Consider the following 56,950-nt stretch of genomic DNA (forward strand, 5'->3'; position numbering starts at 1 on the left):
CATAATAATTGCGGTGGCGCAAATCGTCGTTGCTGCAAAAGAGGAAGTTGCTCCCGCACCTGGTCTATTCGTTCTCTGAATATTTCCGCGACGATCAGCACCGGACGATCGGCTGCCGCGGCTATCGTTACCCCCAACGGATCGATAATACGACTTTGACCAATATTACGATTACCACACTCCCCGGCCGCAATCATATAGCAGGTGGTATCCAGCGCTCTCGCCGCCAGCAGCGTCGACCACTGCTGCTCTTTCAACGGGCCGCGAACCCAGCCCGTCGGCAGCGCCAATACGTCAGCCCCCTGTAAAGCCAGCGCTAACGCCATATCCGGAAAGCGCAGGTCATAACAGGTCATAAGCCCCACCTTAACCCCCTCCACGTCCAGCACAGGCGCGATAACGGTTCCGGCATCAATACTTTGGGATTCTTGCATCGAAAACGCATCATAGAGATGCAGCTTCGCGTAACGCGCGACAATGTGACCCGCCCGTAGCGCCACCAGCATATTAACCGCCCGTCCAGGCGTTGACGGGACAAGGATAGTGAATATCGTCGTCATATTATTATGAGCGCTTTCTTCCTGAAGCCGCGTCATAAACGCGCCATCCAGCGGCTGCGCGGCGCGAATCGGCAGGTCAAGGTCGATGTCATCTCGCGCTAATATCCCCTCAGGCAACACCAGAAGCGATACGCCGCGGTCCGCCGCCTGAACCATTAACGAAACGCAAACTTGCGCATTCTTTTCCCATACAGAACTCACCACAAACTGCCCGGCTGCAACGAACATATCCCCTCCCACACCTCTGTCAGGACTCGCCAATTATGCGTGTTCGGCGTTACACTCCTCCTGTATAGCAATTAAATAAAGGATTCGGCAGTGTTACAGCTTCTTTTAGCAGTTTTTATCGGCGGTGGAACGGGGAGCGTAGCCCGGTGGATGCTAAGTATGCGTTTTAATCCGCTTCATCAGGCGATTCCCATCGGTACGCTAACAGCAAATTTGCTTGGCGCGTTTATTATCGGCATGGGGTTCGCCTGGTTTAACCGCATGACACATATCGATCCGATGTGGAAAGTGCTCATTACGACCGGCTTTTGCGGCGGCCTGACGACCTTTTCTACTTTTTCTGCTGAAGTGGTATTCTTGCTGCAAGAGGGGCGCTTTGGCTGGGCGCTGCTGAATGTGCTGATTAACCTGTTGGGTTCGTTTGCCATGACGGCGCTGGCATTCTGGCTATTTTCCGCCGCAGCGGCGCGTTAAGCGCAAAAAAAACCCGCCGAAAGGGCGGGTTTTGAAATCTTGCTGTCGGACGTATGCTTACAGAGCAGTTACGTTTGCAGCGGAAGGGCCTTTGGCACCGTTAGTGATTTCGAACTCTACGCGCTGACCTTCAGCCAGAGTTTTAAAACCATTGGTCTGGATTGCAGAGAAGTGTACGAACACGTCTTTGCTGCCATCTTCCGGAGTAATGAAACCGAATCCTTTGGATTCATTAAACCACTTAACGTTACCTTTAATCTTAGACATCAAAATTACCTTTACATGAAAAATAGACACAAATGCTGTGTCGGATACCAGTACAACAATTGTGATGCATTTTGTCCAGTCGAACTTTGCGAAAAAGTGATAAATATCGCGTTAATTTTTAGCTAACTCTAGCTACTTATTGTTTTTTAAGACTTTTTAATTCACAACTGAAGCATGCCCTTCCCCGTCAAAACTGGAAACGCATCCAGGCGAAATAGACGTTTCCGTTGTTATACGAACCCGGAATGTAGGTCATCTGAAAGGTAGCGGGCCCATAACCTATCGACGCTAAAGGCAACAGCACAGGGATGGGAATATAATTCCAGTTGTCGCGCGCGGTAACGCCTGCGGTAAAGCCCAGTCCCAGACGAAAATTATCGTCTTCCAGCGGTCGCCAGGTTTTTTCCCAGCCATAACCGCCTATGGGTTCCCATTTGTTAAATGAATCTTTAAAGGCCATCATATAGAGGCCATGCCAGTTGCCTTTGTCGTCCCAGCGCGACTGACCAAAACCAACGCCCCACGGCCGCTCGTTATAGCGATCCGTTTTCTCTTTATCGTAGGCAAAGCGCGCATGCCAGGTAATGGCGGGGACATACAAATCATAATGCTCAGGCTGTCGCCACGTTTCTGCGACGTTATCGGTAAACGTGTTAAACCACCCTTTATCCGCCGCAGAGACTGAAGGAATAGCCAGCCATGGCATAACAAGGAGAGTAATAATAAGAAAATACTTTCTGATAATCATCACAACAGCCATACCGTTCAAAAATTCGACTGTGATAATAACAACATTAACCTGAATAAAATCTTAACAAACTATAAACAGAGAATAATCTGAGAAAGTATCGGGTTAACGGCGTTTGATTTAGCACTCAGAACCGTCGCGCGCTCCTTAATAAGCTTTCACAAAAAACACAAAACAAAGCACAACAAATAAAACAATAAAATAACAATAAATTAATACTTATAGCGCTACAGAAAATTCGTATAAGCATATTTCATCTTTAGCGATGACATGAAAAAATAACCGCGCCGTGATTTTAATCAGTAAGGCGCCATCCTTTATTCGGTACATTTTTATACCACTTTTGTGGCTCTTATTTTTACTCTGGGTGTCGATAAGACAGGGGAAACAATGCTAACAGTTATAGAACTCCTTATCGGAGTCGTCGTTATTGTGGGTGTAGCGCGCTACATCATTAAGGGATATTCCGCCACTGGCGTTTTATTTGTCGGCGGTCTGGTTCTGCTTATTATCAGCGCGCTGATGGGGCATAAGGTATTACCTGCCAGCGAAACCAGTACCGGCTATACCGCAACAGATATTGTTGAATACATCAAAATTCTGCTTATGAGTCGCGGCGGCGATCTTGGCATGATGATCATGATGCTGTGCGGCTTTGCCGCTTATATGACGCATATCGGCGCGAATGATATGGTCGTGAAGCTGGCGTCGAAACCTTTACAGTACATAAACTCGCCCTACCTGTTGATGATTGCCGCCTATTTTGTCGCCTGCCTGATGTCGCTGGCCGTCTCTTCCGCGACGGGGCTTGGCGTACTGCTCATGGCTACTCTCTTCCCGGTGATGGTCAACGTCGGCATTAGCCGCGGCGCGGCGGCGGCTATTTGCGCTTCGCCGGCCGCTATTATCCTCTCGCCAACGTCTGGCGATGTGGTTTTAGCCGCAAAAGCGGCGGAGATGCCGTTAATCGATTTCGCGTTCAAAACCACGCTGCCGATTTCCATCGCCGCCATCATCGGTATGGCGATTGCGCATTTTTTCTGGCAACGCTATCTGGATAAAAAAGAGAACATTTCACATGAGATGCTGGACGTGGCGGAGATTACCACCACGGCCCCGGCGTTTTATGCCCTTTTGCCGTTCACGCCCATTATCGGCGTACTGATTTTTGACGGTAAATGGGGGCCGCAGTTGCACATTATTACCATTCTGGTGATCTGTATGCTGCTGGCCGCCGTGCTGGAATTCGTGCGCGGCTTCAACACGCAAAATGTGTTTTCCGGCCTGGAAGTGGCTTATCGCGGCATGGCGGATGCGTTTGCCGGCGTTGTGATGCTGCTGGTCGCGGCGGGCGTTTTCGCCCAGGGGCTGAGCACCATTGGCTTTATCCAAAGTCTGATCTCGATTGCCACTTCTTTTGGCTCCGCCAGCATTATTCTGATGCTGGTATTAGTGATTTTAACCATGCTGGCCGCGATGACCACCGGTTCAGGCAATGCGCCTTTTTACGCCTTTGTTGAGATGATCCCTAAACTGGCGCACTCCTCCGGTATCAACCCAGCCTATTTATCCATCCCAATGCTGCAAGCCTCAAACCTGGGGCGCACGATTTCGCCGGTCTCCGGCGTCGTGGTCGCTGTCGCCGGAATGGCTAAAATATCACCGTTTGAAGTGGTGAAGCGCACGTCCGTTCCGGTCATCGTCGGTCTGTTGATCGTCATTATCGCCACGGAAATTATGGTGCCAGGCGCCTCTTCCGCCGTTACTGGCGGCTGATAGCCGGTAAGCCGGGGCGAGGGAAAACATCGCCCCGGCATCTTAAACCAGGCTTAGCCGCCGTGGTAAATACGCTGCGGCCTGCCCACTTTGCCATGAATAATCTCTGCGACAATCAGGTGCCGACTCGCGCAATATTCCAGGTAGCGTCGGGATGTGGTGCGGCTTATCGTTAAGGCCTGCGCGACCGTTTCAGCCGTATGGCGTACGGTTGGATCGGCAAATAGCTTCATCACCGCATTAAGGGTTAAGGCATCAATACCTGTCGGCAAATCCCCTTTCGGTTCGCCGCGCGCATAGGCGTTGAACATTTCATCTATCTGCTTCTGACTTGCGCTATCCGCGCTCGCCAGCATACGTCTGCGCTGTTGATAGCGGGTCAGCGTCTGTCCCAAACGTTCATAAGCAATAGGTTTGACCAGATAATCAAACGCGCCGCTACGTACCGCTTCCGCTACCGTCTCCATGTCACTGGCGGCGGTCGTAAACACGACGCCGCCGGGATAGCGCGACTGCATTAATTCATGCAGCAGCGTAATCCCCTTCCCATCCGGCAGATAATTATCTAACAGAATTAATCCAGGTTTGAACCGGTCAATCATCATTCTCGCCTGCGCCAGATTGCCCGCCAGCCATATCTGGTTAAAGCCAGGAATATGGCGGATATATTCTGCGTGCATCTCCGCCAGCAGCGTTTCATCCTCAACGATCAATAGGGTTAATGGTTCTGTCATCGTTTTTTTTCACTTTCGGAAGGAATAAAGAAAATAAGGTGCCACAAGGATCATTGTCTTCCAGCGTAATGACCCCGCCACAGCGCCCCACATAACTTGCAATCAGATATAACCCGATACCATGCTCACCGGGTTCGTCAGTTCGGGTACTTACGCCCTGCTCAAAAATTTTTTCCCGCAGCGCTTCAGGAACGCCGCAGCCCTGGTCGGCGACCTCTATCACCACCTCGTCGCCCTCGTCGCTCAGGAAAAGTTCGATGGTATTGTCGCCTTCCTGTGTACGTAAACTCGCCTCAAACGCGTTATCCAGCAGATTCCCGACGATGGCGGCGAACTCCGTGCTATCCAGCCCCTCCGGCAGTTGATGTAGCTGGCTGCCGGGAACAATCACCATCTTGAGCCCCAGTTCACGCGCGCGCTGAACTTTGCCAAACAGCAAACCGGCCACCTGACGATCGGCGAAGGCGCCGCGTAAACTATCAATAAGTTGCTGCTGCGCCTGCGACTCACCCTGCACCATCTCTCTGACCCGATCATACTCTTTCATTTGCAGCAGGCCGTTCAGAGTCGACATCCAGTTCAGGTGCTCATGGCGTAGCGTGCGCAGGCTCTCAACATACTGTTTAATCTGGGTTAGCTGCGCGTTCAACGTCGCGATTTCATCTTTGCTGCGAAAACTAATAATAGCGCCCAGCAGCTCCTCGCCGGAACGGATAGCCTCACGATTGGCGATGACGCTCAGGCCATTGAAGTTGGCCATCACGTCCTGGCGTCTTTCTGCGATCTGGCAGGTAAAAAAGTCTGCCGGATTGACGACTTCCGCTATCAGCTTGCCCAGCCACTGACGCCCCGGCGACGGCAGCCCCAACATTTTTCTCGCATTGCGGTTAATCGCAGTGATATGTCCCTCCGGATCAACGGCGATCAGCCCTTCATAAACCGAGCTAAACAACGCCTCCTGCTGGCGTACCACGCGCGCAATCTGTTTCGGCTCCATGCCCAGCATTTGTCGGCGGATATGCGCGGCGAAAAACCAGGAAAGCAGCATTAAGACCACCAGCAACAGGACAAAAACTCCCGCCATCGGTAATAAGAAGTCCAGCCGCCAGGAGTCGATTTTACTGACCAGATAGCCAATTGAAACAACGCCGATCACGTTGCCTTCGTTGTCAAAGATAGGCGTTTTGGCGCGCATCGCCATCCCTATTGAGCCCTTACCGGTAATGAAATAACTTTCTCCTCTTTCCAGCGCGCCGGGTTTCGTAAACTGCATGGGATAGCCGATTTTTTCCGGATTCGGATGGTAAAGCCGGATCGAGTGGCGATCGCCTATCACCACATAGTCAAAATCCGTCCCGCGCTGCAGTTTATTCGCAATTATCGCCAGGCGTTTATAGTCCCGGTTTTTTACGGCAGCGATAATGCTGTCGTTAGAAGCAATAATTTTTGCCTGATTCATCGCCATATCACGAACATGGGACGCCAGATAATCTTCGAAACTGGCAGACAAATATTGTGCTAACGCTGCCACGATGAAAACAGAAACCACCAGAATGAGCAGAAAAATACGTAACGGAAACGCGAGTTGCCGAAAAAAAGGAAACAGCTTTTTATTTTTCTGATAGGACATTAAGGTTCCTTATGGGCATTTCTCTTCAGATTTATCGCAAATGTAATAAAAATGTTTTGAGTATCTTGAAGCATATAAAAACCAATCGTTACAGATTCCCCACATTAAATCAATTAAACAACTAAAACCCACCGCCGGAATGGCGATTAAATTAATTAAAAAACTTAAAACCATAAAACACTTAAAAACCATCTAACGCTTTGTGAAATAAATCAAAATTTACCACCAAAATACTCCTTACGATGTATACGTCAGAGAGAAAAATAAATAACTCGTCATAAAAACACTCCCACTCTGACTGAAAAGAAAAAGTTATCAAGTTGCAACACAGCGCAACATATACAGAAAAGTGGCAACAAGCATATCACCAGGATATTTCTTACTATGTTTGGCAATAATGTATTCACTCGGGTAAAACGCTCTGAAAATAAAAAAATGGCGGAGATCGCTCACTTTCTCAAAGAGAATGATTTAAGCGTCGATACCACTGTAGAAGTGTTTATTACCGTCAGCCGTGATGACCGTCTTATTGCCTGCGGCGGTATTGCCGGAAATATCATTAAATGCGTGGCCATTAGCGAATCAGTACGCGGCGAAGGCTTAGCGTTAACGCTGGCGACGGAATTGATTAATCTCGCCTGGGAACGGCACTGCACCCATCTTTTTATTTATACCAAAACGGAATACGAAGCGCTGTTTAAACAGTGCAGCTTTTCGACGATAGCCAGCGTCCCTGGCGTAATGGTCTTAATGGAAAATAGCGCGACCCGGTTGAAACGGTATGCGGAATCGCTGGCGACATTGCGTCATGAGGGAAAGAAAATTGGCTGTATTGTGATGAACGCCAATCCTTTCACGCACGGCCATCGCTATCTGATCCAACAGGCGGCGGCACAGTGCGACTGGCTGCATCTGTTCCTGGTCAAAGAAGATACATCACGCTTTCCCTATGAAGACCGACTCGATCTGGTCCTTAAAGGGACTACCGATATCCCGCGCTTAACCGTTCACCGCGGCTCCGAATACATTATCTCTCGGGCGACGTTCCCCTGCTATTTCATTAAAGAGCAGAGCGTCATTAATCACTGTTATACCGAAATCGACCTGAAGATTTTCCGCCAGTATCTGGCGCCCGCGCTTGGCATCACACACCGCTTTGTCGGTACGGAGCCGTTTTGTACCGTTACCGCCCAGTACAACCTTGATATGCGTTTCTGGCTGGAGACGCCAACGCTTCCCGCCCCACCCATTACGCTGGTGGAAATAGAGCGGCTTTGCTTCCAGGAGACGCCGATATCCGCCTCCTGGGTACGCAAGCTGCTGGTTAAACACGATCTCACGGCTATCGCGCCGCTGGTTCCCGACGCCACCCTGCGCTATTTGCAGGGCATGGTCGAACGCCATCCGGGCAGCGCGGCAGCCCGTCAAAAGTCCCCCGTCTTAGCAACAGGTGAAAAATGAAAATAAACCAGCTAGCCGTCGCAGGCACGCTTGAGTCCGGCGATGTGATGATACGCATTGCGCCGCTCGATACGCAGGATATTGACCTGCAAATCAACAGTAGCGTTGAAAAACAGTTTGGCGAGGCCATTCGCGCCACCATCCTGGAGGTGCTTTCTCGCTACGACGTGCGCGGCGTACAACTGAACGTCGATGATAAAGGCGCTCTGGACTGCATTTTGCGCGCCCGACTGGAAACGCTACTGGCGCGCGCCAGCGGTATTGCCGCTCTGCCCTGGGAGGATCGCCAATGATTTCCGCCTCTCTGCAACAACGTAAAACCCGCACCCGCCGCAGTATGTTATTCGTACCGGGCGCCAACGCGGCGATGGTGAGCAATTCGTTTATCTACCCGGCCGACGCGCTGATGTTCGACCTGGAAGACTCCGTTGCATTACGCGAAAAAGACGCGGCGCGCCGTCTGGTATATCACGCGCTGCAACACCCGCTTTACCGTGACGTCGAAACTATTGTCCGCGTGAATGCGCTGGATTCCGAATGGGGCGTCAACGATCTGGAAGCGGTCGTGCGCGGCGGCGCGGACGTGGTGCGTTTACCGAAAACCGACACCGCGCAGGACGTCATTGATATCGAAAACGAAATTCTGCGCATTGAAAACGCCTGCGGTCGCGAACCGGGTAGTACCGGCCTGTTAGCCGCCGTGGAATCGCCGCTGGGTATTACCCGCGCGGTAGAAATCGCTAACGCCTCTGAACGGTTGATCGGGATTGCGCTGGGCGCGGAAGACTATGTTCGCAACCTGCGCACCGAACGCTCTCCGGAAGGCACCGAACTGCTGTTCGCCCGCTGCGCCATTTTGCAGGCCGCGCGTTCCGCCGGTATTCAGGCCTTCGATACCGTCTATTCCGACGCCAACAACGAAGCCGGTTTCCTGCAAGAAGCCGCCCACATTAAACAGTTGGGCTTTGACGGTAAGTCACTGATCAACCCCCGCCAAATAGAACTGCTGCACAACCTTTATGCGCCGACGCGTAAAGAGGTCGCCCATGCACGTCTGGTCGTTGAAGCCGCAGAAGCCGCCGCCCGTGAAGGTCTCGGGGTCGTTTCCCTTAACGGCAAGATGGTCGACAGCCCGGTGATTGAACGCGCCCGTCTGGTGCTCTCCCGTGCAGAACTTTCCGGTATTCGCGAAGAATAAGGCAAAAAAATGACGCAGAAAAATGAATCTCAACGCCAGGATCGCGTAGCCGCCTGGAGCCGTCACGCTGAAAGCGAACTGAGCGCTTACCAAAGTGCGGCAAAATTGGATCTACAAGCGCAAAAACCGCGCGACCACAAACTGTGCGCCAGCCTGGAAGAGGCCATCCGCCGTTCCGGTTTACGCGACGGCATGACGCTCTCCTTTCACCACGCGTTTCGCGGCGGCGATCTGACGATTAACCTGGTGATGGAAACCATCGCGAAGATGGGCTTCAAAAATCTGACCCTGGCCTCCAGTTCGCTGAGCGACTGCCATGCGCCGCTGGTTGAACACATTCGTAACGGGGTGGTCAGCCGCATCTACACGTCAGGCCTGCGCGGCCCGCTGGCGGAAGAAATTTCTCGCGGCCTGCTGGCTGAGCCGGTTCAGATTCACTCCCACGGCGGTCGTGTGCATCTGGTACAAAGCGGCGAACTCAATATTGATGTTGCGTTTCTTGGCGTGCCCTCCTGCGATGAATTCGGTAATGCTAACGGTTATACCGGCAAAGCCTGTTGCGGTTCACTGGGCTACGCGATGGTGGATGCCGACAGCGCGAAGCAGGTCGTGATGCTGACGGAGCAACTGCTGCCGTATCCGCATAACCCGGCAAGCATCGCTCAGGATCAGGTTGATCTGATCGTGCAAATCGAAGAAGTCGGTGATGCAAACAAAATCGGCGCTGGCGCGACCCGCATGACCACTAATCCGCGTGAACTGCTGATCGCCCGCAGCGCGGCGGAAGTCATTGCTCACTCCGGCTACTTCAACGAAGGTTTCTCCCTGCAAACCGGCACCGGCGGCGCATCGCTGGCGGTCACCCGCTTCCTGGAAGACAAAATGCGTAGCCGCAACATTGTGGCTAATTTCGCGCTGGGCGGTATCACCGCCACCATGGTCGACCTGCATGAAAAGGGCTTAATCCGCAAACTACTTGACGTGCAGAGCTTCGATCGTAACGCTGCGCAATCTTTGGCCCGCAACCCGAACCATATCGAAATCAGCGCTAACCAGTACGCCAACTGGGGCTCTAAAGGCGCTTCCGTCGACCGTCTGGACGTGGTGGTACTGAGCGCGCTGGAAGTCGACACCCACTTCAATGTTAACGTGCTGACCGGCTCCGACGGCGTTCTACGCGGCGCGTCCGGCGGTCACTGCGATACCGCCGTCGCGGCGGCGCTGTCCATCATCGTCGCGCCGCTGGTGCGTGGTCGCATCCCAACGCTGGTTGATAACGTCACCACCTGCGTCACACCAGGCTCCAGCGTCGACATTCTGGTCACCGATCACGGTATCGCCGTCAACCCGGCGCGTCCGGAGCTGGCTGAACGCCTGAAAGCAGCGGGAATGAAAGTGGTATCGATTGAGTGGCTGCGCGAACGCGCGCAACTGCTTACCGGTCAGCCCCGCCCTATCGAATTCACCGACCGCGTGATTGCTGTCGTGCGTTATCGCGACGGTTCAGTGATCGATGTGGTGCATCAGGTGAAGGAATAAGCCATGCGCCTGTTTCCTGAACTCGCCACCTGTCACGACGTTTCTATTCCTGAGCTGCTCGCCAGCCGGGATGAGAGACAAGCAAGACAGCGCGCCTGGCTAACGCGCCACGCCACTCCACTGGTCTCCTTTACCGTGGTGGCGCCAGGCCCGATAAAAGACAGCGCGTTAACCCGCCGGATCTTTAATCACGGCGTGACTGCCCTGCACACGCTGGCAGAAGAGTATGGCTGGACCATCCGGGAGCAGGCTGCACTGGCTTCCGCCAGCGGGCCGGAAGGGCTGCTGGCGATTGACGCGCCCGCTCAGGCGCTCAAACAGGCGACCATCGCGCTTGAACAGCGTTATCCACTGGGGCGCCTGTGGGATATCGATGTCCTGACGGCGGAAGGCGAAATACTCTCCCGCCGCCATTTCGCGCTTCCCGCTCGCCGCTGTCTGCTGTGCGGGCAAAGCGCGGCTGAATGCGCGCGGGGTAAAACCCACGCGCTGACTGATTTACTGACTCATATGGAGGCGCTGCTGCATGATGCCGATTCCCGCCAACCCGACTAACGCCTCCATTCAGCCTCAGTCGCTGTATGACGCCTGGGCCGATTTGGCCTGGCGCGCCATGCTGACCGAGGTAAATTTATCGCCAAAACCCGGTCTGGTAGACCGACTAAATTGCGGCGCGCACAAAGATATGGCGCTGGCGGATTTTCACCGCAGCGCGGAGGCGATTCGACACTGGCTGCCGCGCTTTATGGAATATGGCGCCAGCTGCACGCGCCTGCCGCCAGAGTCAGTTCTGGCGGGCCTGCGTCCATTGGGGATGGCCTGTGAAGCAGCGATGTTTCGCGCAACGGCGGGCGTCAATACCCATAAAGGCAGCATTTTCTCGCTGGGGTTACTGTGCGCCGCCATTGGCCGCCTGTATCAGCTACGCCAGCCGATCGCCGCAGAAACACTCTGCGCTACCGCCGCCGATTTTTGCCGCGGCCTGACTACGCGCGAACTGCGCCAGAACAACCTACAGCTCACCGCAGGTCAGCGGCTGTATCAGCAACTGGGATTAACCGGCGCGCGCGGTGAAGCGGAAGCGGGCTATCCGCTGGTCATCCGCCACGCGTTGCCGCACTACCGCGCATTGCTGGCGCAGGGGCGCGATCCGGAACTGGCGCTGCTTGATACCTTACTGCTGCTGATGTCGCTTAACGGCGATACCAACGTCGCGTCGCGCGGCGGGGCGGACGGTCTGCGCTGGTTACAGCAGCAGGCTGCGGTCTTATTACATCAGGGCGGCATACGGACGCCTGACGATCTCGTTTATCTCCACCGGTTCGATCAGCAATGCATTGAACGCAATCTCAGCCCAGGCGGTAGCGCCGATCTGCTGATCGTGACCTGGTTTTTAGCGCAAATTTCGCAAGTTAATCATTAACACAATTATAGAAAATATCCTTTCCGGAGAGTCATTTATGTCTTTATCCAAAGATAATATATGGAAGTTGTTGGCCCCATTAGTGGTGATGGGCGTCATGTTGCTAATTCCTGTTCCAGATGGTATGCCGCCGCAGGCCTGGCACTATTTTGCGGTTTTCGTCGCGATGATTGTCGGTATGATCCTGGAGCCGATCCCGGCGACAGCGATCAGTTTTATCGCCGTAACCATTTGCGTTATCGGCAGCAATTACCTGCTATTTGACGCTTCAGAACTGGCCGATCCGGCGTTTAAAGCCAGTAAACAGGCGCTGAAATGGGGGCTTGCCGGTTTCTCCAGCACCACGGTCTGGCTGGTTTTCGGCGCGTTTATTTTCGCGCTGGGCTACGAAGTGACCGGACTGGGGCGCCGCATTGCGCTGTTTTTGGTAAAATTCATGGGTAAACGCACGCTGACGCTCGGCTATGCGATTGTCATTATCGATATTTTGCTGGCGCCGTTTACTCCCTCCAATACGGCTCGTACCGGCGGGACTGTCTTCCCGGTCATCAAGAACCTGCCGCCGCTGTTTAAATCGTTTCCAAACGATCCTTCCGCACGCCGCATCGGCGGTTATTTGATGTGGATGATGGTGATCAGTACCAGCCTGAGCTCTTCGATGTTTGTCACTGGCGCGGCGCCAAACGTGTTAGGTCTGGAGTTCGTCAGCAAGATCGCCGGCGTCCAGATTAGCTGGCTGCAGTGGTTTCTCAGCTTTCTGCCGGTAGGGATTATTTTACTGATCGTTGCGCCGTGGCTCTCCTATGTGCTTTATAAACCTGAAGTGACCCACAGTGCGGAAGTCGCAGCCTGGGCTGGCGGCGAGTTAAAAAACATGGGGCGTCTGTCCCGCAAAGAGTGGACGCTGATTGGCCTGGTGCTGCTTAGCTTAGGATTGTGGGTTTTTGGTGGAAAAATCATCAACGCCACTGCCGTGGGTTTGCTGGCCGTCTCGCTGATGCTGGCGCTGCATGTTGTGCCGTGGAAAGACATTACGCGCTACAACAGCGCCTGGAACACCCTGGTGAACCTCGCTACGCTGGTGGTCATGGCTAATGGCTTAACCCGCTCCGGCTTTATTGACTGGTTCGCCAATACCATGAGTACACATCTGGAAGGTTTCTCGCCGGATGCAACCGTCATTGTACTGGTACTGGTGTTCTATTTCGCGCACTACCTGTTCGCCAGCCTTTCCGCTCACACCGCGACCATGCTGCCGGTCATTCTGGCGGTGGGTAAAGGCATTCCGGGCGTTCCGATGGAACAACTGTGTATTCTGCTGGTGCTGTCTATCGGTATCATGGGCTGTCTGACGCCGTATGCCACCGGCCCTGGTGTGATTATCTACGGCTGCGGTTACGTGAAATCCAAAGACTACTGGCGGCTTGGCGCAATCTTTGGCGTTATCTATATCGCGATGCTGTTGCTGGTGGGCTGGCCGATTCTGGCAATGTGGAATTAAACATTACGCCAACGTAGGTTAAAAATGATGCCGTTCAGGTTCACCTGAGCGGCATTTTTTATGATTAAATGGGTAACATTCATAATGTGTATAAATTATCGAATTCATCATGAACACAATATGGCATTACAGTCCGCTGCTGGCTGTCCTCTTAACCCCAATTTTTGCCGCCAACGCCGACGAACTTCAGGCGCAACAGTACGGTGATTTCACTGACTATGTGCTGGCGCTTTCCTGGCAAACTGGTTTTTGTCAAAGCCAGCATGAACGCCGCCATCGGGAACCCGATGAGTGCCGTCTGCAAAAAGAGCCAGCCAACAAAGCAGACTTTCTGACCGTCCACGGCCTGTGGCCAGGATTACCCAAATCTATCGCCGCACGCGGTGTTGACCAGCGACGCTGGCAGCGCTTTGGTTGTGCGACGCGGCCAATCCCGAATCTGCCTGAAGTCAAGGCCAGCCGGAAATGCTCCGCCCCCGCCCCCGGACTTTCGCCTGACATCGCGGCAGCGCTTAAGGAAGTGATGCCCGGCGCGGGGGGGAATTCCTGTCTGGAGCGCTACGAATATGCCAAACATGGCGCCTGTTTCGGGTTTGATCCCAATGCCTATTTCGGCACCATGATACGGCTGGATAAGGCGATAAAAGACAGCGCGCTGGGGCAGTTTCTGGCGGATAATTACGGCAAAACCGTTAGCCGCGCTGAGTTTGATAGCGTCGTCGCACAAATGTGGGGCCAGGATAATGTCAAAGCCGTTAAAGTAAACTGCCATGGCAATCCCGCCTATTTAACAGAGATTCAGTTTTCATTAAAGGCGTCGATGATTAACGCCCCGCTCTCCTCTGCCTCATTCCTGCCGCAACCGCATCCCGGCAACTGCGGGAAACAGTTTATTATCGATAAAGCCGGCTATTGACGAAGCAGAGGTTTAAAACCGTAGCCACATTTGAGAACACGCCCGAATGTAGACTAAAATTCACTCAGGGCTATGACGTTTGAGGATTTACCCGAATGTGAACTAAATCACTTCAAAGACGGGGTAAGTCTCAGTATCATCATGAGAGTTAAACCCTCGCCGCCAGACGGTGAGGGTTTTCTTTTGGGACCATTTACCTGCACTACTCGCAGTATCGATGACATGGAGTAAGAAATGTCCAGACCCACTATTATCATTAACGACCTTGACGCCGAACGTATTGATCGTCTTCTGGAACAGCCTGCGTATGCGGATCTGCCGATTGCCGACGCGCTCAACGCCGAACTGGATCGCGCGCAAATGTGTTCGCCACAAGAGATGCCGAACGATGTCGTCACCATGAACAGCCGCGTTAAATTCCGCAATTTGAGCGATGGTGAAACACGCGTGCGGACGCTGGTGTACCCCGCCAATATGACGGACAGCAGTACCCAGCTTTCGGTAATGGCGCCCGTCGGCGCGGCGTTGCTGGGACTGCGCGTCGGCGACACCATTCACTGGGAACTGCCGGGCGGCGCCTCCACCCATCTCGAAGTGCTGGAACTCGAATATCAGCCTGAAGCCGCGGGCGACTTCCTGCGTTAAACCATCTGCATAAGCGTTAATGCGTTTACACAGAGGATGCCTGCGCATCCTCTTTCCGTTAGCCCTTTCATTTCTGCCTGCTTCAGACAACGCCGCCTGGCATCGGGTTGACTACTCCCGTCGCCTGTTTCTGCGCCGCTTGTGCCGACGTCGCTCCCGGCACCAGGATAACCTTCCGGCACTCTTCTTCGCGTTTTTCGAAAATTTCGTAGCCGCGCGCCGCCTCTTCAAACGGCATATAGTGCGTGACAATCTCCTCCGGCTTCAGCAACCCTTTTTCAATAAGCGGTAATAATTCCCCCAGCCACGCGTGAACATGGGTTTGACCCATTTTAAAAGTTAGCCCCTTATCAAAGGCGTCGCCGAATAAAAAGCCGTGAATAAAACCGGCATACACGCCGGGCACGCTGACCACGCCGCCGCGTCTGACCGCCGCGATACATTGTCGCAGCGCTTTGCCGCTGCTGCCTTCCAGTTTAAGGTTCGTCAGCACCGTCTCCGTCATGCTGCCTTTCGCTTCAAAGCCTACGGCATCAATTACCGCGTCCACGCCGCGGTGGCCTGCCGTCTGCTCGATGATTTTTTCCGCCGGATCGTTCTCATCATCGAAGTTGATCGGTATCGCGCCATAACGTTCTTCGGCGAAACGCAGGCGCCAGGCGTGGTGATCAACGACGAAGATCTGCTCCGCGCCCAGCAGTCGCGCACAGGCGATAGTCAGTAATCCTACCGGCCCTGCGCCAAAAACCGCCACGCTGGAACCTTGCTGAATCTGAGCATTTTTTGCCGCCTGCCAGGCGGTAGGCAAAATATCAGAAAGAAACAGCGCTTTATCGTCAGATAACAGCGGCGGCACCTTAAATGGACCGACATTACCTTTTGGCACGCGAACATATTCGGCCTGTCCGCCGGGAACGCCGCCATACAGATGGCTATACCCAAACAGCGCCGCCGGTGGCGGGATCTGTTTTTTATTCATCGCCGCGCCGTGTCCGTCGTTAGTGTTTTCACACGCTGAATATTGCTGTAGCCGACAGAAAAAACAGTCACCACAGGCAATGACAAACGGGATAACGACCCGATCTCCTTTTCGAATATTCTTCACATCATGTCCGGTTTCCACCACCTCGCCCATAAACTCATGGCCGAAAATATCGCCATGTTTTACCTGTGGGATCTTGCCGCGATAGAGATGCAAATCAGATCCGCAAATCGCGGTGGCGGTAACACGCAAAATGATATCGTCAGGCTGCTCAATGCCAGGATCGGGTACGTTTTCAACCTTTACGTGATGTGGACCGTGATACGTCAATGCTTTCATGCAGCCTCCGGAGTAACGGTGAATGTTGCGTTCGACTATAAAAGGGTAGCTATCCCGGAGAGACTGCCGGAAAAACAGGCGGCTTTAGGATTTTTCCTGGAAAATACACGACTTTTTTAACGTCAGGTTGTCGCAATATTTAAAATTGCCAGACAAATAGCAGAAAGAAACATTATTATATGCTTGAATAAATTCAGTATTGATTAACAGGGAGTAACGGGTATGTATAAGACAATCATTATGCCGGTTGATGTTTTTGAAATGGAACTTAGCGATAAAGCCATTCGCCACGCTGAGTTTCTGGCGCAACAGGATGGCGTCATTCATCTGTTGCATGTACTGCCTGGGTCCGCGAGCATGAGTCTGCACCGCTTTGCCGCCGACGTGCGTCGCTTTGAAGAACATTTACAGCATGAGGCGGAAACGCGTCTGCAAACGATGGTGGGACACTTCAGTATCGATCCTTCACGAATTAAAACGCATGTTCGCTTTGGTAGCGTGCGCGATGTCGTCAATGAGATGGGCGAAGAACTGGATGCGGATGTCGTGGTAATCGGTTCGCGTAATCCGTCCATCACGACACACCTGTTGGGGTCTAACGCCTCAAGCGTGGTGCGTCATGCGACGCTGCCGGTATTGGTTGTGCGTTAACCCTGGCGGCTAAAAACTGACACGCCCTGCCAGGTCGCGCCTGGCAGGGCTTTTTATTGCATCATCGTTAGTACAAATGCCCGATATTCACAATAGTACTCACCGTGTCGCCAAAAAAGACTAGCCGACTCAGAAATACGCCGACGAATAACAAGACGAACAGGAGTTTCGGGCGCGAATCACCGTGACGGCTGGCGACAAAAGCGAGCGCAAGGCAAACCAGGCTTGCCAGATAAAACGGGGAAGCCAGCCATGAACGCGCCGTCATCTGCATGACCGTTCCCCCGCTTAACCACACCAGCGGCGCCGCGATAAGTACCGCGATACACACCACAATTCCCTGGCGTAACGCAGGAACGGCAGGCCTGAGTCTTAACAGCGGAATCGCCGCGCAACCCATGACCCATACCGTAATAAAAAATAACAGCATGGTAAATCCATTAGCGATAGCTACCATCGCTGGCGCGGCGTAGGTCATCCCCTGCACCGCCACCAGTAACACGCCGAACACGGAGGCGATAAGAGCCATCGCTTTATGTCCCTTTGCCAGGAACGTTACGCCGACCGCTGCGCCAAACAACGTGGCGCCAAGGATTTCCCGACTTAACCAGGCATGTCGCAGGTTAATCAGCGCATTATAAGCGCGATCGGGATGCGCCAGATGCAGAATCGCGGCAATAGACGCCAATGCCAGCACCAGCCCGGTGGCCAACCAATAGAAACGCTGGCCTTCCACTTCACCACGCAGCGTACGCCATGTCAGTACCAAAGCCATCCCGACAGACATCTGGCTTAATACCGTAAAAAACACCAGCGGCAATTCATATTTTTCCATTACTTGTCCTCCGGCTGCTTAGGCTGGCGCGCCAGAATAAAGCGCGTTCCTGGATTGAGCTGTGGCATATGCGGGAACCCTGGCGGATACTGCACCGCATTATCGGGCACAGGATCGGCATCCAAATCGATAATCGACAAGGCGCCCACCGGGCAGGCGTTTACGCACGCCGGATTCATACCGATATCAAGACGCTCGTAGCACATACTGCATTTTTCCGCTTTACGCGTCTCTTCATTAAAACGCGGCGCGCCATAAGGACAGTTACGAATACAGTTTTTGCAGCCAATGCAGCGCTCAGGGTTATGCACCACCACCCCATCTTCACGTTTGGTATAGGCTTCGACCGGACAGGCGGCGACGCAGGCCGGATGTTCGCAGTGGTTACAGGCCAGCGAGTAAAACGCCCGCTCTTCATGTGGATAGATGTCTTTATCCAACGGATAAACGTAGCGCCAGAAGCGATCCGGCTCCAGTTGGTTAAAGCTTTTACACGCCATAGCACAGCCGCGGCAGCCGATGCACTTATCGCTATTCACTAAAAACGCACGTCTCATGCTACGGATTCCCCTTTACCGATCAATACAACGTCAGCAAACTGACTGTGGATAGCGGCGCCCGGCGCGCCAGTTTTCATCAGCCCCATATCAGCAGGCGTATCGGCCACGACGTTTTGCACGTTGTACTGCCGTTTCGGGAACCACGCTTCATACATCACCAGAAAATCTTCCGGCACGTTGGTGGTGACTTTTGCCCGCAGCTCAACTTCACCGGTGCCATTGAAAACTTTGACCAGATCGTTCTCGCTGATGCCTTTTTTCTGTGCGGAAGAAGGATGGATATAAACGAACGGTTCCGGGTAGAACACCTGCATCCAGTCCAGGTTGATAAACTGCGAGTGCAGGCCAAACTGCACGTGCGGCGTAAACAGATGGAAAGGCAGTTTGCTCTCGGCTTCCGGTTTGTATTCCGGCAGCGCGGTGTGGCCGTTTTTCTCCGCCAGTTCAGATTTAAATTCATACTTGCCTGACGGCGTTTTGAACTTGCGATCGTACCAGGCGGCAGAGCTTGGCAGGATCGCTTTTTTTGGCCCGTCCAGCAGATCGTCCCAGGACGAGATGCCGAACATTTTCGCCATACCGTCGTTGAACTCCTGATCCAGCCAGCGCTTGTGATCGAACTCTTGCGGGAAGGTACAGGAACCCGGCGCCATCTTATTAATGGTGCGCGACAGCATGGTAGCGATTTCGAGATCGCATTTTGCTTCATACATCGGCTTAATCGCCGGCTGATTAATGGAAAGCCAGTAGTGCCAGTAAGAAGCATCCACGTTCCACTCTTCAAACGCGGTGGTAACGGGCAGCACGATATCAGCGTGTTGCACCGTTTCGTTGAAGAACTGATCGGCGCAGACCACCATTTCCAGTTTTTCAAACGCTTTTTTCATCTTACTGCGATCGAAATCCTGGGCAAACGGGTTTTTACAGGCGACCCACAGCATACGAACCGGCGGATCGTTGGCCTCCAGAATCCCCTGCGCCGTCTGGTTGATATTCAGAGAGCGATCGGAGTACTGCACGACGTCGCTGCCAGCGGCAGCCCCGAATTCACTGGTGGTGCCCGCCGCTCCCGGTATGCCAATAGCGCCCACCGGCGGCTTCTGCAGCATGGCGTTGTAGTTAAAACCCCAGGTGTGCAGATGACCATAACGCGCGCCGCCGCCTTCGACACCGATGTTGCCGGTCATAGCGACAAAGGCGTCGATAGCGCGAACGTTGGCGCCGCCGTTGACATGACGCTGCATCCCGTAACCAATCCAGACCGTGGCCGGCTTAACCGCCGTAAACTCTTCCGCCAGCTGGCGAATGACATCCGCAGACAGGCCGCAGATTTCTGCCGCCCACTCCACGGTGACGTTATTGCGCAGATAGGCTTCAAATTCCGGATAGCCATGAGCGTCGTTGTTGACAAAATCCTGATCCACCAGGCCTTTATCCACCAGGTGGCGCGCCATCCCCAGCGCCAGCGCGCCGTCTGAGCCTGGCCGTACGCGCAGGTAGAGATCGGCTTTGGCGGCAGTCTGCGACAGCAGCGGGTCGATAACCACGACCTTCGCCCCTTTCTCGCGCGCCTGATAGATGTACTTCATGCTGTGCATTGAGCACCAGGCCGGGTTGGCGCCCCAGATAATGATGTATTTCGCTTTCACCATATCTTCCGGGTCGTTACACCACATGTCGCCCATGTCGTAGTTTTGCGCGTCGATGCCGGCAGGCCAGCACGGCGTACCGGCAAAACGGGTGGTATAGCCAAGCGAGGACATCATCCCTTCAACGGCATAGTTCAGCACGCCAAACTTACCGGAATATTTGGTCAGCGCCAGACCGAGCATAGAACCGTCTTTTTTCTTAATCTCCAGCATCTTGGCGGCAATGCGCTGCATCGCCTCTTCCCATGAGATGCGACGCCAGTTGCCGCTACCGCGAACGTCCTGCGCCATGGGATATTTAATACGATCGGGGCTATAAACCCGGCGCGGATAGCTTAACCCTTTGACGCAAGGGGTACCGTGAGTAAATGTTGATTCCGGCGCGCCTTCCACGAAAGTAATGACCCCGTCCTTTACCCACGTCTTGAGGCTACAGGTGTCATAGCAGTTACGCGGACACGCGTTACGATAAATTTTGTACATTTTAGGGTTAAAGGGAACAGGCGGCTGCGCAAGCGCGCATCGGGAGGTCAGTAATCCTCCGGGTAAAGCCGCAACGGCGCCCAGTGCCACTATCCCCTTTAAAAAAGAACGTCTGTTCAGATGTCCCGTCTCATTACTCATATTGATACTCTCGTTTTAATTCATCAAGCCAATAAAATAAGATGTCCGCCACCGTATATAACGTGGTCGTTTGTGCATGAGTTTTTATTTTTTCGATATATAATGGCACCCACTTTGTTAAATAGTTATTGATATATTGAGTGAGAGTAGATCGGTATTGTGACGTTTGCCGGGTATTAACCAGTAATAGTGTGGTCAACTCCAGAACGCAGGAAATATGATCGTCAGGAATATTGCTCTCCTGATTAACCGATAATCCCAACGCTGCCATAAACTCCCGTATCTCCAGCGTCGCCTTTCCCATCACCAGCGCATCCTCTTCCAGATACACTGAAGCGAAAGGCGCAGCCAGCAGCTTGCCAGGACCGACGAATAGCGCATTAAAGTCATACTCCGCCTCCAGCCACGCTCGGTCGGTAAGGTTTACCGCAGCAGTGGGATTTAATCTCACGTAGGCAGATTTCAGTGAACGACTATCATGAGAATTAAAAAAATCACGCAATGTAAGCCCTGTTTTTTCTAATTCCGTCAGTGATTCATAGATTGAATCCATGAATAAATAACCTCACATACAAATGCAACATAAATCAAGAAAAAAGAATGGGCATTTTAACGGAAGCGCTTAATCTTTCTTTGATAAAAAAACAGAAAAATTCCCGTTAAATCCGTAGAAGACTTTTTTATTGTTTCAAAGTTTAAAAACAGAAGACCGTTGAAATAAAAAACCGTCTGTTATTAACAGACGGTTTCAGAGTATTGATAATGAAGAAGGTGTTTTACCCGGTGGCGTTCCCCAGGCATAAACGCCGCAGGCCCGAATAGCTTACACTATCGGGCCGTTTACGATGGCCAGTTAACTGGCCTTGCAGGTGTGCTTACTTCTTTTTATGCGATTTTGGTGCGAATCAGATAATCAAAGGCGCTCAACGAGGCTTTCGCCCCTTCGCCTGTGGCGATGATAATCTGTTTGTAAGGAACGGTGGTACAATCGCCTGCGGCGAAGACGCCCTTAACGCTGGTTTCACATTTGGCGTCAATAATGATCTCGCCCATGCGGTTACGCTCAAGCGCGCCTTCCAGCCAGTGGGTATTCGGCAACAGACCAATCTGCACAAAAATCCCTGCCAGCGCGACACTATGAATATCGCCGCTGACACGGTCACGATACTCCAGCCCCACCACTTTCGAACCGTCGCCCTTCACTTCTGTCGTTTGCGCATTCAAAATGATATCGACATTTTTCAGGCTACGCACTTTGTCCTGTAGCACCTGATCCGCCTTCATCTCCGGCGCAAATTCCAGCAACGTAACGTGTTCTACAATACCTGCCAGATCGATAGCCGCTTCAACGCCGGAGTTGCCGCCGCCGATGACCGCCACACGCTTCCCTTTAAATAACGGACCGTCGCAGTGCGGACAATAGGTGACGCCTTTGGTGCGATACTGATCCTCGCCCGGCACATTCATATTGCGCCATTTCGCGCCGGTGGCGATGATGATACTGCGCGCTTTCAATACTGCGCCGGACGCCGTTTCAATCTGATGCAGGCCGCCTTCTGTTGCGGCCGGAACCAGTTTACTTGCGCTCTGGCTGTCGATAACGTCAACGTCGTAATCGCTGACATGCGCTTTCAGCGCGCCCGCCAGTTTCTGGCCTTCGGTTTTCGGCACCGAGATATAGTTTTCGATATCCACGGTATCCAGCACCTGACCGCCGAAGCGCTCGCCCATCAGACCGGTACGGATGCCTTTGCGCGCCGAGTAGACCGCCGCCGCCGCGCCCGCCGGGCCGGAGCCGACAATCAGCACGTCATACGCATCGCGTTTGTTCAGCGCTTCCGCCGCGCGTTTTTCTGCGCCAGTATCCACTTTAGCGACAATCTCGGTCAGAGTCATACGTCCCTGGCCGAACTCTTTACCGTTAACAAATACCGCCGGAACACCCATCACGTTACGTTCGGTGATTTCGTTCTGGAAGGTGCCGCCATCAATTGCCGTATGTTTAATACGCGGGTTCAGCACCGCCATCAGGTTCAGCGCCTGCACTACGTCCGGGCAGTTATGACAGGAGAGTGAATAATAAGTTTCGAATTCAAAATCGCCGTCAATATCGCGAATCTGCTCCAGCAGCGACTGCGCTTCTTTTGATGGATGACCGCCGGTCCACAGCAGCGCCAAAACCAGCGAGGTAAATTCGTGGCCCAGCGGAGAACCGGCAAAGCGCGGCCCCTGCTGAGAACCTGGATTCGTAATCAGGAAAGACGGCTTGCGCACCGGCAGAGTATTGTCTTCTTTAAACGTGACTTTGTCGGACAGCTCGGCGATTTCAGCCAGCAGTTCCTTGATTTCCGCCGATTTAGCGCTGTCATCCAGCGTGGCAATCAGCTCAACAGGTTTGGTCAGTTTCTCAAGGTAAGCCCTGAGCTGGGTTTTCATATTTGTGTCGAGCATTCTTCTTCCCTCTCTGAAAACATCATCATGCAAGCCGACTTCGCGGGACTGCATTAATGCAACTTGCGTCATGGTGCTGAAATGAAATGGGCGCGGGTGCGCCCATGACTGAAACAATTTCCAAAGTATTTCACGTCAGAGTAAGGCGGCTAGCCTGAGAATCCCCGGGAGCTTACTGAAGTAAGTGACCGGGGTGAGCAGGCGACGCCAACGCTGCTATGGCGTGAAAGACGACGGAAATTTAGATTTTACCGACCAGGTCTAAAGATGGAGCCAGAGTCGCTTCGCCTTCTTTCCATTTCGCCGGGCATACTTCGCCTGGGTGAGCGGCAACGTACTGTGCTGCTTTAATTTTACGCAGCAGGTCAGACGCGTCACGGCCGATACCTTCAGCGGTAACTTCGATCGCCTGGATGATACCCTGCGGGTCAACAACAAAGGTCGCACGGTCTGCCAGACCTTCATCTTCACGCATGTTGTCGAAGTTACGGGTCAGGGCGCCAGTCGGGTCGCCGATCATCGCATATTTGATTTTTGCGATAGTTTCAGAGCTGCTGTGCCATGCTTTGTGCGTGAAGTGAGTATCGGTTGAGACGGAATAAACGTCTACGCCCAGCTTCTGCAGTTCTTCGTAATGGTCGGCAACGTCACCCAGTTCAGTCGGGCAAACAAAGGTAAAATCGGCCGGGTAGAAGAAGAAGACGCTCCAGCGGCCTTCGGTATCTTTCTCGGTGACTTCAATGAATTCACCGTTTTTGAACGCCTGGTTTTTGAAAGGTTTGATTTTGGTGTTAATTAAGGACATCTATACTTCCTCCGTGTTTTCGTTGAGGAGTAAGTTAACGAAATTTTGCTGATTCGGCTAATGCGTTTCCATTATCAAATCAATAAGCGTTAACTAACAACCCGATTCGGGCGACATTGTGAACACTGCGCCCTGTCAGCCATCTAAAGTAAAAAGGCCGCCTGACAGGCGGCCCCATTACCTGAACTACCCGTAGGTAACTTCAGAGCCAGTACGACTCGTCTTGCAAATTACAGACGTATTGTCTGCAACTCGAAATCCATAGCGTATATGCTGGCTAAGTGTTGCGCTCTACATTACCTTAACAAAGGCTGTAACAGCGAAAAGGATTACATCACCCCAGCATAGAAAGGGCAATCCCGGCACGCCAGCTCTTACCTATGTCTGTGATAGGCATCATCATTAATACTCTTTTCGCTTTGATCTTAAAAGGAAAAAATATGATTAAACGTACACTGCTGCTTGCTATGCTGCCCATTCTCGCCCACGCGGAAGAACTGCCTGCGCCGGTAAAAGCCATTGAAAAACAGGGCATAACAATCCTGAAATCCTTCGAGGCGCCGGGGGGCATGAAGGGCTATCTCGGAAAGTATCAGGATATGGGCGTCACGATTTACCTGACGCCGGACGGTAAACACGCGATTTCCGGCTATATGTATAATGAAAAAGGTGAAAATCTTAGCAACGCCCTGATAGAAAAAGAGATCTATGCACCGGCCGGACGTGAAATGTGGCAGAAAATGGAAAAAGCGTCATGGATACTCGACGGTAAAAAAGACGCGCCGGTGGTGCTGTATGTCTTCGCCGACCCTTTCTGCCCCTATTGTAAGCAGTTTTGGCAGCAAGCTCGCCCGTGGGTCGAATCCGGCAAGGTACAATTACGTACGTTACTGGTCGGCGTGATTAAACCGGAAAGCCCGGCCACAGCCGCAGCGATTTTAGCCGCGAAAGACCCGGCGAAAACCTGGCATGACTATGAAGCCTCCGCAGGAAAGATGAAGCTGGAGGTTCCGGCGTCCATCCCCCCGGCGCAGATGAAAGTCATTAATCAGAATCAGCAGTTAATGGACGATCTTGGCGCTAACGCGACGCCAGCAATTTATTACATGAATAAAGATAAGATTTTGCAACAGGTTGTGGGTTTACCGGAAAAAGCGCAACTGGACGCCATGATGGGGCAGCCTTAACGCAGAAATTAGCAAGGCAGAAGCATAACCGTACCCCGCCCGATAGCGCTGCGTTTGTCGGGCCAACCTCTTCCTGGCATTAACGCGACGCCAGACCAGCATGTCATCCGGCACAGCCTTTTTAGACTAACGGCGTGATTATAAAAGTGTACGTTATGTCCGCCTTTACTGTGATTATTTACTCGCTAAAATATTCATAACTGTGGTATTTTAGTTTAAATAAACTCTACATTAAGTTTAATAAACATAATTCTGGTAAATTATTGAGATTAAGTCATAATCATGGAAGATACCATGATAATGCCGGGAAGATACTATGGCTAACCTTTACGACCTGAAAAAATTTGATCTTAACTTGTTGGTTATATTTGAATGTATCTATCAACATTTAAGCATTAGCAAAGCAGCAGAAACACTCTATATTACACCTTCTGCTGTAAGCCAGTCATTACAACGCCTGCGCACGCAATTCAACGACCCTCTATTTATTCGTTCAGGTAAAGGAATTACGCCTACCGTAACAGGCATTAATTTACATTATCATTTAGAAAATAACCTTAACAGCCTGGAACAAACTATTAATATAATGAATCAGTCCAGCCTGAAGAAAAAGTTTATTATCTACAGCCCACAGCTGTTGATCACCCAATATGTGATGAAATTAGTTAAATATATCCGCAAAGATCCACAGGTTGAAATTGAACATCACGACATTTTGACCACTGACGAACTGCCTGAAGATCTTCTTGCCTACCGCAAAGCAGATGTTGTGGTTTCAATGGCCCCACTGAATAATCGTTCTATTGTTTGTACTCACTTTAATAGGCTAGAATGTATTCTGGTTTGCAGTGAAAATCATCCCCGACTAGGCGACACCGCCACTATCGACGAAATTCTACAAGAGTCATTTACACAACTCGTCTCCCGGGCAACCGGTATGAAAGAATATCATTCACTTATGGATGATGTGCTGGGGGAAAGAATAATTGGTTTAAGAAGCAAATCGCTGATGACCATCGCCAACGCCATCAGCTCCACGGAGCTTATTGGTTTTTTACCACAAACATTTGTTGACTATTACTCTTCCTCTATCAAACTTAAAAAAGTCACCACACCTTTTACCATTGCTCCCATACAATTTTATCTTATGTATAATAGGGCTTCGCTGAATAATAGCGGATTTGCTGAGCTCATTGAGCACATCACAAAAAAGCATTAATAAGAAGGTCAGATAACAGGTGTTAATATAAATTCAATGTATGTATTTATATAATGTATTTATTTAATAAATATAATAAAGCATTGCAAGTTCATCTAATCCGCTTATCCTTTATGTTAATTATTTCGAATATACTGTAGTTAACACATCGGAGACTATCCAGAGATGTCGGTTTATAAAGTTCCGCTTGAGCAAAATGTTCTGGAAGCGGCTCAAGAGCGTATAATGTGGACCCTGGAAACCTTACCCCGGGTCTGCGTCTCATTTTCTGGTGGTAAAGATTCAGGACTTATGCTGCACCTGACGGCAACGTTGGCGCGCAAAATGAATAAAAAGATCCACGTTCTCTTCATTGACTGGGAAGCGCAATTCTCCTGTACCATCGCCTATATTGAATCATTACGTGAATATTACGCGGACGTTATTGAGCGTTTTTATTGGGTCGCATTACCCTTAACCACACAAAATTCCCTTTCACAATACCAGCCGGAGTGGCAGTGTTGGCAGCCGGGTACCGACTGGGTACGACAACCGCCAGAAGATGCGATTACCGATCCGGCCTTTTTTTCCTTTTATCAACAAGGCATGACCTTTGAACAGTTCGTTCGCGATTTTGCCGACTGGTTTTCAGAAAAACGTCCTGCCGCTATGCTGGTCGGTATTCGTTCCGACGAATCCTATAACCGATTTGCCGCTATCGCTAACTCGCATAAGCTGCGCTTTGCCGACGATAAGCCCTGGACCACGTTAGCCCCTAAGGGGCACACCTGGTATATCTATCCCATCTATGACTGGAAAACCGCAGATATCTGGACCTGGTTCGCCAAAACAGGTAAACCCTGTAACCCTTTGTATAATTTGATGTATCAGGCTGGCGTACCGCCCCGCTACATGCGTATTTGCGAACCGTTCGGCCCGGAACAACGACAGGGGTTATGGCTGTATCATGTTATCGAACCTGAGCGCTGGGCGGCCATGTGCGCCAGAGTCAGTGGCGCACTCAGCGGGGGAATATACGCCGGACAAGACAGCCATTTTTACGGCCACCGGAAAATTTTAAAACCCGATCACCTTAACTGGGAAGAGTACGCGCTGCTCCTGCTACACAGTATGCCTGAAGTCACTGCCGAACATTACCGTAATAAAATCGCCGTTTATTTGCAGTGGTATAAGAAAAAAGGCATGAACACTATTCCACAGACGCAGCATGGCGATATCGGATCGCGCGATATTCCGTCGTGGCGACGGATCTGCAAAGTATTACTGAACAATGATTACTGGTGCCGGGCGCTGTCATTCAGTCCGACAAAACCTAAGAATTACCAGCGTTATAACGAACGTATGAAAGCTAAACGCCAGGAATGGGGGATCTTATGCAACACCGACTCACAACCGAAATAACTCACTTTCTCTCTGAACTGCCTGAAGAGGAGAGGATCGCCGCCATTAATGAATTTAGAATGGCGATACATAGCGTTAGTCCTTTTCGCGATGAGCCTGTCGATTGTGTCCTGTGGGTGAAAAACGATCATATTTCGCCTAATGACTACAACCCGAATAACGTTGCGCCGCCGGAGAAAAAACTGCTGCTTAAATCGATTGAACAAGATGGGTTTACTCAGCCGATCGTGGTGGTAAAGGCCGATGCGGAGGAGTACGAGATTGTGGACGGTTTTCACCGTCATGAGCTGGGCAAAGGAAAAGCGGCCCTGAAAAGGCGTCTGAAAGGCTACCTGCCGATAACGTGTCTGGACAGAGAACGTCACGAACGCATGGCGGCAACCATTCGGCATAACCGCGCGCGCGGGCGTCACCAGATCCACGCCATGTCAGAAATCGTGCGCGAACTTTCTCTGCTAGGCTGGGACGAGAGCAAAATCGGCCAGGAGTTAGGTATGGACGCCGATGAAGTCCTGCGCCTGAAACAGATCAACGGCCTGCAGGAGCTTTTTGCAGACCGTCGATTCTCCAGAGCGTGGACGGTTAAATAACTACAGTTTACACAGGCGCTCTGCGGCGGCCAGCAGCGTTGATTCCTGTTTAGCGAAACATAAACGTATAAGCTGATGCGGGAAAGGGGCGGCGCAAAAGACAGAAAGCGGAATAGCGGCGACACCGACTTCTTCGGTTAGCCACTGACAAAACTCAACGTCATTTAGCGTCGACACTGCGCTGTAATCGATTAACAGAAAATAGGTACCTTCACAGGGCAGCACTTTTAATCGGCTTTGCGCCAGCGCGTTAACCAGCACATCGCGTTTTTTCCGGTAAAAATCGGGTAACGCGCGATAGTGTTCCGGCGCGGCGCGCAGCATATCCGCCAGCGCCAGTTGCGCCGGCGTATTGACGCAAAACGTCAGGTACTGGTGAACTTTGCGTATTTCGGCGCTAATGGCCGCAGGCGCAACGCAGTAACCAATCTTCCATCCCGTCATATGAAAGGTTTTACCAAACGATGAAACGGCAACCGCCCGCTCTCGTAACTGAGGGTGCGCCAGTACGCTGGCATGACCTTCGACGGCAAAACAAATATGTTCGTACACTTCATCGCTTAATACATAAATTTCCCGCTCGCCGATAGCCTGCCACAGCGCCTCGATATCCGCCTGGCGCCAGACGGTAGCGGTGGGATTATGCGGCGTATTGAGGATCACCAGTCGCGTGCGCTCGCTAAGCAACGCCGAAAACGCCTGCCAGTCGACGCGAAAATGCGGCGGCGTAAGCGCTATGCGTTTTAACACGCCGCCGGAGAGCGCCACGGCCGGGGCATAGCTGTCGTAACTGGGATCGAAACAGATAACCTCATCCCCTGCCCGCACCAGCGCGGTAATCGCCGCGTACAACGCTTCTGTCGCGCCCGCTGTGACGGTGATATCACTGACGTCATCGGGTCGATAACCATATATTTCCGCCGTTTTATCGGCTATGGCCTCCCTCAGCGCCTGCGCGCCCGTCATCGGCGCATATTGATTCGCGCCCTGCGCGACATGATAAGCCAACCGCTCGTGCAAATAAGAAGGACCATCAAAATCAGGGAAGCCTTGCGATAAATTTATTGCCTGATGTTTCTGCGCCAGCGCGCTCATTTGCGTAAAAATCGTGGTGCCAAGATTGGGCAATTTGCTTTTTGGAATCAGTGGGTTATTTCTCATTATCTTCATACCCGCCAGTGATGTGGTTATTGACACACTATCACAGGGTGTTAGTATTTGGCAATCAAGACGTTTAGATGTCTAAATATAATAACAGCGGTGAGAAGACCCTAAGGACAACACAACATGAACCACACTGAAATCCGCGTCGTTACCGGCCCGGCGAATTATTTTTCCCATGCCGGAAGCCTCGGAAGACTGACAGACTTTTTCACGCCGGAACAGCTTTCCCACGCCGTTTGGGTGTACGGCGAACGCGCGATTGCCGCCGCCCGGCCTTACCTGCCGGAAGCGTTTGAACGTGCTGGCGCAAAACATCTGCAGTTTACCGGCCATTGTAGCGAACGCCATGTTGCCCAACTGGCGCACGCCTGCAACGACGATCGTCAGGTGGTGATAGGCGTCGGCGGCGGCGCGCTGCTCGATACCGCCAAAGCGCTCGCCCGCCGTCTGGCGCTGCCGTTTGTCGCTATCCCGACCATCGCGGCGACCTGCGCCGCCTGGACACCGCTTTCCGTCTGGTATAACGACGCGGGACAGGCGTTACAGTTCGAAATTTTTGATGATGCCAATTTTCTGGTGCTGGTCGAACCGCGCATTATTCTGCAGGCGCCCGATGACTATCTGTTAGCTGGCATTGGCGATACGCTGGCGAAATGGTATGAAGCCGTTGTGCTTGCGCCGCAGCCTGAAACGTTACCTTTGACCGTAAGACTGGGCATTAACAGCGCGTGCGCTATTCGCGATCTCCTGCTGGACAGCAGCGAACAAGCATTAGCGGATAAACAGCAGCGTCGGCTGACCCAGGCATTTTGCGACGTAGTGGATGCGATTATCGCTGGCGGCGGTATGGTCGGCGGCCTTGGGGAACGCTATACCCGTGTCGCCGCCGCCCATGCGGTACACAACGGTCTGACCGTCCTGCCGCAAACGGAAAAATTCCTGCACGGAACGAAAGTGGCTTATGGCATTCTGGTGCAAAGCGCGCTACTGGGACAAGATGACGTGCTGGCGCAATTGATTGCAGCGTACCGGCGATTTCATCTACCGGCCCGGCTTAGCGAACTGGACGTGGATATTCATAACACCGCCGAGATCGATAGGGTAATCGCGCATACCCTGCGCCCGGTCGAATCCATCCACTATTTACCGGTGACGTTAACGCCAGACACCCTGCGTGCGGCGTTTGAAAAAGTTGAATTTTTCAGAATATAGCCTGGTGACGTTGCGTTTATCAGGCCTGGCAACACTCAGCAGCAACGCGCGCCGCCTTTTCCACCATAGCGCGCATCCTGCCGCTCGCGGAAAAATTCTTCATAGGTCATCGGCGTCTGCTCCGGATGCGTTATGCGCATATGTTCCACATAGTTGTCGTAGTCTGGCACGCCAATCATCATTTTTGCGGCCTGTCCCAGATATTTTCCGGCTTTCGAAAGCGTATCGAACATTGTTGTCACCTGTCATCCAAATGCCCTCTCCTTATTCTGGAGAGGGCTATTGATGAAAAAAGATTAGTGCGCGCCTTTCGCCTGCGTCACGATCTCATCCACATTTTCCGGCATCGGCTCATACGGCGTTTCATTCGCCGTCGGTTTATCAATCTTCAGAGCGGCCAGCGCCGTCTTAATAGAGAAGACCGCCAGCACCACGACCACCACCATAAAGAAGATGGTTAGCCCGGCATCCAGACGGTTATTGAATACCAATTGCGCGAGCTGCGATTCGGTGTACTGCGGCGGAATATTGCCGCTGTCGATCATCGCCTGGAACTTATTGGCAATGGCCAGGAAGCCGATTTTCGCATCCGGACTAAACGCTTTCTGCCAGCCCGCCGTCAGCGTACAAATCAGCAGCCAGGCCGTCGGCACCAGCGCGACCCACGCATAACGCTGACGCTTCATTTTGAACAGTACCACGGCGCAAAGCATCAGCGCCATGCCCGCCAGCATCTGGTTAGCGATGCCAAACAGCGGCCACAGGGTGTTAATACCGCCCAACGGATCGACCACGCCCTGATGGAGGAAATACCCCCACGCCAGCACGCACAATGCCGTAGCAAGCAGGTTCGCTGGCAGCGAATCGGTACGTTTCAGCCCTGGCGACACTACGCCCAACAAATCCTGCAACATAAAGCGCGCCGCACGGGTACCCGCATCCACTGCCGTCAGAATAAACAGCGCTTCAAACAGAATGGCGAAGTGATACCAGAACGCCACATCCATCATACCGCCCAACGCGCCATGTAAAATGTAGGCCATCCCTACCGCCAGCGTTGGCGCACCGCCTGCGCGGGAGATAATGGATTGTTCGCCGACTTCATTGGCAATCTGGTGTAACGTATCCGGCGTGATAGCGAAACCCCAACTACTGACCACCTGCGCGGCAGAAGCCACGACATCCGCTGTCCCCGCTGGCGCCAGTACCGCCATCGGGCTATTCATCGCGAAGTAAACGCCCGGATCGATAATACAGGCGGAGACCAGCGCCATAATGGCGACGAAAGATTCCATTAACATCCCGCCGTAGCCGATAAAGCAGGCCTGGCCTTCGTTGGCCAACATCTTCGGCGTCGTGCCGGAGGAGATGAGCGCATGGAAACCGGAGACCGCGCCGCAGGCAATGGTAATAAACAGGAACGGGAACAGGTCGCCCGTCCAGACCGGTCCGGTACCATCAACAAATTTGGTCAGCGCCGGCATAGTCAGCGTCGGACGCATGATCAGAATCCCGACCGCCAGACCGACAATCGTACCAATTTTCAGGAAGGTAGATAGGTAATCACGCGGCGCGAGCAGCAGCCAGACCGGCAGTACCGCCGCGACAAAACCATACCCCACCAGCATCCAGGTAAGCTGCACGCCAGTAAAATCAAAGTACGGCGCCCAGGTTGGGCTTGCCGCCACCCATCCGCCGGAAATAATAGCGAAAATAAGAAATACCAGCCCAATGACCGACACCTCGCCGATGCGCCCCGGACGCAGATAACGCAGGTAGATGCCCATAAAAATCGCCAGTGGAATAGTGAACGCGACAGTGTACGTTCCCCACGGGCTATGGGTCAGCGCTTTCACCACGATCATCGCCAGGACGGCCAGAATGATCACCATGATCATAAAGCAGGCTACCAGCGCGATCACCCCTGCCGTCGCGCCCATCTCCTCTTTAACCAGCTCGCCAAGCGAACGCCCATCGCGCCGGGTCGAGACGAACAGCACCATAAAGTCCTGCACCGCTCCCGCCAGCACGACGCCCGCCAGCAGCCAGATCATCCCCGGCAGATAGCCCATCTGCGCCGCCAGTACCGGCCCGACCAGCGGACCTGCGCCAGCAATGGCCGCAAAATGGTGACCGAACAGCACTTTTTTATCGGTCGGGACATAATCCAGACCATCATTATGACGTACCGCGGGCGTCATACGCGTTGGGTCAACCGCCAGCACTTTTTTGGCGATATAGAGCCCATAAAAACGATACGCAATAAGATAGACACAGACCGACGCCACCACGATCCATAGCGCGTTGATCTGTTCCCCACGATTTAACGCAATATAGCCCAGGGCAAACGCACCCAATACTGAGAGCGCTATCCAGACGAGGTATTTCCCTGATTTATTCATAGTTGTTGTCCGTTTGGGTGTTCCAGAGAGATGTTACATTTTGTTTCTATAACACCTTTACCGTAATTAACAACACAACAACATGATAAAACCGTATCGTTACCCATTTTTTACATTACAGTGTTAACCAGATCACTTCCTTTCTTCGTTGACGCTGCAATTGCATTTTACTTTGCCAGAACTATCCCATTACCGCCGTTCCCAGGCGACAGGTGCAGCAGCGCCTCCCCTGCTCGTCAAAGAGCGTAATTTCCCAGCTTTGATTCTGCCGCCCCAGATGCAGCGGCAGGCAAACGCCGCGTACTTTCCCCTGCGAGACGGCGCGGTGGTGGGTGGCGTTTAACTCGGTCCCGACCACGCACTGTCCGTCGCGGGTCATCAGATAACCCGCCATTGATCCTAACGTCTCCGCCAGCGCTGCCGATGCGCCGCCGTGTAGCAGACCAAACGGTTGATGAGTGCGGGCATCGACGGGCATTTCCGCCTCCAGCACGTCATCGCCCAGACGGGTGTAAACAATGCCCAGATGCGCCACCAGCGTGTTCTGACTGGTAGCGTTCAATTCATCCAGCGTTAAATGCCGTTTCCAGATCATCGTCAGGCTCCCAATGTTGAACCGCCGTCCACCACGATATCCTGCAAGGTAATGTGGCTGGCCAGATCGGAGGCAAGAAACAAAATGGTATTGGCTATCTCCTGCGGACGGGCGATTTTACCGAGCGGTATGCCGAGCTTAAACTGTTCGCCGAAACCGCGAATGCGCTGCTGTTCGGCATCTTCACTCACCCATAACGTGCGCTGCATATCGGTGTCGGTCGAGCCAGGCGACACCACATTACAGCGCACCCCACAGCCCGCCAGCTCCAGCCCTACGGTTAGCGCCAGGCTTTTCAGCGCCGCTTTAGAGGCGCCGTAAGCGCTCATACCGATACGCGGCGTATGCGCCGCATCTGAGGCTACGGTGACAATCGCCCCTCCCTGCTGACGGCGAAACTGCGCCATCGTCTGCGAAAACAGGTTAAATGCCCCGCCCACATTGACCGCAAACGTCTGCTGCCAGTCGTCGACGCTAAGCGCATCGGTCGCTCCCATACGCAAAATACCGGCGGCGTTGACCAGCACATCCAGCCGCGGCGTTTTTTGCAACACACGCTGGCACACCTGCGCAACCTGTGCGGCATCCGCCACATCCATGACTTCGGTAGCAAAGGGATAATTCTCTTGCGTAAATTCGCGATCGAAGCCGATCACCCGCGCCCCGGCGTCGACAAACGCCAGCGCCGTCGCGTAACCGATCCCTTTCCCCGCCCCGGTCACCCATACCGTTTTGTCTGAAAAATCAAAGCCGGTCATTACTCTACCCCGCGAGAAAGCAGCGCCCACCAGGCGTCAATGGTCGGGTTTTTCGCCAGCATCACGAAGTCGATATCGCCGTGTACTTTACGCCAGCGCGCTGCCAGCCCCATCATGCGTACTGAATCCAGGCCATAATCAATCAGGTTTTCATCATCCAGCGGCTCGTCGGTCTCATCCAGCAACGGCAGAATCAACGCCCGCAGCGCCGCTTTACTGGCAGGAACCGGCGTCGGCAGCAGCGACTCGGTCATGACGACGCGACCGGAACGCCCCGCCACATAGTTCAGCGCCATCAGATGCTCTTCCCGGCTGAAATCCGCCAGCGCATCCGCCACCATAAACGGCTTAATGTCGCGCATAAACGCATCGGTAGCGGTGGTCATACAGCCAATATGCGCATACACGCCGGTAATGATGAGCTGATTGCGTCCGGTATCTTTTAACATCTGTTCCAGCGGCGAGCGGTGAAACGCGCTATAGCGCCACTTCACCAGCACCGTATCTGCCTCATCCGGCGTTAAGGCTTCTACCACCTTCTGCTGTTCCGGAGAGCGCGTCAGTCCCGGCCCCCACATATCATTGAGTAACGCGCGATCTTCATCGCTTTGCTCTTTCGGCTGAGCGGTGTAATAGACCGGGATATGATGTTCCTTACAGTACTGGCGCAGAGCGGCGATATTGGCAATCACCTGGTCCATCATTGGGCAGTTGCGGCCCCAAAAGCTGACAAAGTAATCCTGCATATCGTGGATGAGCAGCGCCGCGCGCTCCGGCTCAAATGCCCAGTTCACTTTGTTGGTCGGGATATCCAGTGCGGTGGGCAGCGCGTAAGACTGTAGTTTTGGAATGGCCATCTCTCTTTCTCCTTCAGAGCGGTGAACGTGACGCCAACCGCTGGCGTAATTGTTTTTTATCGACTTTACCAACCGGCGTCAGCGGCAGTGACGCAACGCACTCCACGCGATCCGGTAATTTAAATTCCGCCACGCCCTGCTCTCGCAGGAAACGGCGTACCTGTACCGCTCGCAGCGGCTCTTTTACCACCAGATATGCGCAACTTTTTTCCCCCAGCAGTTCATCTTCCATGCTGACCAGCGCCGCATGGATCACCGCCGGGTGGCGCAGTAACAGGTTTTCTATCTCTTCGGCGGCTATCTTCTCGCCGCCCCGATTGATCTGATCTTTTTCACGCCCGTGAACGGTGATGTAGCCGTCTTGATCAATGGAGATCAGATCGCCGGAACAGTAAAAACCGTTGGCGTCAAAGGCGCTGGCATTGTGTTGCGGACTGTTGAAATAGCCGCGAAAAGTATAGGGGCCGCGCGTCATCAGACGACCAATCTCGCCCGGCGGCAACGGATTCCCGTCAGCATCCGCCACCCACACTTCGTCGTCCGGACACATGGGTCTTCCCTGGGTATTGATAATCCGTTCCGGACTATCGTCCAGCCGGGTATAGTTCACTAACCCTTCCGCCATGCCGAAGACCTGCTGCAACTGACAGCCAATTTCAGCCGGAATACGGGCGGCCAGCGTCGCAGAAAGCCGCGCGCCGCCGACCTGCAATAACCTTAATGACGCCAGCGGCGCATTGCCGCCCCACTCCTGGATAGCCTGTAGCCATAGACTGACCGCGGGCGGCACCAGCGCCGTGGCATTAATCTGGTGTTTTTCGATCAGCGGGAAACAGAGCGTGGCGCTGGGATCGGTCGCCAGCACTACCGTTCCTTTGGCGAGAAAAACGCCCAGCGCGCCCGGCGAACTCATGGCGTAGTTATGCGCGGCGGGAATCGCGCACAGAAAACGCGTCTCCTCGTTGAAACCGCAAATCTCATTGCTGCGGCGCACGCTGTAGTAATAGTCGTTATGGGTACGGGGAATAAGCTTTGGCGTGCCGGTAGTACCGCCGGAAAGCTGAAAGTAGGCCACTTCGTCAGCAGGTGATGGCGTGGCGGTGAAATCTTCCGCCGCCTGCCGCATCGCCGCGTCCAGGCTGTGATCGCCGTCGTCGTTGCGCAATAACACCACCCGCACAGAGCGGTGTTCAGCCACAAACGTGTTGAGAAAGTCCTCCCCGGCGAACAGCGTATGTTGGCGATCGGCAATCACCAGCGTCGGCGCGATCTGCATCGCATAGGCGTTAAGTTCGGTACGTTGATGGCTAAACAGCGCTAGAACGGGCGCTACGCCAAGCTTCAACAGGGCGAAAAAGGTGATATACAGTTCCGGTACATTCCCCAGTTGCACCAGAGCGGTTTCGCCAGGTTTGATGCCCTGACGGCGTAAATAGCAGGCCAGATTATCCGCGGCCTGGTTGAGCTGGCGATAGCTGAATGCGCGCTCGCCTTCAATGACCGCCGTCTTGTCGCTGTCAGCGTGGCGGGTCAGAATATCGGTCAACGGCACGTCTTGCCAGTAGCCTTTTTCACGATAACGGCGGGCAAATTCATCCGGCCAACGGGTGAAAGGTATACGCATCATCGTTCCTTAATGCAGTCCAAAAACGTTCAACATTGTAGAGAGCTTGACGCCGGTTTCCCGCCACTCGCCGACTGGCGAAGAGGCAGGGACAATCCCGGCGCCGGCGAACAGGCGCACCTGATTACCGTGCAATTTCGCACAACGAATCGTCACTACCCACTCGCCGTTTCCTTCGGCGTCGCACCAGCCGACAATGCCGCCAAACAGTTCACGATCGAACGGTTCCAGTTCAGCAATCAGCTTTTTCGCGACCTGATGGGGGAAACCGCTTAACGCAGGCGTTGGATGCAGCAGACAGGCCAGCGTCAGCGCGTTTTCTCCGGCGTTGGCCTTGCCCTCAAACGGCGTACCGAGATGCCATAGCGTCGGCGTGGTGATCAACTGCGGAGAGGAAGGTAATTGCAGTTCCGTGCTGCGATCGCGCAGGATCTGCTTCATCGCCTGCGTCACCAGCTCATGTTCATGCCGATCTTTTTGTGAAGCCAGCAGTCGGTTTCCCGCCTCGCGATCCAGAACGTCATCCGGCTGCCGGCGTGCCGAGCCTGCTAACGGCAGCGAACTAAACCGCTCGCCCTCTTTGCGTAGCAGCAATTCGGGGCTGGCGCCCAGCAGAACGCCGCCATCCGCCAGCGGCACATGGAAGTTGTAACTAACTGGATTCTGCGCAACCAGCCGCTCCAGCAATGCTCCGCTATCCACCGCCACATCAGTGGTGATATCTATTAGCCGGGAAAGCACCACTTTATCGACGTCTGGCGTGGCGGTCAGCATAGCCGCGCGTGCGACCATCGCTTCAAAAGCATCCTGCTCCGGAATCGCCTTTCGCGCCGTCACCGTCAGCGGCTGATGGTCAGTAAAATAACGCGCCGTGCGCTGCTTTTGCTGGCGAGAAAAGGACTGCCACGCCATCGGGATAAATAGCGACGACGGCTGACGGGTATCAAAGGGGATCGCCCCCACCAGGATAGGGTTGGCGATGCCCTGCGATTTGGCCTCGGCAAACTGCTGGCGCAATTTCTGCTGGAAAGGGCTATCCGGCGAATCTCCGGCAACCGCAGGCTCGGTATAACGGGCGAAGCACCCGGAAGTGGTAAAACTGCGATACGGCGACATGAAGAAAAAGCGATCGGGAGCAAGCGTTGCCATTGTCTCCTGAGCGTCCTCGGCCAGTGACATATCCATATCATCCTCCAATGATAAAGGCTTATATACACTTCATCTTTCAAGCTGCCTCTTTGTTGGCTGCGCTCAGAAACCCCGGTCACACAGTGATCTATGCCCGCGGGGATTCTTCCCTTGCCGTCGCGATGCTTCTTGAATGATTTTGTGTATAATAATGATTATTATTTCTATTTTTAGTGCGCTAACCTAAGAGTAAAACGTCGCTCTGTCAACTCTGGTCATGAGTTAAATGGCACTAAGGCTTGCATCTCGCTGCCGCTGACATGAAAATGAGAAGCATTAACTTTATTAATAACAGGACGCTATTGTGAGACTCCCCGCCTTTTATCGTTGGCTGCTTTTAGTGGTTGGTTTATCAATTTCAGGAATATCCTTAGCCCAGGACGCCGGTTGGCCCCGGCAAATTCAGGACAGCCGCGGCGTTCATACTCTGGACCACAAACCCGCGCGTATCGTCTCTACCAGCGTGACGTTGACAGGCTCGCTGCTGGCGATTGATGCGCCCGTCGTCGCCAGCGGGGCCACTACGCCGAATAACCGCTTTGCCGACGATCAAGGGTTTATGCGCCAGTGGAGCGACGTAGCAAAGGCTCGCCATGTCGCCCGGCTGTACATCGGCGAACCGAATGCCGAAACGGTCGCCGCGCAAATGCCGGATCTCATTTTGATTAGCGCCACCGGCGGCGACTCCGCGCTGGCGCTTTACGATCAGCTCTCCGCTATCGCGCCGACGCTCGTCATCAATTATGACGATAAAAGCTGGCAGAGTTTGCTCACGCAGCTTGGCGAGATCACCGGTCAGGAGAAACAGGCCGCCGCGCGAATAGCGGAATTTGAGGCGCAACTGACGACGGTTAAACAGCGAATCGCCCTGCCGCCGCAGCCGGTTAGCGCGCTGGTGTATACCCCTGCCGCGCATAGCGCCAATCTGTGGACGCCAGAATCAGCACAAGGCAAGCTATTGACGCAGTTAGGCTTTACGCTGGCGACATTGCCCCGAGGGCTGCAAACCAGCAAAAGCCAGGGTAAGCGCCACGATATCATTCAGCTTGGCGGTGAAAATCTGGCCGCCGGGTTAAACGGCGAATCTCTTTTCCTGTTTGCCGGCGACAACAAAGATGTCGCGGCCCTTTACGCCAATCCGCTGCTGGCGCACCTGCCAGCGGTGCAAAATAAGCGCGTCTATGCCCTGGGTACGGAGACGTTCCGTCTGGATTATTACAGCGCAACGTTGTTGCTTAACCGGCTGGCCGCCCTGTTTTAGCCTTATCGGAGTCTTATCCGACTGACTAGACCGATTTTGTCAGTCGGATAAACGCCTCTTCATCAGCCAGCATCGCTAACCGGCGGCGTCTGGCGAAAACGACGTAGCTCGCCCAGCACTAACAGCAGCAGCAAACCGATAATCACCAGCCCGAATCCACTCACGCTCGCGGAAGCGACCGGCGTCATCATTGCGCCAAGACCGCCTAACAGCGCCGCGCCGATAGCGTCTCCCGTGACGTTTTGCGCGGTCCACAGGCCATTCATTCGCCCCAGCATATTTTCCGGCGTCTGGGTTTGCAGCAGGGTATATTGTAATAACGAACTGATGGCGCTAAGCCAGCCAAACAGCGCCAGACAGATAACACCTGCGATCCAGACCGGCATGATGGCGAACAGCCCCACCGCCAGAAAAGAACCGACTGTCGAAACCAGCATAATGAGCCCCGGACGAACGCTATGCGCCAGTTGTCCGCTGGTCAGCGCGCCAATGGCCGCCCCCAGCGGAATTGCCGCATACAGCAAACCGATTTGCGCCGCCGACATCTGCCAGCTCATCGCCAGCGCCGGATAGAGGACGCGTACCGCGCTTGCCATCGTCACCAGACCGCCAAGCAGCGCAATACCGCCGATAAGCGGACTGGCGAGCAAAAAACGAAATGCCGCCAGTAACGCGATAAAAGGATTTTCCCGCGGCTGCGGAGGAACAGGCAGTCGCGGCAGCGTCAGTAACGGCAATAGCGTAATAAACGTCCCGACGGCCGCCAGCCCATAGTTCCAGGCTACGCCGCCGCTGGCAAGCAATATGCCCCCCAACATCGGCGAAATAACCGATCCCAGACGTACCGTCAGCATGGTAATCGCGCCGGCCTGCATCAGATTTTCTCTTCCGACCAGCGCTGGCGTCGCCGCCAGTAACGCGGTCACGCCCAGAGACGCGAAAAAGCCGTCCCACAGGCCAAGGAGATATATCGCCAGCAATGATGGTTCCGGCAGCAGCGCGTTCACGCACAGGCCAATAAAGCCAATACCGCAAGTACCGCGCGCCAGCAGAATCACCTTTTTGCGTTCGTAGCGATCGGCCAGTACGCCGCCCACCATTAAGCCAATAAACATGGCGCCGCCGGTTAACGTTACCGACAGCCCTACCTGCCAGGTGGAGTGCGTCATCATTTGGATCTGTACCGGAACCGCCACGCCAAGCAGCCCCAGCGAGACAATAGAGATAAAACGGGCCAGAAATACTGCGCGAAATGCAGGGTGCGTCTTCAACAGGCTGAGATTGAGCAGCCAGGATTGTCGATTCATTACAACGCCTTAATGCGAGTTTTTTTAAATATCCATTCAATGGCTGCACATGCTAACATAACCAAATAAGATAGATAACGATAATTACTATCATTATCAGGGAAGTTACTATGTCATGCTCGTTTTCCGTGACGCGCGCGTTTGCCGTGCCCGGATTGTTGTTATTACTGAGTCTCGCCGCGGTTTTAAGCCTGGTCATTGGCGCGAAACCGCTGCCCGCCGCCGCCGTGCTGGAGGCGTTCACCGGCGTATGCCAAAGCGCCGATTGCACCATCGTCCTGGATGCGCGTTTGCCGCGTACGCTGGCCGGATTACTGGCAGGCGGCGCGTTGGGTCTCGCCGGGGCGCTCATGCAAACACTCACTCGCAACCCGCTCGCCGACCCGGGGATTCTGGGCGTTAACAACGGCGCCAGCTTCGCCATTGTACTGGGCGCGGCGCTGTTTGGTTTCTCCACGCCGCTGGAACAGCTTTTCATGGCATTTAGCGGCGCGCTTATCGCATCGCTGATTGTCGCCTTCACCGGTAGTCAGGGCGGCGGCCAGTTAAGCCCAGTCCGCCTGACACTGGCGGGCGTGGCGCTTGGCGCGGTACTGGAAGGATTGACCAGCGGCATCGCGCTGTTAAATCCAGAGGTTTATGATCAGCTTCGCTTCTGGCAGGCGGGATCGCTGGACATTCGCAGCCTGCAAACGTTGAAAGTCGCGCTTGCGCCCGTGGTTATCGCTGGGATCGTGGCGCTATTTCTGAGCCGTGCGCTGAATAGCCTGAGCCTCGGCAGCGATACTGCGACGGCGCTGGGGAGTAAAGTGGCACGCACCCAACTTATCGGTTTACTGGCGATTACCGTCTTGTGCGGCAGCGCAACGGCGCTGGTCGGCCCTATCGCCTTTATTGGTCTGATGATGCCGCATATGGCGCGTTGGCTGGTGGGCGCAGACCACCGCTGGTCGCTGCCAGTGACGCTACTGGCAACCCCTGCTCTGCTGCTTTTTGCCGATATTATTGGTCGTCTGTTGGTGCCGGGCGAACTCCGCGTATCGGTTGTCAGTGCGTTTATCGGCGCGCCGGTACTTATCTTTCTGGTACGCCGTAAATCGAACGGAGGCGGCCTGTGATGTTTCTTTCTCGTCGGCTTATCGTAAGTTGCCTGCTTCTGGCGGCTGGCTGCTTCGCCATTGGCTTATGGAGCCTGCAAAGCGGCGTCGTGCCTCTTGAGACCGGGCAGATTATTGCCGCGCTGCTGGGCGACGCGCCGCGTAACATCACCCTTGTCGTAACCGAATGGCGACTACCGCGCGTATTAATGGCGCTGCTGATTGGCGCTGCGCTTGGCGTCAGTGGCGCGATTTTTCAGTCGTTGATGCGTAACCCGCTAGGCAGCCCTGATGTGATGGGCTTTAATACCGGCGCCTGGAGCGGCGTACTGGTCGCAATGGTCCTGTTTGGCCAGCATCTTACCGCGATCGCGCTGGCGGCAATGGCGGGCGGTATCGTCACGTCATTGATTGTCTGGCTGCTCGCCTGGCGTAACGGGATTGAAACTTTCCGGCTGATTATCATCGGTATCGGCATCCGCGCGATGTTAGTCGCCTTTAATACCTGGCTTCTGTTGCAGGCGTCGCTGGAAACGGCGCTCACCGCCGGCTTATGGAACGCCGGGTCGCTCAACGGTCTGACATGGGCAAAAACCTGGCCTTCGGCGCCGCTGATTATTGTGATGCTGACAGGCGCCGCGCTACTGGTGCGTCGTATGCGGCTGCTGGAGATGGGCGATGACAGCGCCTGCGCGCTGGGTGTTAGCGTGGAGCGGTCACGCCTGATGCTGATGCTGGTGGCGGTGTCGCTCACCGCTGCGGCAACGGCACTGGCTGGCCCCATCTCGTTTATTGCCCTTGTCGCGCCGCACATCGCCCGCCGTCTTAGCGGCACAGCGCGCTGGGGATTAACCCAGTCGGCGCTGTGCGGCGCGTTATTACTACTGGCCGCCGATGCGTGCGCGCAGCAACTGTTTATGCCTTATCAGCTTCCAGTGGGCGTGGTCACCGTCAGCCTCGGCGGTATTTACCTTATCGTCTTGTTAATTCAGGAGTCCCGCAAAAAATGACCGAATCCGTAGCCCGTTTGCGCGGCGACCAGTTAACGCTGGGTTATGGCAGCTATACCGTCGCAAAAAACCTTAATGTTTCGATTCCGGACGGCCATTTTACCGCCATCATCGGCCCTAACGGCTGCGGCAAGTCAACGTTACTACGCACGCTAAGCCGTCTGATGACGCCTGTTGACGGCCATGTCTGGCTGGATGGCGAACAAATACAGCGTTACGCCAGTAAAGAGGTGGCGCGGCGCATCGGATTGCTGGCGCAAAACGCCACTACGCCGGGCGATATCACCGTACAAGAACTGGTCGCCAGAGGGCGTTATCCGCATCAGCCGTTATTTACCCGCTGGCGCAAGGAAGATGCCGATGCCGTCGCCAGTGCCATGCGTGCAACAGGTATCACCTCACTGGCGACGCAAAGCGTAGATACTCTGTCCGGCGGCCAACGTCAGCGGGCGTGGATAGCCATGGTGCTGGCGCAGGAAACGTCCATCATGCTGCTGGATGAGCCGACAACGTGGCTGGATATTAGCCATCAAATTGATTTGCTGGAGTTGTTAAGCGATCTCAACCGCGAAAAAGGTTATACGCTCGCCGCCGTCCTGCACGACCTGAATCAGGCCTGCCGATACGCCACGCATTTGATTGCATTACGCGAAGGTAACATTGTCGCACAGGGCGCGCCGAAAGAGATTGTTACCGCAGAGCTTATCGAAAAAATCTATGGGCTGCGCTGTATGATTATCGACGATCCGGTTGCCGGTACGCCGCTGGTGGTACCGCTGGGGCGGCGATAGTCGTTCACACAGATGACAAAGCCGGATAATCGCTATCCGGCTTTTCGGGTAAATCAGACTAACCGTTCATCTATCGCCAGCGCGTTTTCCATTTTACGCGAGACCATCGCGTGACGCAGTAATACGCCGCCACAGGCCATCATACCGCCAATCAACGCCGCCAGGATAATAATGACCGCTTTACCCGGGCCATCTTTTTTCACTGGCAGAGACGGCGACAGTTGATATTTAAAGGGGGTAAACTTCACGTCGCTCACATTCATTGCCGCCAGTTGTTCAACATGGTATTGACGGTTACGCAAATCACCGTCGATCTCGGCCACGTCCGTTACCCCTTTTTCAATTTCCAGTTTGCGGGAAATACCATCCGCACCGAGAGAAATAGAAAAATCCGGATCATCTTTTACCGCCTGACCATTGCTGTAAACCGGTTTCTTAATGCCGGCGGCGTTGGCGATTTCCAGCGAATAATGAAGACGTTGAATATTGGCATCAAGCTGATTTTTGAGACGCACCCGATCCATCGCCAGCTTTTCCTGCTCGTAGCGGGTTTTGATTTCCAGCTGGTTACGAATATTTTCCAGCGTCTCTTTCACGACGATATCGGAGATGTACTGAATATAGCCAGCCAGCACTTTTTGCGCTTCTTCCCGCGTCGGCGCGGTAAAACTCAATGTCCACGACGTGAATAACGACGTTTCATTTTTCTTGCCGGCATTACTGTCCACCGCTTTCATTTTTTCGCTCAGCACGACAATCGCCCGGTGAAGATCCTGCTCGTCTATTTGCGCGCCTTTTAATTGATCCATGACATACGGAGAAGAACGAAGATATTCTTCCAGCAGCGAGGGCGAGCTAAACTTTTTAATAAACAGATTAAAGACGCTGGCCCGATCAACGCTTACCTCCATATCCAACACGCGCAGCGCGGTCAACGTTCTCTCCAGCCCCTGCCACTGTACCGACTCCGCCGGTGTGACAATCGCCTGACTGGTCCATTTTTGCGGCAGCAGAAAGGACAGAAGCAACCCCACGCACGCAAAGGCGAAAACGGTAGCAAGAATACGACGTTTCGCCTGCCATAACACCTCTATAAGGCTAAACAAATCGATTTCATGACTGTTGGCGGGCGGCAGTGAGTAACCTGCAAATGACTGATTTTTTTCTTGTTTTACATTAAGAGATGGCATGCCGTATGACCTGAAAACTTTATCCAATGAAAGAACACATTCCTGTCAGAGATTCTAACAGCAAGTCAGAATTATCCGAAACACTCTTTGCGCGCCAGTGCCCGAAAAGCTAAATATTCGGAATTAAACTTGCCTGTAGCATGTATCACTTATGTTAAAAGAATTAATAGTTGCAATAAAAAACCCATAATAATTAGTCATTATTATGGGTTTCAGGATTTAATTTGTTAAAGCTAGAAACAACGCCCGTTATTTATTAATAAGCTCGCTGATGATGGGCCCGATAGTTTCAAAAGCGGAGGGAGAAATAATATCTACATGCGCGCACGGCTGGCGATAAATAGCCAAAGACGCTATCCACGGCGACCAGCTCTGTTCAGGCGATACGCCTTCCGGCACCGTTTTATCCGCCACAAAGAGCGTGGCATGTCCATCAAACGGTACGCTATGCGCCGTCGTCAGCAAACGGACGGCATCCGCATAATTGCCTTCAATGGCGGTAAATAAGGCTTCGGAGGCATTTCCCTGCTGCGCGGCGACAAACGCAGCGCGTTCACGTTCAATTTCCGCCAATACGTCCGGATTGAGGCCATTCGCCTCTTTTTCTCGCCAGTTTTGCGTTTCCGGCGGCCAGGTGTCCAGTAACCCCAAAAACGCCACCGTTTCGCCGCGTGCGCGCAACCGGGCGGCGATCCCTTGCGCCAGCGTCCCGCCCAGCGAATAGCCTAATAAATAATAAGGGCCATGCGGCTGCCGGGCGAGCAATGTCGCCAGATGATGTTCACATACCTCATCAAGAGTGGTTGCGGTTTGCATAGGGCCAGCGGGGCGCGGCGACTGAATCCCCATAATCGACCACGACGGGCTGAGATAGCGTGATAATACGCTAAATTGCCAGGCGAACCCCGACGCCGGATGGAAACAAAATAACGTTGGACCATCGCTTTCACGCAGCGGCAACAGCGGCCCGAACCCCAGATTGCGCGAGCGTTCGTCATCGTCAGTATCGAGCAGCTTACTTAACTGCGCCACGTCAGACGCCACCATCACCTGCCCCGGCGTCACCTGGCGGTTAAACGTCTGACTTAGCTGCGCGGCCAGTTTCATCGCCAGCAGCGAATGTCCGCCCAGCGCAAAGAAATCACTTTCAACGTCGTTAATCTCACAGCCCAGCAGGCGGGAAAACGCCGCGGCGACAGCAATCTCCTTTGCGGACTGCGGCGCACGCCCTTTCACGCGCGGCGTCAGGTCCGGCAGCGGCAGGGCTTTACGATCCAGCTTGCCATTAGCGCTAAGCGGCAAACCGGCAAGTTGCAACAACACAACCGGCACCATATGCGCGGGAAGTTTTTGGCGTAATTTTTCCTGCAGCGCCGGTAAATCCAGCGGCAAACCGGAGTGCGACACCAGATAGCCGACCAGTTGCCGGGCATCCCCGCCCGTCGCCGCCGCCTGATTAAAGACGCAGGCATGTGCTACCGCCTGTTCAACATCCGGCAGCGTTTGCATGACGCGGTCAATCTCGCCCAGTTCAATACGTTGCCCCCGAATTTTGAGCTGATCGTCGCTGCGCCCCAGGTACTCCACCGCGCCGGAATCCAGCCAGCGCGCCACATCTCCGGTACGGTACATCCGTTCGCCTGGCGCAAAAGGATCGGCGATAAAACGGCTGGCGGTAAGATCCGGACGCCCCAGATAGCCCTGCGCCAGTTGGATACCGGTAAGATAGAGATCGCCAGCCACGCCCGGCGGCACCGGCTGCATATGCGCATCGAGAATACGTAAACCGGTATTCCAGACGGGATAACCAATCGGGATGCTGTTGCCGTCAACAGCCGCCAGCTCATCGCCACAGGCCGGATACCAACTCACATCCACCGCGGCCTCCGTTGGCCCGTACAGATTGTGTAGCGGCGCGTTGGTTAACGTCTCCCATTCGCGACACAGCGCCGTCGGCAGGGCCTCGCCGCTACAGAAAACGCGCTTTAAGGAAGCGCAGCTTTTCCCCGCCGACGCTGGCGTGAGCGAGGCAATAAAGGCCGCCAGCATCGACGGCACAAAATGAGTGGTCGTGACGCCGTATTGCGCAAAGAACCGTTGCATCGCGAGCGGGTCGCGGTGCGCTTCCGGTTCAGCCATCACCAGTTTCGCCCCGGCGATAAACGGCCAGAAAAACTCCCATACTGAGACGTCAAAACTGCACGGCGTTTTTTGCGCTACTACATCATCCGCCGTCAACGGATAGTGATCCTGCATCCACAGCAGCCGGTTGACTATCGCCGTTTGTCCCACCATCACCCCTTTCGGCCTGCCCGTCGAGCCAGAGGTGAAAATGATGTAAGCGGTATGATGCGGTAACGACAGCCCCAGCGGAGTGGCGTCACTGACCGGTAGCGGTTGGCTATAACACAAATATTCCATCCCCGGAATATCGTGAAAGCGTGCCAGCTGCGCCTGAGTCGTAATTAACAGTTTCGGCTGCGCATCTTCCAGCATCATTCGCAGCCGATCGTCAGGATAACCGGTATCCAGCGGCAGCCAGGCGGCGCCCGCCTCGACAATGCCATGCAGCGCTAAGGTCAGGAAAACCGACCGCGGCAACGCCACCGCCACGCTATCGCCAGGCTGAACGCCGCGTTCCCGCAGCGCGTACGCCAGCGCCACAACCTGTTCACGCATTTCACGGTAGGTAAAATGATAATGCGCATCTGCCAACGCGGAAGCCTCTGGCGTTTTTTGCGCCTGCTGCGCCACCAAATCGCTAAGCGTGGCGGCGGGAATCGTTACCGCCGTATTATTAAGGTGTGCTAATTGCGTTTGTTCTTCCGCCAGCAGCATTTGCGCATCGCCGCAGCGCAGCGCCGGGTTATCCGCAAACTGCGTGATAAGCGCCATCAATCGTAAGGCATGGCGGGAGAGCGTGGCATCATCGTAACGCTGTGCATTCGCCAGCAATTCAATATCCAGACCGCCGTTTTCATCCGGAAAAAGCGCCAGTTCAAGATCGTTAACCGGCCCCGTCGCCAGGGTATGGGTTTGCGCCTGTATGCCAGGAAGATCCAGATGATAATCAAACACTTTTATATTGAGCACCGGGCCAAATAGCGGCGTCTCCCCTGCGGCTCGCCCGCTATCGCGTACAATCTGTTCGGCGTCGTAACGCTGGTGGCGGCGCATCTTCTTTAACTGCGCCGCAAGACGCTTCGCCAGCGTTGGCAGATCTTCCGTCGCATGAAGGTTAACCGCCAGCGGCAACACGTTAAGGACAGGCCCGGTCGCCGTTAACGCCGCCGAGCCCATCCGCCGCATAAAGATAAATCCGGCGGCATAATCCATACGCCCGCATAATCGTCCCAGCCACAACGTCACCAGCGCCAGGGCAAGATCCGCTCGCGGTATCTCAGGCATGTGCGCCGCCAGCTGGCGAAACGCCCCCGCTGGCGCGCTCAATTTCATACGCAGAATACCCGCACTCGCCGGCCGCCCCGGCAGCGGCGCGGCAGAAATTGACGCCGGCGGCGGCAGCTCGCGGCGCTGCTGCGCCCAGAAGGCGCCGTCACGCTGCCAGGCCTCGCTCTGGCGATAGCGCTGATATTCCTCGACCACATCCGCAAAGGGGGTAAAAGGCGACTCCGGCGTAGGGGCGTCGCTCTGCCATGCGCGATAAATCGCCGCAATCTGGCGGGTTATCGCCGGGAAACTAAAGCCATCCACCAGCAAATGGTGATAGCGCTGATACCAATACCAGCGGGTATCATCAATGCGGATTAACTGGTGAAACGCCAGCGGCTTACCGCTATCTGCGCGCAGGTTTTGCCGTAAATCCGCCTGCATTAACGCCAGCGCCGCGTGATGCGGATCGGGCTGGTCGCGTAAATCGGCAATCGGGGGCTCGCCGAAGGTGTGCTCAGGATCTATCCATTGCCAGACCTCGCCGTTCTCTTCGGTAAAACGCATCCGTAGCGTATCCGCCTGTTGCATCCCTACCGCTACCGCTTTTGCCAGCAAGGCGGCATCCAGCTCGCCATTCAGTTCCACATAGTGCGCCACGCTCCAGGCGGAGGGTAAATCAGAGAGTTTTTCTGCCATCCAGATCCCCGGCTGGGCGGCGACTAACGGTAAACGCTGCGTCATTTCGCCTCCTGCTTATCGGCATAATGCGCCGGATTCAGTGTTGTCCAGCGCGTATTAAGCCACTGCTGGCACGCGTCCTGCGATTGCGGTTCGCATACCACGTCCCAGCCTGCGGGAAGCGCACATGCCGCTGGCCAAAGGCTGAATTGACGCTGCGCATTTTGCAGGATGTAAAACTGTCCCTGCGGATTATCGAAGGGATTACTGAATTCCATACTCAACTCCTGTCATGGACATGTGCCCGGTTAAAGCGTGTCGATAAGCGGCTGCCAAAGCAGCATCAGCCCTTGCGTTAGCCCGCCGCGCCAGCAAAGCGCATCGTGTCCGCCGTCAACCTGACGCCAGAAAATGGACTGCTGCGAAGTATTCAGTTGGGCATAAAGCGCCTGATTCGCCTGAAACACGATCGGCTCACGCACGCCGGCTTCCAGTACGATACGCAGTCCGCGCGCGCATAATGCGCCGGTTTTCAGCCGGGTAATGACTTCCCCCTCCGGCGGGGTGATGCGATGAGGCCACCAGAACGATCCTGACTGGCTTAGTACACAGCCAAAACGCGTCGGCCAGTTCAGGCCGGCATACAGCGCCGACAGGCCGCCAAAGCTCTGTCCGGCGACCACCGTTCGCCCGGCATCATCGCTAAAAGGCGTCACGGCTCTGACTTGCGGCAACAGTTCCTGCTGCACTGCCAGCCAGAAGTCGGCATTGCAGGGCAACTCCTGGCTGCGGTGTTGAGTATCAATCGCGTCAATCAGCAGGTAGACGGCACCAGGAAGCAGGCGTTGATGAGTCAGCGAGGCGAGCGCGGGCCAGACGGGCATATTTTCTGCCCAGAATTGACCGTCCAGCAGAATAGCCAACGGTCTTTCCTCCGGCGCCTCGTCTCCGGTCGTCAATATCCATACGCGGCGGGAGTTACCCAGACGTTCGCTATGCCACTGCATCATCAAAGGCAGCGAGTACGGCGTTTCAGGACGATCCCATCCCGGCTGAAGGGGCGCATCCGGCATTTCCAGCGCTGAAACCGCATGACCACGACCTCCCCGCCAGCTTTGCGAATTAAGCGGGTCGGCAATCGCCTGCGGTAATAGCTGTCGCCAGCCTTCACGCAGCGCGTTCCGATCGGGCGTTTCGCCCGGCGCAAAAGCGGCAAAAACGTCATCGCGTTCGGTAGGAATAAAACAGTAGCTGCCGCGCCAGTTAGCGCTAAGCGCCGTGCTCCAGCGCCAGACATCCGTTCCGGCAATACGCGCCATCGTCTGAGGCTGCGCGTTTTGATGATGATCGGTTACGCCAGTGATGTAGACCCAGACACGCCGTATCGGGGAGTGTGTTTCGTTTCCCTGCGGGTCGCGCCACCAAAAAGTGACCCGATAATTTCCGTCTTTTTCCCGTATCCATTCCGGCCCGGTTTTCGTCCTCCACCAGGCCTCACTTCCCGTTGCCAGCGCCTCTTTCATTATAACCCTGTGTTTATTATGAATTTTGTATATAAAAGGTGAAATATATTGATAATATTATTGATAACTATTTGCATTTGCAATAGCGTATTGTCGCGCTATGGGACGCGCGAACACAATTTCACCACCCGGCCAATGCCTTTGACGGGCGCTTTGGCTTATGTGGCTAAAGAAAAGCAGGATATACAATGAACAAGAAGATTCATTCCTTGACCTTACTGGTCAATTTAGGGATTTACGGGGCCGCTCTGCCCGTGATGGCGGAAGACAAAACCGATAGCGCTGCGCTCACCAATGAAGACACCATCGTGGTGACTGCTGCCCAGCAAAACCTACAGGCGCCAGGCGTATCCACCATCACCGCCGATGAGATCCGCAAAAATCCGCCCGCGCGCGACGTGTCAGAAATCATCCGCACCATGCCAGGCGTAAACCTGACCGGCAACTCCACCAGCGGTCAGCGCGGGAATAACCGCCAAATCGATATTCGCGGCATGGGGCCGGAAAACACCCTCATCCTGATAGACGGTAAACCCGTCACCAGCCGTAACTCGGTGCGCCTGGGCTGGCGCGGCGAACGCGATACCCGCGGCGATACCGCGTGGGTGCCGCCGGAGATGATCGAACGCATTGAAGTGCTGCGTGGCCCTGCCGCCGCACGCTACGGTAACGGCGCGGCGGGTGGCGTGGTCAATATCATTACCAAAAAAGGCGGTAGCGAGTGGCACGGTTCCTGGAATACCTATTTCAACGCGCCGGAACATAAAGACGAAGGCGCGACCAAACGCACTAACTTTAGCCTGAACGGCCCGCTGGGCGGGGATTTCAGCTTCCGTCTGTATGGCAACCTCGACAAAACGCAGGCTGATGCGCGTAATATTAACCAGGGGCATCAGTCTGAACGTACCGGGAGTTACGCCGACACGCTACCGGCAGGACGAGAGGGGGTCATTAACAAAGATATCAACGGTGTGGTTCGTTGGGATTTTGCTCCGCTTCAGTCTCTGGAGCTGGAGGCCGGATACAGTCGCCAAGGCAATCTCTATGCCGGCGATACTCAGAACACCAATACGAACCAACTGGTGAAAGATAATTACGGAAAAGAGACGAACCGCCTCTATCGGCAGAACTACTCTCTGACCTGGAACGGCGGCTGGGATAATGGCGTAACCACCAGTAACTGGGTGCAATACGAACATACCCGTAACTCCCGGATGCCGGAAGGCCTGGCAGGCGGCACCGAAGGAATTTTCGATCCCAAAGCATCGCAAAAATATGCCGATGCCGATTTGAATGACGTCACCCTACACAGCGAAGTGAGCCTTCCTTTCGATCTGCTGGTCAATCAAAACCTGACGCTGGGTACCGAATGGGCCCAACAGCGTATGAAAGACGAGCTCTCCAACTCGCAAACCTTTATGGGGGGAAATATCCCGGGTTATAGCAGTACCAATCGTAGCCCCTATTCAAAAGCGGAAATTTTCTCTCTGTTTGCTGAAAACAACATGGAACTGACCGACAGCACCATGCTGACGCCGGGGCTACGTTTCGATCATCATAGTATTGTGGGGGATAACTGGAGCCCGTCGCTGAACCTGTCGCAAGGTCTGGGGGATGACTTTACCCTGAAAATGGGAATCGCCCGCGCTTATAAAGCCCCGAGTCTGTACCAGACTAACCCAAACTATATTTTGTACAGTAAAGGTCAGGGTTGCTACGCGACTGGCGCGGGTACCGGCATCGGCTGCTATATGATGGGTAACGATGATCTGAAAGCCGAAACCAGCATCAATAAAGAGATCGGTCTGGAATTTAAACGCGATGGCTGGCTGGCTGGCATCACCTGGTTCCGCAATGATTACCGCAATAAGATTGAAGCGGGTACGGTGCCGTTGCAGCGTATCAACAACGGCAAAACGGATGTCTATCAGTGGGAGAACGTGCCGAAAGCGGTCGTTGAAGGTCTGGAAGGCACGTTAAACGTACCGGTTAGCGACACCGTCAACTGGACGAATAACGTTACGTATATGCTGCAGAGCAAAAACAAAGAGACCGGCGAACGCCTGTCGATTATTCCACAGTACACGCTTAACTCAACCCTGAGCTGGCAGGTACGTCAGGACGTTTCTCTGCAATCGACCTTCACCTGGTACGGCAAACAAGAGCCGAAGAAATATGATTATCAAGGTAACCCCGTTACCGGAACAGATAAGCAAGCGGTCAGCCCATACAGTATTGTTGGCCTGAGCGCGACCTGGGACGTGACCAAAAATGTCAGCCTGACCGGTGGCGTGGATAACCTCTTTGACAAACGTCTGTGGCGTGAAGGTAACGCGCAAACCGTCAGGGATACTCAAACTGGCGCTTATATGGCGGGCGCTGGCGCGTACACCTATAACGAACCGGGACGTACGTGGTATATGAGCATTAATACCCATTTCTGATGGCAACCTTCCCTCCCTCATTCGGGGAGGGAATTAGCAAAAAACGATGCTGACATCTCATTTTCCCCTTCCCTTTGCCGGACACAGGCTGCATATCGTCGACTTTGATGCGAGCAGCTTTCACGAACACGACCTGCTATGGCTTCCTCATCACGATCGGCTCCGGTCTGCCGGACGCAAGCGTAAAGCTGAACATCTGGCAGGCCGCATCGCCGCCGTTCATGCGCTACGCGAGGTGGGCGTCAGGGCGGTGCCCGGTATTGGCGACAAGCGACAGCCGCTATGGCCGGACGGCCTATTTGGCAGCATCAGCCACTGTGCGTCAACAGCGCTGGCCGTCATATCCCGACAGCGTATCGGCATTGATATAGAAAAAATCATGAGTCAGCACACGGCGACAGAGCTGGCGCCGTCCATTATTGATAGCGATGAGCGCCAAATTCTCCAGGCGAGCTCGCTCCCTTTTCCGCTTGCCCTGACGCTGGCTTTCTCCGCCAAAGAGAGCGTTTATAAAGCCTTTTCAGACCGCGTCACGCTCCCGGGATTCAATAGCGCAAAAGTTACCTCGCTTACCGCCACGCACATCTCGTTACATCTGCTGCCAGCCTTTGCCGCCACGATGGCTGAACGTACCGTCCGTACAGAATGGTTTCAACGTGGCAATAGCGTTATTACTCTTGTTTCTGCAATAACGAGCTTTCCCCACGACAGGAGCGCTCCCGCTTCTATACTTAGCGCAATCCCCCGATAAATGAGATCGCTATGGCGCTGAATGATTTTCACGTTTCTGAACCTTATACGCTTGGTATTGAGCTGGAGATGCAGGTGATCAATCCACCTGGCTACGATTTAAGCCAGGACTCTTCTACGCTGATCGACGCCGTTAAGCCCCAACTTACTGCGGGAGAAATTAAGCACGATATCACCGAAAGTATGCTGGAGATGGCCACGGGCGTCTGCCGCGATATTGACCAGGCGGCGGCCCAACTTTCTGCCATGCAGCACGTTATTTTACAGGCGGCGTCGGAACACCATCTCGGCATTTGCGGCGGCGGTACGCACCCTTTTCAAAAATGGCAGCGTCAGGAGGTCTGTGATAATGAGCGCTATCAACGTACGCTGGAAAATTTCGGCTACTTAATTCAACAGGCGACGGTTTTCGGTCAGCATGTCCACGTCGGCTGCGCGAATGGCGACGATGCGATTTATCTTTTACACGGGCTGTCGCATTTTGTGCCGCACTTTATTGCGCTCTCCGCCGCGTCTCCCTATATGCAAGGATCTGACACCCGTTTTGCCTGCGCGCGCCTGAATATTTTTTCCGCTTTTCCCGATAACGGTCCCATGCCGTGGGTCAGTAACTGGCAAGAGTTTGCCGGACTATTTCGCCGTCTGTCTTACACCACGATGATCGACAGCATCAAAGATTTGCACTGGGATATCCGCCCCAGCCCGGCCTTTGGCACGGTAGAAGTTCGGGTGATGGATACGCCGCTCACCCTTGATCATGCCATCAATATGGCAGGATTGATTCAGGCGACCGCGCACTGGCTGCTGACCGAGCGTCCCTTTAAACCGCAGGAACAAGACTATCTGTTATATAAATTCAACCGTTTTCAGGCTTGCCGCTATGGTCTGGAGGGCGTGCTAACCGATGTCTATACCGGCGACCGCCGTCGCCTGGCAGATGATACGCTGCGTCTGCTGGACAACGTTACCCCCTCAGCGCGCAAGCTGGACGCCGACAGCGCCATTGACGCGCTACGTCTGCAGGTGAAAAAAGGCGGTAACGAAGCGCAATATATGCGGGAATTTATTGCCGACGGCGGATCGCTGATAGGCCTGGTACAAAAACATTGTGAAATCTGGGCGGGACAATAGACAGCATATTTGCCTTACCAGGCGATATCCCGGACAATGGCGTTTTAACTTACGTTTAACAAAGCCATGAAACACCCGCTTGAATCATTGATGACCGCTGCCGGTATTTTGCTGATGGCGTTGCTCTCCAGCCTGCTGCTGCCCGCCCCTTCGCTCGGCCTTGCGCTGGCGCAAAAACTGGTCGGGATCTTTCATCTTATGGATCTCAACCAGCTTTATACTTTGTTGTTTTGTTTATGGTTTCTGTTGCTCGGCGCGCTGGAATATTATGTTATTCGCTTTATCTGGCGGCGCTGGTTTTCGCTGGCCGATTAAACATTTCAATGCGTACGGCCATGCTTTTCTTTACGATAAGCGCCTGGCGGCAGGTTGAACGTGCGGGTAAAAATGCGCGTAAAGGTTTGCTGCGAATCAAAACCATACTTGAGACAAATATCATACACCTTCTGGTCGGTGTCGCGCAGGTCGCGCGCCGCCAGTTTTAGCTTCCGTTCACGCACGTAGCGCCCCAGACTCTCCCCTTTGTACTGCATAAAAAGGCGCTGCAGGTGCCACTTGGAATACCCCGCATGACGGGCAATATCATCAATACGTAACGGCTGATTCAAATTATCATCAATCCACTCGACAATCGTGTCGATAACCTGAGCGGAAATGGTCATCGTGCTCTCCCCTCTATCAAACTCGTCAGCGGCTCCCGCACCGCACATTTACGGCAACAGCAATAAGCATAGTAATAACCACATAAATTGTGAGACGGCTTATCGCATGGCCTGCAATATGCTTTTCTACCACTTCATGCGGCAGCCCTTGATTATGAGTGAGTAAGCACTCATTATAGAAAGCAAAGATACGCCGTCAAGGTACTTTTCAAAGGTTGACATTCACCGTTGCGACGCGACAACGGGCATGATTCAATCATGTTTTTCCAGACATAAGGGTAACGTGTAGTGGCTCGTCCGAAGAGTGAAGACAAAAAACAAGCATTACTGGAAGCGGCAACCCAGGCGATAGCGCAATCCGGTATCGCCGCCTCAACGGCGGTGATTGCGCGTAACGCAGGTGTTGCAGAAGGAACATTGTTTCGCTATTTCGCGACCAAAGATGAGCTGATTAACACGTTGTATTTGCATTTAAAGCAGGATCTCTGCCAGTCAATGATAATGGAGCTGGATCGATCCATTACCGATGCCAAAATGATGACTCGTTTTATCTGGAACAGTTACATCAGTTGGGGTCTGAACCATCCCGCGCGCCATCGGGCGATCCGTCAACTGGCCGTCAGCGAAAAGCTCACCAAAGAGACGGAACAACGGGCCGACGATATGTTCCCCGAATTGCGCGATTTATGTCATCGTTCCGTTTTGATGGTATTTATGTCGGATGAGTACCGCGCCTTCGGCGACGGCCTTTTTCTGGCGCTGGCTGAAACAACAATGGATTTCGCCGCGCGCGATCCCGCTCGCGCTGGCGAATATATTGCGCTGGGATTCGAAGCCATGTGGCGCGCGCTGACTCGCGAGGAGCAATAATGGACGGTCAAACACTGCACGCCTGGGCAAAACGCTTTGCGCTGGAACTGCCTTTTACCGAACACTGCTGGCCTTTCGGCCCACAGTACGATGTGTTTAAAGTCGGCGGCAAAATATTCATGCTTTTCACTGAACATCACTGCCGCCCAGTGGTGAACCTGAAATCGGACCCCCAAAAATCCCTGGTAAATCAACAAATTTACCCCAGTATTGCGCCTGGCTATCACATGAATAAGAAACACTGGATTTCAGTCTATGCGGGCGAGGATATCACCGTCTCGCTACTCAACGATTTGATAAATGACTCATGGAATCTGGTCGTAGACGGGCTGCCTAAAAGAGAGCAACTGCGCCTGCGGCCGCGCTGATGCAATAACCGTTTTCGCATTTTCCTCCCTTATCTTTTTACCGATAACCCGGTACCCTGCTGATACAAAAGGGTACTAAACCAACCAGGAGCATTTATGGATATCGTTTCTGTCGCCTTACAGCGCTACTCCACTAAGGCGTTCGATCCCAGCAAAAAACTGACCGCCGAAGAAGCGGATAAAATAAAAACACTACTACAGTACAGCCCTTCCAGCACCAATTCCCAGCCGTGGCACTTTATTGTCGCCAGTACAGAAGAGGGCAAAGCGCGCGTAGCAAAA

54 protein-coding genes (2 of these 54 running past the window's edge) are annotated in these 56,950 nt (G+C 53.9%); 28 read left to right on the forward strand and 26 right to left on the reverse strand.

From position 1 onward, the window contains the following. Positions 1 to 788, reverse strand: partial view of a deaminated glutathione amidase gene (locus tag ACLJPQ_RS03310; RefSeq protein ID WP_080184576.1) — the 5' portion only. It extends 1 nt beyond the left edge of the window; the window shows 788 of its 789 coding nt (coding positions 1-788); the start codon lies at positions 786 to 788; the stop codon is cut by the window's left edge — 2 of its three bases fall inside, at positions 1 to 2. Positions 789 to 878: 90 nt separating this feature from the next. Between ACLJPQ_RS03310 and crcB the strand changes: the two genes are divergently transcribed. Then, positions 879 to 1,262: a fluoride efflux transporter CrcB gene (crcB, locus tag ACLJPQ_RS03315; RefSeq protein WP_000939753.1), complete on the forward strand. Its 384-nt coding sequence runs from the start codon at positions 879 to 881 to the stop codon at positions 1,260 to 1,262. 57 nt (positions 1,263 to 1,319) lie between these two features. Here the strand turns inward: crcB and cspE are convergent, their stop codons facing one another. Beyond that, the gene (gene cspE, locus ACLJPQ_RS03320; protein WP_000034826.1) at positions 1,320 to 1,529 is read right to left on the reverse strand and encodes a transcription antiterminator/RNA stability regulator CspE; all 210 of its coding nucleotides are present in this window, start codon (positions 1,527 to 1,529) and stop codon (positions 1,320 to 1,322) included. A 187-nt stretch (positions 1,530 to 1,716) separates the two neighbouring features. Beyond that, positions 1,717 to 2,289, reverse strand: coding sequence for a lipid IV(A) palmitoyltransferase PagP (pagP, locus tag ACLJPQ_RS03325; protein ID WP_138010031.1), 573 nt, complete (start codon positions 2,287 to 2,289; stop codon positions 1,717 to 1,719). Positions 2,290 to 2,667: 378 nt separating this feature from the next. Here pagP and dcuC point away from each other — a divergent pair, with 378 nt between their 5' ends. Continuing rightward, positions 2,668 to 4,053 carry an anaerobic C4-dicarboxylate transporter DcuC gene (dcuC, locus tag ACLJPQ_RS03330; protein ID WP_000958619.1) on the forward strand — a complete coding sequence of 462 codons (1,386 nt, stop codon included), beginning with the start codon at positions 2,668 to 2,670 and terminating at the stop codon, positions 4,051 to 4,053. A 53-nt stretch (positions 4,054 to 4,106) separates the two neighbouring features. On the opposite strand, the gene dpiA is transcribed toward dcuC, so the two are convergent. Together dpiA and dpiB are read right to left on the reverse strand one after the other, a co-directional pair. Beyond that, complete coding sequence (dpiA, locus tag ACLJPQ_RS03335) at positions 4,107 to 4,787, reverse strand: two-component response regulator DpiA (protein WP_000138786.1); 681 nt, start codon at positions 4,785 to 4,787, stop codon at positions 4,107 to 4,109. Beyond that, positions 4,756 to 6,417 (reverse strand): sensor histidine kinase DpiB, encoded by a 1,662-nt coding sequence (gene dpiB, locus ACLJPQ_RS03340; protein WP_023224058.1) that lies wholly within the window; start codon positions 6,415 to 6,417, stop codon positions 4,756 to 4,758. Before dpiB ends, dpiA begins: the two co-directional genes overlap by 32 nt. Positions 6,418 to 6,801: 384 nt before the next feature. Here dpiB and citC point away from each other — a divergent pair, with 384 nt between their 5' ends. The 9 genes from citC (at position 6,802) to rnk (ending at position 15,100) form a co-directional block, all read left to right on the forward strand. Then, a complete protein-coding gene (citC, locus tag ACLJPQ_RS03345) occupies positions 6,802 to 7,878 on the forward strand; it encodes a [citrate (pro-3S)-lyase] ligase (RefSeq protein WP_000467872.1) in 1,077 nt (358 codons plus the stop codon). Next, complete coding sequence (citD, locus tag ACLJPQ_RS03350; protein ID WP_000700679.1) at positions 7,875 to 8,171, forward strand: citrate lyase acyl carrier protein; 297 nt, start codon at positions 7,875 to 7,877, stop codon at positions 8,169 to 8,171. The genes citC and citD overlap by 4 nt, the downstream gene beginning before the upstream one ends. Then, on the forward strand, positions 8,168 to 9,076 hold the full coding sequence (gene citE, locus ACLJPQ_RS03355) for a citrate (pro-3S)-lyase subunit beta (protein ID WP_000622349.1): 909 nt from the start codon (positions 8,168 to 8,170) through the stop codon (positions 9,074 to 9,076). Before citD ends, citE begins: the two co-directional genes overlap by 4 nt. Positions 9,077 to 9,085: 9 nt before the next feature. Further along, the gene (citF, locus tag ACLJPQ_RS03360) at positions 9,086 to 10,615 is read left to right on the forward strand and encodes a citrate lyase subunit alpha (RefSeq protein WP_000192323.1); all 1,530 of its coding nucleotides are present in this window, start codon (positions 9,086 to 9,088) and stop codon (positions 10,613 to 10,615) included. Between the two features lie 3 nt (positions 10,616 to 10,618). After that, positions 10,619 to 11,170 carry a citrate lyase holo-[acyl-carrier protein] synthase gene (citX, locus tag ACLJPQ_RS03365; protein WP_001236064.1) on the forward strand — a complete coding sequence of 184 codons (552 nt, stop codon included), beginning with the start codon at positions 10,619 to 10,621 and terminating at the stop codon, positions 11,168 to 11,170. Further along, positions 11,142 to 12,038, forward strand: coding sequence for a triphosphoribosyl-dephospho-CoA synthase CitG (gene citG, locus ACLJPQ_RS03370; RefSeq protein WP_000982655.1), 897 nt, complete (start codon positions 11,142 to 11,144; stop codon positions 12,036 to 12,038). The genes citX and citG overlap by 29 nt, the downstream gene beginning before the upstream one ends. A 37-nt stretch (positions 12,039 to 12,075) precedes the next feature. Next, positions 12,076 to 13,539, forward strand: a complete 1,464-nt coding sequence (gene citT / locus ACLJPQ_RS03375; protein WP_000059028.1) for a citrate/succinate antiporter CitT — start codon at positions 12,076 to 12,078, stop codon at positions 13,537 to 13,539. Positions 13,540 to 13,648: 109 nt separating this feature from the next. Next, complete coding sequence (gene rna, locus ACLJPQ_RS03380) at positions 13,649 to 14,455, forward strand: ribonuclease I (RefSeq protein ID WP_001092585.1); 807 nt, start codon at positions 13,649 to 13,651, stop codon at positions 14,453 to 14,455. Positions 14,456 to 14,689: 234 nt separating this feature from the next. Beyond that, positions 14,690 to 15,100 carry a nucleoside diphosphate kinase regulator gene (gene rnk, locus ACLJPQ_RS03385; protein WP_000089748.1) on the forward strand — a complete coding sequence of 137 codons (411 nt, stop codon included), beginning with the start codon at positions 14,690 to 14,692 and terminating at the stop codon, positions 15,098 to 15,100. Positions 15,101 to 15,182: 82 nt separating this feature from the next. On the opposite strand, the gene ACLJPQ_RS03390 is transcribed toward rnk, so the two are convergent. Continuing rightward, positions 15,183 to 16,421 (reverse strand): zinc-dependent alcohol dehydrogenase, encoded by a 1,239-nt coding sequence (locus ACLJPQ_RS03390; protein WP_000646119.1) that lies wholly within the window; start codon positions 16,419 to 16,421, stop codon positions 15,183 to 15,185. Positions 16,422 to 16,643: 222 nt separating this feature from the next. Here ACLJPQ_RS03390 and uspG point away from each other — a divergent pair, with 222 nt between their 5' ends. Next, positions 16,644 to 17,072 (forward strand): universal stress protein UspG, encoded by a 429-nt coding sequence (uspG, locus tag ACLJPQ_RS03395; protein ID WP_000278499.1) that lies wholly within the window; start codon positions 16,644 to 16,646, stop codon positions 17,070 to 17,072. A 67-nt stretch (positions 17,073 to 17,139) separates the two neighbouring features. On the opposite strand, the gene ACLJPQ_RS03400 is transcribed toward uspG, so the two are convergent. From ACLJPQ_RS03400 to ahpC, 6 genes are all read right to left on the reverse strand, one after another. After that, positions 17,140 to 17,907 (reverse strand): dimethyl sulfoxide reductase anchor subunit family protein, encoded by a 768-nt coding sequence (locus tag ACLJPQ_RS03400; protein ID WP_000417104.1) that lies wholly within the window; start codon positions 17,905 to 17,907, stop codon positions 17,140 to 17,142. Beyond that, on the reverse strand, positions 17,907 to 18,464 hold the full coding sequence (locus tag ACLJPQ_RS03405) for a 4Fe-4S dicluster domain-containing protein (RefSeq protein ID WP_001250381.1): 558 nt from the start codon (positions 18,462 to 18,464) through the stop codon (positions 17,907 to 17,909). Before ACLJPQ_RS03405 ends, ACLJPQ_RS03400 begins: the two co-directional genes overlap by 1 nt. Then, on the reverse strand, positions 18,461 to 20,740 hold the full coding sequence (locus tag ACLJPQ_RS03410) for a molybdopterin-dependent oxidoreductase (protein ID WP_080184577.1): 2,280 nt from the start codon (positions 20,738 to 20,740) through the stop codon (positions 18,461 to 18,463). The genes ACLJPQ_RS03405 and ACLJPQ_RS03410 overlap by 4 nt, the downstream gene beginning before the upstream one ends. Beyond that, positions 20,733 to 21,293 carry a molecular chaperone gene (locus ACLJPQ_RS03415; protein ID WP_000377445.1) on the reverse strand — a complete coding sequence of 187 codons (561 nt, stop codon included), beginning with the start codon at positions 21,291 to 21,293 and terminating at the stop codon, positions 20,733 to 20,735. Before ACLJPQ_RS03415 ends, ACLJPQ_RS03410 begins: the two co-directional genes overlap by 8 nt. Positions 21,294 to 21,625: 332 nt before the next feature. After that, positions 21,626 to 23,191, reverse strand: coding sequence for an alkyl hydroperoxide reductase subunit F (gene ahpF, locus ACLJPQ_RS03420; RefSeq protein WP_000887644.1), 1,566 nt, complete (start codon positions 23,189 to 23,191; stop codon positions 21,626 to 21,628). A 241-nt stretch (positions 23,192 to 23,432) separates the two neighbouring features. Next, entirely contained in the window at positions 23,433 to 23,996 is a 564-nt protein-coding gene (gene ahpC / locus ACLJPQ_RS03425) for an alkyl hydroperoxide reductase subunit C (RefSeq protein WP_000052802.1), read from the reverse strand. A 440-nt stretch (positions 23,997 to 24,436) separates the two neighbouring features. On the opposite strand from ahpC, the gene dsbG reads away from it, so the two are divergent. The 4 genes from dsbG to ACLJPQ_RS03445 all read left to right on the forward strand — a co-directional run bounded on the left by dsbG (position 24,437) and on the right by ACLJPQ_RS03445 (position 28,393). After that, the gene (gene dsbG, locus ACLJPQ_RS03430; RefSeq protein WP_000597122.1) at positions 24,437 to 25,183 is read left to right on the forward strand and encodes a thiol:disulfide interchange protein DsbG; all 747 of its coding nucleotides are present in this window, start codon (positions 24,437 to 24,439) and stop codon (positions 25,181 to 25,183) included. A gap of 316 nt (positions 25,184 to 25,499) precedes the next feature. Next, entirely contained in the window at positions 25,500 to 26,402 is a 903-nt protein-coding gene (citR, locus tag ACLJPQ_RS03435) for a DNA-binding transcriptional repressor CitR (protein WP_031605116.1), read from the forward strand. 165 nt (positions 26,403 to 26,567) lie between these two features. Beyond that, the gene (locus ACLJPQ_RS03440; RefSeq protein ID WP_000118142.1) at positions 26,568 to 27,803 is read left to right on the forward strand and encodes a phosphoadenosine phosphosulfate reductase; all 1,236 of its coding nucleotides are present in this window, start codon (positions 26,568 to 26,570) and stop codon (positions 27,801 to 27,803) included. Next, the gene (locus ACLJPQ_RS03445; RefSeq protein WP_001164755.1) at positions 27,776 to 28,393 is read left to right on the forward strand and encodes an IbrB-like domain-containing protein; all 618 of its coding nucleotides are present in this window, start codon (positions 27,776 to 27,778) and stop codon (positions 28,391 to 28,393) included. Before ACLJPQ_RS03440 ends, ACLJPQ_RS03445 begins: the two co-directional genes overlap by 28 nt. On the opposite strand, the gene ACLJPQ_RS03450 is transcribed toward ACLJPQ_RS03445, so the two are convergent. Continuing rightward, the gene (locus ACLJPQ_RS03450; RefSeq protein WP_047606591.1) at positions 28,394 to 29,554 is read right to left on the reverse strand and encodes a pyridoxal phosphate-dependent aminotransferase; all 1,161 of its coding nucleotides are present in this window, start codon (positions 29,552 to 29,554) and stop codon (positions 28,394 to 28,396) included. 126 nt (positions 29,555 to 29,680) lie between these two features. Between ACLJPQ_RS03450 and ACLJPQ_RS03455 the strand changes: the two genes are divergently transcribed. Then, positions 29,681 to 30,769: an oxidoreductase gene (locus tag ACLJPQ_RS03455; protein ID WP_001016868.1), complete on the forward strand. Its 1,089-nt coding sequence runs from the start codon at positions 29,681 to 29,683 to the stop codon at positions 30,767 to 30,769. Between the two features lie 35 nt (positions 30,770 to 30,804). Here the strand turns inward: ACLJPQ_RS03455 and ACLJPQ_RS03460 are convergent, their stop codons facing one another. The 7 genes from ACLJPQ_RS03460 to entC all read right to left on the reverse strand — a co-directional run bounded on the left by ACLJPQ_RS03460 (position 30,805) and on the right by entC (position 38,190). Further along, the gene (locus ACLJPQ_RS03460; RefSeq protein ID WP_023206868.1) at positions 30,805 to 31,002 is read right to left on the reverse strand and encodes a YbdD/YjiX family protein; all 198 of its coding nucleotides are present in this window, start codon (positions 31,000 to 31,002) and stop codon (positions 30,805 to 30,807) included. A 63-nt stretch (positions 31,003 to 31,065) separates the two neighbouring features. After that, positions 31,066 to 33,171: a pyruvate/proton symporter CstA gene (gene cstA / locus ACLJPQ_RS03465; protein ID WP_080184578.1), complete on the reverse strand. Its 2,106-nt coding sequence runs from the start codon at positions 33,169 to 33,171 to the stop codon at positions 31,066 to 31,068. Positions 33,172 to 33,352: 181 nt separating this feature from the next. Continuing rightward, the gene (gene entH, locus ACLJPQ_RS03470) at positions 33,353 to 33,766 is read right to left on the reverse strand and encodes a proofreading thioesterase EntH (protein WP_000637966.1); all 414 of its coding nucleotides are present in this window, start codon (positions 33,764 to 33,766) and stop codon (positions 33,353 to 33,355) included. 2 nt (positions 33,767 to 33,768) lie between these two features. Next, positions 33,769 to 34,524 (reverse strand): 2,3-dihydro-2,3-dihydroxybenzoate dehydrogenase EntA, encoded by a 756-nt coding sequence (entA, locus tag ACLJPQ_RS03475; protein ID WP_000145518.1) that lies wholly within the window; start codon positions 34,522 to 34,524, stop codon positions 33,769 to 33,771. Further along, on the reverse strand, positions 34,524 to 35,381 hold the full coding sequence (locus ACLJPQ_RS03480) for an isochorismatase (protein ID WP_001007166.1): 858 nt from the start codon (positions 35,379 to 35,381) through the stop codon (positions 34,524 to 34,526). Before ACLJPQ_RS03480 ends, entA begins: the two co-directional genes overlap by 1 nt. A gap of 13 nt (positions 35,382 to 35,394) precedes the next feature. Continuing rightward, positions 35,395 to 37,005 (reverse strand): (2,3-dihydroxybenzoyl)adenylate synthase EntE, encoded by a 1,611-nt coding sequence (entE, locus tag ACLJPQ_RS03485; protein ID WP_001222459.1) that lies wholly within the window; start codon positions 37,003 to 37,005, stop codon positions 35,395 to 35,397. Between the two features lie 9 nt (positions 37,006 to 37,014). After that, the gene (gene entC / locus ACLJPQ_RS03490) at positions 37,015 to 38,190 is read right to left on the reverse strand and encodes an isochorismate synthase EntC (RefSeq protein WP_000367596.1); all 1,176 of its coding nucleotides are present in this window, start codon (positions 38,188 to 38,190) and stop codon (positions 37,015 to 37,017) included. 307 nt (positions 38,191 to 38,497) lie between these two features. On the opposite strand from entC, the gene fepB reads away from it, so the two are divergent. Next, on the forward strand, positions 38,498 to 39,454 hold the full coding sequence (gene fepB / locus ACLJPQ_RS03495) for a Fe2+-enterobactin ABC transporter substrate-binding protein (RefSeq protein WP_001238992.1): 957 nt from the start codon (positions 38,498 to 38,500) through the stop codon (positions 39,452 to 39,454). Positions 39,455 to 39,516: 62 nt separating this feature from the next. On the opposite strand, the gene entS is transcribed toward fepB, so the two are convergent. Beyond that, the gene (gene entS / locus ACLJPQ_RS03500) at positions 39,517 to 40,761 is read right to left on the reverse strand and encodes an enterobactin transporter EntS (protein WP_001081666.1); all 1,245 of its coding nucleotides are present in this window, start codon (positions 40,759 to 40,761) and stop codon (positions 39,517 to 39,519) included. Between the two features lie 110 nt (positions 40,762 to 40,871). On the opposite strand from entS, the gene fepD reads away from it, so the two are divergent. The 3 genes from fepD to fepC are packed head-to-tail and all read left to right on the forward strand — an operon-like array spanning position 40,872 to position 43,659. Continuing rightward, a complete protein-coding gene (fepD, locus tag ACLJPQ_RS03505; RefSeq protein WP_001277869.1) occupies positions 40,872 to 41,879 on the forward strand; it encodes a Fe(3+)-siderophore ABC transporter permease in 1,008 nt (335 codons plus the stop codon). After that, positions 41,879 to 42,868 carry an iron-enterobactin ABC transporter permease gene (fepG, locus tag ACLJPQ_RS03510; protein WP_077917664.1) on the forward strand — a complete coding sequence of 330 codons (990 nt, stop codon included), beginning with the start codon at positions 41,879 to 41,881 and terminating at the stop codon, positions 42,866 to 42,868. The genes fepD and fepG overlap by 1 nt, the downstream gene beginning before the upstream one ends. Then, positions 42,865 to 43,659, forward strand: coding sequence for an iron-enterobactin ABC transporter ATP-binding protein (gene fepC, locus ACLJPQ_RS03515; RefSeq protein WP_000140622.1), 795 nt, complete (start codon positions 42,865 to 42,867; stop codon positions 43,657 to 43,659). Before fepG ends, fepC begins: the two co-directional genes overlap by 4 nt. Before the next feature lie 53 nt (positions 43,660 to 43,712). Here the strand turns inward: fepC and wzz(fepE) are convergent, their stop codons facing one another. The 4 genes from wzz(fepE) to fes all read right to left on the reverse strand — a co-directional run bounded on the left by wzz(fepE) (position 43,713) and on the right by fes (position 50,443). Continuing rightward, positions 43,713 to 44,849, reverse strand: coding sequence for an LPS O-antigen length regulator Wzz(fepE) (gene wzz(fepE), locus ACLJPQ_RS03520; protein WP_064043832.1), 1,137 nt, complete (start codon positions 44,847 to 44,849; stop codon positions 43,713 to 43,715). A 249-nt stretch (positions 44,850 to 45,098) separates the two neighbouring features. Beyond that, the gene (gene entF / locus ACLJPQ_RS03525) at positions 45,099 to 48,983 is read right to left on the reverse strand and encodes an enterobactin non-ribosomal peptide synthetase EntF (RefSeq protein WP_080184580.1); all 3,885 of its coding nucleotides are present in this window, start codon (positions 48,981 to 48,983) and stop codon (positions 45,099 to 45,101) included. Next, on the reverse strand, positions 48,980 to 49,198 hold the full coding sequence (locus ACLJPQ_RS03530) for an MbtH family protein (RefSeq protein ID WP_000396006.1): 219 nt from the start codon (positions 49,196 to 49,198) through the stop codon (positions 48,980 to 48,982). Before ACLJPQ_RS03530 ends, entF begins: the two co-directional genes overlap by 4 nt. Before the next feature lie 30 nt (positions 49,199 to 49,228). Continuing rightward, entirely contained in the window at positions 49,229 to 50,443 is a 1,215-nt protein-coding gene (fes, locus tag ACLJPQ_RS03535) for an enterochelin esterase (protein WP_080184581.1), read from the reverse strand. 188 nt (positions 50,444 to 50,631) lie between these two features. Between fes and ACLJPQ_RS03540 the strand changes: the two genes are divergently transcribed. The 4 genes from ACLJPQ_RS03540 (at position 50,632) to ACLJPQ_RS03555 (ending at position 55,083) form a co-directional block, all read left to right on the forward strand. Then, positions 50,632 to 52,887, forward strand: a complete 2,256-nt coding sequence (locus ACLJPQ_RS03540; RefSeq protein WP_001034949.1) for a TonB-dependent siderophore receptor — start codon at positions 50,632 to 50,634, stop codon at positions 52,885 to 52,887. 46 nt (positions 52,888 to 52,933) lie between these two features. Next, the gene (gene entD, locus ACLJPQ_RS03545; protein WP_080184582.1) at positions 52,934 to 53,638 is read left to right on the forward strand and encodes an enterobactin synthase subunit EntD; all 705 of its coding nucleotides are present in this window, start codon (positions 52,934 to 52,936) and stop codon (positions 53,636 to 53,638) included. Positions 53,639 to 53,649: 11 nt separating this feature from the next. Beyond that, complete coding sequence (locus tag ACLJPQ_RS03550; RefSeq protein WP_080184583.1) at positions 53,650 to 54,768, forward strand: YbdK family carboxylate-amine ligase; 1,119 nt, start codon at positions 53,650 to 53,652, stop codon at positions 54,766 to 54,768. Between the two features lie 66 nt (positions 54,769 to 54,834). Beyond that, on the forward strand, positions 54,835 to 55,083 hold the full coding sequence (locus tag ACLJPQ_RS03555) for a DUF1158 family protein (RefSeq protein ID WP_000682497.1): 249 nt from the start codon (positions 54,835 to 54,837) through the stop codon (positions 55,081 to 55,083). A 5-nt stretch (positions 55,084 to 55,088) separates the two neighbouring features. Here ACLJPQ_RS03555 and ACLJPQ_RS03560 read toward each other — a convergent pair whose 3' ends face one another. Further along, a complete protein-coding gene (locus ACLJPQ_RS03560) occupies positions 55,089 to 55,430 on the reverse strand; it encodes a RamA family antibiotic efflux transcriptional regulator (protein ID WP_000155633.1) in 342 nt (113 codons plus the stop codon). Positions 55,431 to 55,718: 288 nt separating this feature from the next. Here ACLJPQ_RS03560 and ACLJPQ_RS03565 point away from each other — a divergent pair, with 288 nt between their 5' ends. From ACLJPQ_RS03565 to nfsB, 3 genes are all read left to right on the forward strand, one after another. Next, positions 55,719 to 56,300 (forward strand): TetR/AcrR family transcriptional regulator, encoded by a 582-nt coding sequence (locus ACLJPQ_RS03565; protein WP_000113609.1) that lies wholly within the window; start codon positions 55,719 to 55,721, stop codon positions 56,298 to 56,300. Further along, complete coding sequence (locus tag ACLJPQ_RS03570; protein WP_000348999.1) at positions 56,300 to 56,668, forward strand: MmcQ/YjbR family DNA-binding protein; 369 nt, start codon at positions 56,300 to 56,302, stop codon at positions 56,666 to 56,668. Before ACLJPQ_RS03565 ends, ACLJPQ_RS03570 begins: the two co-directional genes overlap by 1 nt. Positions 56,669 to 56,764: 96 nt before the next feature. After that, positions 56,765 to 56,950, forward strand: the 5' end (the start) of a protein-coding gene (gene nfsB / locus ACLJPQ_RS03575) for an oxygen-insensitive NAD(P)H nitroreductase (RefSeq protein ID WP_080184584.1). 468 nt of this gene lie beyond the right edge of the window; the window shows 186 of its 654 coding nt (coding positions 1-186); its start codon is at positions 56,765 to 56,767; its stop codon lies beyond the right edge, outside the window.

It is taken from the genome of Salmonella sp. SAL04213 (genome assembly GCF_046550535.1).
Taxonomy (GTDB): domain Bacteria; phylum Pseudomonadota; class Gammaproteobacteria; order Enterobacterales; family Enterobacteriaceae; genus Salmonella; species Salmonella enterica.

Excerpts from the sequence above, each read along its gene's own strand:
- cspE (WP_000034826.1), bottom strand. The coding sequence starts at position 1,529 with ATGTCTAAGATTAAAGGTAACGTTAAGTGGTTTAATGAATCCAAAGGA.
- pagP (WP_138010031.1), bottom strand. The coding sequence starts at position 2,289 with ATGGCTGTTGTGATGATTATCAGAAAGTATTTTCTTATTATTACTCTC.
- dcuC (WP_000958619.1), top strand. The coding sequence starts at position 2,668 with ATGCTAACAGTTATAGAACTCCTTATCGGAGTCGTCGTTATTGTGGGT.
- dpiA (WP_000138786.1), bottom strand. The coding sequence starts at position 4,787 with ATGACAGAACCATTAACCCTATTGATCGTTGAGGATGAAACGCTGCTG.
- dpiB (WP_023224058.1), bottom strand. The coding sequence starts at position 6,417 with ATGTCCTATCAGAAAAATAAAAAGCTGTTTCCTTTTTTTCGGCAACTC.
- citC (WP_000467872.1), top strand. The coding sequence starts at position 6,802 with ATGTTTGGCAATAATGTATTCACTCGGGTAAAACGCTCTGAAAATAAA.
- citD (WP_000700679.1), top strand. The coding sequence starts at position 7,875 with ATGAAAATAAACCAGCTAGCCGTCGCAGGCACGCTTGAGTCCGGCGAT.
- citE (WP_000622349.1), top strand. The coding sequence starts at position 8,168 with ATGATTTCCGCCTCTCTGCAACAACGTAAAACCCGCACCCGCCGCAGT.
- citF (WP_000192323.1), top strand. The coding sequence starts at position 9,086 with ATGACGCAGAAAAATGAATCTCAACGCCAGGATCGCGTAGCCGCCTGG.
- citX (WP_001236064.1), top strand. The coding sequence starts at position 10,619 with ATGCGCCTGTTTCCTGAACTCGCCACCTGTCACGACGTTTCTATTCCT.
- citG (WP_000982655.1), top strand. The coding sequence starts at position 11,142 with ATGATGCCGATTCCCGCCAACCCGACTAACGCCTCCATTCAGCCTCAG.
- citT (WP_000059028.1), top strand. The coding sequence starts at position 12,076 with ATGTCTTTATCCAAAGATAATATATGGAAGTTGTTGGCCCCATTAGTG.
- rna (WP_001092585.1), top strand. The coding sequence starts at position 13,649 with ATGAACACAATATGGCATTACAGTCCGCTGCTGGCTGTCCTCTTAACC.
- rnk (WP_000089748.1), top strand. The coding sequence starts at position 14,690 with ATGTCCAGACCCACTATTATCATTAACGACCTTGACGCCGAACGTATT.
- ACLJPQ_RS03390 (WP_000646119.1), bottom strand. The coding sequence starts at position 16,421 with ATGAAAGCATTGACGTATCACGGTCCACATCACGTAAAGGTTGAAAAC.
- uspG (WP_000278499.1), top strand. The coding sequence starts at position 16,644 with ATGTATAAGACAATCATTATGCCGGTTGATGTTTTTGAAATGGAACTT.
- ACLJPQ_RS03400 (WP_000417104.1), bottom strand. The coding sequence starts at position 17,907 with ATGGAAAAATATGAATTGCCGCTGGTGTTTTTTACGGTATTAAGCCAG.
- ACLJPQ_RS03405 (WP_001250381.1), bottom strand. The coding sequence starts at position 18,464 with ATGAGACGTGCGTTTTTAGTGAATAGCGATAAGTGCATCGGCTGCCGC.
- ACLJPQ_RS03410 (WP_080184577.1), bottom strand. The coding sequence starts at position 20,740 with ATGAGTAATGAGACGGGACATCTGAACAGACGTTCTTTTTTAAAGGGG.
- ACLJPQ_RS03415 (WP_000377445.1), bottom strand. The coding sequence starts at position 21,293 with ATGGATTCAATCTATGAATCACTGACGGAATTAGAAAAAACAGGGCTT.
- ahpF (WP_000887644.1), bottom strand. The coding sequence starts at position 23,191 with ATGCTCGACACAAATATGAAAACCCAGCTCAGGGCTTACCTTGAGAAA.
- ahpC (WP_000052802.1), bottom strand. The coding sequence starts at position 23,996 with ATGTCCTTAATTAACACCAAAATCAAACCTTTCAAAAACCAGGCGTTC.
- dsbG (WP_000597122.1), top strand. The coding sequence starts at position 24,437 with ATGATTAAACGTACACTGCTGCTTGCTATGCTGCCCATTCTCGCCCAC.
- citR (WP_031605116.1), top strand. The coding sequence starts at position 25,500 with ATGGCTAACCTTTACGACCTGAAAAAATTTGATCTTAACTTGTTGGTT.
- ACLJPQ_RS03440 (WP_000118142.1), top strand. The coding sequence starts at position 26,568 with ATGTCGGTTTATAAAGTTCCGCTTGAGCAAAATGTTCTGGAAGCGGCT.
- ACLJPQ_RS03445 (WP_001164755.1), top strand. The coding sequence starts at position 27,776 with ATGCAACACCGACTCACAACCGAAATAACTCACTTTCTCTCTGAACTG.
- ACLJPQ_RS03450 (WP_047606591.1), bottom strand. The coding sequence starts at position 29,554 with ATGAGAAATAACCCACTGATTCCAAAAAGCAAATTGCCCAATCTTGGC.
- ACLJPQ_RS03455 (WP_001016868.1), top strand. The coding sequence starts at position 29,681 with ATGAACCACACTGAAATCCGCGTCGTTACCGGCCCGGCGAATTATTTT.
- ACLJPQ_RS03460 (WP_023206868.1), bottom strand. The coding sequence starts at position 31,002 with ATGTTCGATACGCTTTCGAAAGCCGGAAAATATCTGGGACAGGCCGCA.
- cstA (WP_080184578.1), bottom strand. The coding sequence starts at position 33,171 with ATGAATAAATCAGGGAAATACCTCGTCTGGATAGCGCTCTCAGTATTG.
- entH (WP_000637966.1), bottom strand. The coding sequence starts at position 33,766 with ATGATCTGGAAACGGCATTTAACGCTGGATGAATTGAACGCTACCAGT.
- entA (WP_000145518.1), bottom strand. The coding sequence starts at position 34,524 with ATGACCGGCTTTGATTTTTCAGACAAAACGGTATGGGTGACCGGGGCG.
- ACLJPQ_RS03480 (WP_001007166.1), bottom strand. The coding sequence starts at position 35,381 with ATGGCCATTCCAAAACTACAGTCTTACGCGCTGCCCACCGCACTGGAT.
- entE (WP_001222459.1), bottom strand. The coding sequence starts at position 37,005 with ATGCGTATACCTTTCACCCGTTGGCCGGATGAATTTGCCCGCCGTTAT.
- entC (WP_000367596.1), bottom strand. The coding sequence starts at position 38,190 with ATGGATATGTCACTGGCCGAGGACGCTCAGGAGACAATGGCAACGCTT.
- entS (WP_001081666.1), bottom strand. The coding sequence starts at position 40,761 with ATGAATCGACAATCCTGGCTGCTCAATCTCAGCCTGTTGAAGACGCAC.
- fepD (WP_001277869.1), top strand. The coding sequence starts at position 40,872 with ATGTCATGCTCGTTTTCCGTGACGCGCGCGTTTGCCGTGCCCGGATTG.
- fepG (WP_077917664.1), top strand. The coding sequence starts at position 41,879 with ATGTTTCTTTCTCGTCGGCTTATCGTAAGTTGCCTGCTTCTGGCGGCT.
- fepC (WP_000140622.1), top strand. The coding sequence starts at position 42,865 with ATGACCGAATCCGTAGCCCGTTTGCGCGGCGACCAGTTAACGCTGGGT.
- entF (WP_080184580.1), bottom strand. The coding sequence starts at position 48,983 with ATGACGCAGCGTTTACCGTTAGTCGCCGCCCAGCCGGGGATCTGGATG.
- ACLJPQ_RS03530 (WP_000396006.1), bottom strand. The coding sequence starts at position 49,198 with ATGGAATTCAGTAATCCCTTCGATAATCCGCAGGGACAGTTTTACATC.
- fes (WP_080184581.1), bottom strand. The coding sequence starts at position 50,443 with ATGAAAGAGGCGCTGGCAACGGGAAGTGAGGCCTGGTGGAGGACGAAA.
- ACLJPQ_RS03540 (WP_001034949.1), top strand. The coding sequence starts at position 50,632 with ATGAACAAGAAGATTCATTCCTTGACCTTACTGGTCAATTTAGGGATT.
- entD (WP_080184582.1), top strand. The coding sequence starts at position 52,934 with ATGCTGACATCTCATTTTCCCCTTCCCTTTGCCGGACACAGGCTGCAT.
- ACLJPQ_RS03550 (WP_080184583.1), top strand. The coding sequence starts at position 53,650 with ATGGCGCTGAATGATTTTCACGTTTCTGAACCTTATACGCTTGGTATT.
- ACLJPQ_RS03555 (WP_000682497.1), top strand. The coding sequence starts at position 54,835 with ATGAAACACCCGCTTGAATCATTGATGACCGCTGCCGGTATTTTGCTG.
- ACLJPQ_RS03560 (WP_000155633.1), bottom strand. The coding sequence starts at position 55,430 with ATGACCATTTCCGCTCAGGTTATCGACACGATTGTCGAGTGGATTGAT.
- ACLJPQ_RS03570 (WP_000348999.1), top strand. The coding sequence starts at position 56,300 with ATGGACGGTCAAACACTGCACGCCTGGGCAAAACGCTTTGCGCTGGAA.